The 54,935-nt window shown below is 68.4% G+C and carries 57 protein-coding genes and 9 pseudogenes (1 of these 66 running past the window's edge); 37 read left to right on the top strand and 29 right to left on the bottom strand.

The window, feature by feature from the left end:
• Positions 1-224, bottom strand: the 5' portion of a protein-coding gene (locus ACWGKQ_RS01945) for an ester cyclase (RefSeq protein WP_453289892.1). It extends 172 nt beyond the left edge of the window; 224 of the gene's 396 nt are visible here — the first part of the coding sequence; it begins with the start codon at positions 222-224; its stop codon lies beyond the left edge, outside the window.
• Between the two features lie 157 nt (positions 225-381).
• Between ACWGKQ_RS01945 and ACWGKQ_RS01940 the strand changes: the two genes are divergently transcribed.
• Positions 382-1,401 (top strand): AraC family transcriptional regulator, encoded by a 1,020-nt coding sequence (locus ACWGKQ_RS01940; protein WP_453289891.1) that lies wholly within the window; start codon positions 382-384, stop codon positions 1,399-1,401.
• 844 nt (positions 1,402-2,245) lie between these two features.
• On the opposite strand, the gene ACWGKQ_RS01935 is transcribed toward ACWGKQ_RS01940, so the two are convergent.
• The 3 genes from ACWGKQ_RS01935 to ACWGKQ_RS01925 form a co-directional block, all read right to left on the bottom strand.
• A complete protein-coding gene (locus ACWGKQ_RS01935; protein WP_453289890.1) occupies positions 2,246-2,968 on the bottom strand; it encodes a response regulator transcription factor in 723 nt (240 codons plus the stop codon).
• Positions 2,965-4,068 (bottom strand): sensor histidine kinase, encoded by a 1,104-nt coding sequence (locus ACWGKQ_RS01930; RefSeq protein WP_019075707.1) that lies wholly within the window; start codon positions 4,066-4,068, stop codon positions 2,965-2,967. Before ACWGKQ_RS01930 ends, ACWGKQ_RS01935 begins: the two co-directional genes overlap by 4 nt.
• A 237-nt stretch (positions 4,069-4,305) precedes the next feature.
• A complete protein-coding gene (locus ACWGKQ_RS01925) occupies positions 4,306-4,821 on the bottom strand; it encodes a hypothetical protein (RefSeq protein WP_453289889.1) in 516 nt (171 codons plus the stop codon).
• 358 nt (positions 4,822-5,179) lie between these two features.
• Here ACWGKQ_RS01925 and ACWGKQ_RS01920 point away from each other — a divergent pair, with 358 nt between their 5' ends.
• A complete protein-coding gene (locus ACWGKQ_RS01920) occupies positions 5,180-5,638 on the top strand; it encodes an NADPH-dependent FMN reductase (RefSeq protein ID WP_453289888.1) in 459 nt (152 codons plus the stop codon).
• 65 nt (positions 5,639-5,703) lie between these two features.
• Here the strand turns inward: ACWGKQ_RS01920 and ACWGKQ_RS01915 are convergent, their stop codons facing one another.
• Complete coding sequence (locus ACWGKQ_RS01915; RefSeq protein WP_453289887.1) at positions 5,704-6,321, bottom strand: TetR/AcrR family transcriptional regulator; 618 nt, start codon at positions 6,319-6,321, stop codon at positions 5,704-5,706.
• 73 nt (positions 6,322-6,394) lie between these two features.
• Here ACWGKQ_RS01915 and ACWGKQ_RS01910 point away from each other — a divergent pair, with 73 nt between their 5' ends.
• A complete protein-coding gene (locus tag ACWGKQ_RS01910; protein WP_453289886.1) occupies positions 6,395-7,351 on the top strand; it encodes an NADP-dependent oxidoreductase in 957 nt (318 codons plus the stop codon).
• A gap of 222 nt (positions 7,352-7,573) precedes the next feature.
• Here the strand turns inward: ACWGKQ_RS01910 and ACWGKQ_RS01905 are convergent, their stop codons facing one another.
• Positions 7,574-8,482 (bottom strand): LysR family transcriptional regulator, encoded by a 909-nt coding sequence (locus ACWGKQ_RS01905; protein WP_453289885.1) that lies wholly within the window; start codon positions 8,480-8,482, stop codon positions 7,574-7,576.
• A 98-nt stretch (positions 8,483-8,580) separates the two neighbouring features.
• On the opposite strand from ACWGKQ_RS01905, the gene ACWGKQ_RS01900 reads away from it, so the two are divergent.
• The 14 genes and pseudogenes from ACWGKQ_RS01900 to ACWGKQ_RS01835 all read left to right on the top strand — a co-directional run bounded on the left by ACWGKQ_RS01900 (position 8,581) and on the right by ACWGKQ_RS01835 (position 17,120).
• On the top strand, positions 8,581-9,084 hold the full coding sequence (locus ACWGKQ_RS01900; RefSeq protein WP_043260452.1) for a GNAT family N-acetyltransferase: 504 nt from the start codon (positions 8,581-8,583) through the stop codon (positions 9,082-9,084).
• A 14-nt stretch (positions 9,085-9,098) separates the two neighbouring features.
• Positions 9,099-9,536 (top strand): annotated as a pseudogene (locus ACWGKQ_RS01895) (transposase); the annotation flags it as partial.
• A pseudogene (locus tag ACWGKQ_RS01890) lies at positions 9,505-10,233 on the top strand (class I SAM-dependent methyltransferase). The pseudogenes ACWGKQ_RS01895 and ACWGKQ_RS01890, both read left to right, overlap by 32 nt.
• Positions 10,234-10,390: 157 nt before the next feature.
• Positions 10,391-10,882, top strand: coding sequence for a MaoC family dehydratase (locus ACWGKQ_RS01885; RefSeq protein ID WP_019075699.1), 492 nt, complete (start codon positions 10,391-10,393; stop codon positions 10,880-10,882).
• 426 nt (positions 10,883-11,308) lie between these two features.
• Positions 11,309-11,539, top strand: coding sequence for a hypothetical protein (locus ACWGKQ_RS01880; protein WP_067022411.1), 231 nt, complete (start codon positions 11,309-11,311; stop codon positions 11,537-11,539).
• Positions 11,517-12,029, top strand: a complete 513-nt coding sequence (locus ACWGKQ_RS01875; RefSeq protein WP_453289884.1) for a DUF6879 family protein — start codon at positions 11,517-11,519, stop codon at positions 12,027-12,029. The genes ACWGKQ_RS01880 and ACWGKQ_RS01875 overlap by 23 nt, the downstream gene beginning before the upstream one ends.
• 27 nt (positions 12,030-12,056) lie before the next feature.
• The gene (locus ACWGKQ_RS01870) at positions 12,057-12,902 is read left to right on the top strand and encodes a helix-turn-helix domain-containing protein (RefSeq protein WP_453289883.1); all 846 of its coding nucleotides are present in this window, start codon (positions 12,057-12,059) and stop codon (positions 12,900-12,902) included.
• 210 nt (positions 12,903-13,112) lie between these two features.
• On the top strand, positions 13,113-13,388 hold the full coding sequence (locus tag ACWGKQ_RS01865) for a hypothetical protein (RefSeq protein WP_453289882.1): 276 nt from the start codon (positions 13,113-13,115) through the stop codon (positions 13,386-13,388).
• Complete coding sequence (locus ACWGKQ_RS01860; protein ID WP_453289881.1) at positions 13,385-13,924, top strand: NUDIX domain-containing protein; 540 nt, start codon at positions 13,385-13,387, stop codon at positions 13,922-13,924. The genes ACWGKQ_RS01865 and ACWGKQ_RS01860 overlap by 4 nt, the downstream gene beginning before the upstream one ends.
• Positions 13,925-14,106: 182 nt before the next feature.
• Entirely contained in the window at positions 14,107-14,250 is a 144-nt protein-coding gene (locus tag ACWGKQ_RS01855) for a hypothetical protein (protein ID WP_329260538.1), read from the top strand.
• Positions 14,251-14,310: 60 nt separating this feature from the next.
• Entirely contained in the window at positions 14,311-15,111 is an 801-nt protein-coding gene (gene dapF / locus ACWGKQ_RS01850; RefSeq protein WP_453289880.1) for a diaminopimelate epimerase, read from the top strand.
• Entirely contained in the window at positions 15,108-16,199 is a 1,092-nt protein-coding gene (locus ACWGKQ_RS01845; protein ID WP_453289879.1) for a D-alanine--D-alanine ligase family protein, read from the top strand. Before dapF ends, ACWGKQ_RS01845 begins: the two co-directional genes overlap by 4 nt.
• A gap of 37 nt (positions 16,200-16,236) precedes the next feature.
• Positions 16,237-16,758 (top strand): C39 family peptidase, encoded by a 522-nt coding sequence (locus ACWGKQ_RS01840; protein WP_453289878.1) that lies wholly within the window; start codon positions 16,237-16,239, stop codon positions 16,756-16,758.
• The gene (locus ACWGKQ_RS01835; RefSeq protein WP_453289877.1) at positions 16,758-17,120 is read left to right on the top strand and encodes a glutamate ligase domain-containing protein; all 363 of its coding nucleotides are present in this window, start codon (positions 16,758-16,760) and stop codon (positions 17,118-17,120) included. The genes ACWGKQ_RS01840 and ACWGKQ_RS01835 overlap by 1 nt, the downstream gene beginning before the upstream one ends.
• 102 nt (positions 17,121-17,222) lie before the next feature.
• Here the strand turns inward: ACWGKQ_RS01835 and ACWGKQ_RS01830 are convergent, their stop codons facing one another.
• From ACWGKQ_RS01830 to ACWGKQ_RS01815, 4 genes are all read right to left on the bottom strand, one after another.
• A complete protein-coding gene (locus tag ACWGKQ_RS01830; RefSeq protein WP_453289876.1) occupies positions 17,223-18,485 on the bottom strand; it encodes a competence protein CoiA family protein in 1,263 nt (420 codons plus the stop codon).
• A gap of 142 nt (positions 18,486-18,627) precedes the next feature.
• Positions 18,628-20,493: an ATP-dependent nuclease gene (locus ACWGKQ_RS01825; RefSeq protein WP_453289875.1), complete on the bottom strand. Its 1,866-nt coding sequence runs from the start codon at positions 20,491-20,493 to the stop codon at positions 18,628-18,630.
• A gap of 397 nt (positions 20,494-20,890) precedes the next feature.
• Positions 20,891-22,054 carry an XRE family transcriptional regulator gene (locus ACWGKQ_RS01820; protein ID WP_453289874.1) on the bottom strand — a complete coding sequence of 388 codons (1,164 nt, stop codon included), beginning with the start codon at positions 22,052-22,054 and terminating at the stop codon, positions 20,891-20,893.
• Positions 22,055-22,061: 7 nt separating this feature from the next.
• Positions 22,062-22,868: a hypothetical protein gene (locus tag ACWGKQ_RS01815; RefSeq protein WP_453289873.1), complete on the bottom strand. Its 807-nt coding sequence runs from the start codon at positions 22,866-22,868 to the stop codon at positions 22,062-22,064.
• A gap of 149 nt (positions 22,869-23,017) precedes the next feature.
• Between ACWGKQ_RS01815 and ACWGKQ_RS01810 the strand changes: the two are divergent.
• Together ACWGKQ_RS01810 and ACWGKQ_RS01805 are read left to right on the top strand one after the other, a co-directional pair.
• A pseudogene (locus ACWGKQ_RS01810) lies at positions 23,018-23,428 on the top strand (aquaporin family protein); the annotation flags it as partial.
• 58 nt (positions 23,429-23,486) lie between these two features.
• Positions 23,487-24,794: a hypothetical protein gene (locus tag ACWGKQ_RS01805; RefSeq protein WP_453289872.1), complete on the top strand. Its 1,308-nt coding sequence runs from the start codon at positions 23,487-23,489 to the stop codon at positions 24,792-24,794.
• A 300-nt stretch (positions 24,795-25,094) separates the two neighbouring features.
• Here the strand turns inward: ACWGKQ_RS01805 and ACWGKQ_RS01800 are convergent.
• Positions 25,095-25,241, bottom strand: a pseudogene (locus ACWGKQ_RS01800) (ArsR/SmtB family transcription factor); the annotation flags it as partial.
• A gap of 5 nt (positions 25,242-25,246) precedes the next feature.
• On the opposite strand from ACWGKQ_RS01800, the pseudogene ACWGKQ_RS01795 reads away from it, so the two are divergent.
• The 4 genes and pseudogenes from ACWGKQ_RS01795 to ACWGKQ_RS01780 all read left to right on the top strand — a co-directional run.
• A pseudogene (locus ACWGKQ_RS01795) lies at positions 25,247-25,510 on the top strand (flavoprotein); the annotation flags it as partial.
• Positions 25,509-25,846: pseudogene (locus tag ACWGKQ_RS01790) on the top strand (hypothetical protein); the annotation flags it as partial. The pseudogenes ACWGKQ_RS01795 and ACWGKQ_RS01790, both read left to right, overlap by 2 nt.
• A 338-nt stretch (positions 25,847-26,184) precedes the next feature.
• Positions 26,185-26,433 carry a hypothetical protein gene (locus ACWGKQ_RS01785; RefSeq protein ID WP_453289871.1) on the top strand — a complete coding sequence of 83 codons (249 nt, stop codon included), beginning with the start codon at positions 26,185-26,187 and terminating at the stop codon, positions 26,431-26,433.
• Between the two features lie 331 nt (positions 26,434-26,764).
• The gene (locus ACWGKQ_RS01780; RefSeq protein ID WP_453289870.1) at positions 26,765-27,676 is read left to right on the top strand and encodes an RNA polymerase sigma factor; all 912 of its coding nucleotides are present in this window, start codon (positions 26,765-26,767) and stop codon (positions 27,674-27,676) included.
• A 732-nt stretch (positions 27,677-28,408) separates the two neighbouring features.
• On the opposite strand, the gene ACWGKQ_RS01775 is transcribed toward ACWGKQ_RS01780, so the two are convergent.
• The 5 genes from ACWGKQ_RS01775 to ACWGKQ_RS01755 form a co-directional block, all read right to left on the bottom strand.
• Positions 28,409-28,819, bottom strand: a complete 411-nt coding sequence (locus ACWGKQ_RS01775; protein ID WP_453289869.1) for a PIN domain-containing protein — start codon at positions 28,817-28,819, stop codon at positions 28,409-28,411.
• Positions 28,816-29,037, bottom strand: coding sequence for a type II toxin-antitoxin system VapB family antitoxin (locus ACWGKQ_RS01770; RefSeq protein WP_453289868.1), 222 nt, complete (start codon positions 29,035-29,037; stop codon positions 28,816-28,818). Before ACWGKQ_RS01770 ends, ACWGKQ_RS01775 begins: the two co-directional genes overlap by 4 nt.
• Before the next feature lie 108 nt (positions 29,038-29,145).
• Entirely contained in the window at positions 29,146-29,409 is a 264-nt protein-coding gene (locus tag ACWGKQ_RS01765; RefSeq protein WP_453289867.1) for a hypothetical protein, read from the bottom strand.
• A 74-nt stretch (positions 29,410-29,483) separates the two neighbouring features.
• The gene (locus ACWGKQ_RS01760) at positions 29,484-30,530 is read right to left on the bottom strand and encodes a carbohydrate kinase family protein (protein WP_453289866.1); all 1,047 of its coding nucleotides are present in this window, start codon (positions 30,528-30,530) and stop codon (positions 29,484-29,486) included.
• Positions 30,523-31,581, bottom strand: coding sequence for a LacI family DNA-binding transcriptional regulator (locus tag ACWGKQ_RS01755; RefSeq protein WP_453289865.1), 1,059 nt, complete (start codon positions 31,579-31,581; stop codon positions 30,523-30,525). Before ACWGKQ_RS01755 ends, ACWGKQ_RS01760 begins: the two co-directional genes overlap by 8 nt.
• 150 nt (positions 31,582-31,731) lie before the next feature.
• Here ACWGKQ_RS01755 and ACWGKQ_RS01750 point away from each other — a divergent pair, with 150 nt between their 5' ends.
• From ACWGKQ_RS01750 to ACWGKQ_RS01730, 5 genes are all read left to right on the top strand, one after another.
• On the top strand, positions 31,732-32,859 hold the full coding sequence (locus ACWGKQ_RS01750; RefSeq protein WP_453289864.1) for a substrate-binding domain-containing protein: 1,128 nt from the start codon (positions 31,732-31,734) through the stop codon (positions 32,857-32,859).
• Between the two features lie 107 nt (positions 32,860-32,966).
• Positions 32,967-34,001, top strand: coding sequence for an ABC transporter permease (locus ACWGKQ_RS01745; RefSeq protein ID WP_453289863.1), 1,035 nt, complete (start codon positions 32,967-32,969; stop codon positions 33,999-34,001).
• Positions 33,998-34,780 (top strand): ATP-binding cassette domain-containing protein, encoded by a 783-nt coding sequence (locus ACWGKQ_RS01740; protein ID WP_453289862.1) that lies wholly within the window; start codon positions 33,998-34,000, stop codon positions 34,778-34,780. Before ACWGKQ_RS01745 ends, ACWGKQ_RS01740 begins: the two co-directional genes overlap by 4 nt.
• Before the next feature lie 15 nt (positions 34,781-34,795).
• On the top strand, positions 34,796-35,836 hold the full coding sequence (locus ACWGKQ_RS01735; protein WP_453289861.1) for an aldose epimerase family protein: 1,041 nt from the start codon (positions 34,796-34,798) through the stop codon (positions 35,834-35,836).
• Positions 35,837-35,977: 141 nt separating this feature from the next.
• The gene (locus tag ACWGKQ_RS01730) at positions 35,978-36,190 is read left to right on the top strand and encodes a hypothetical protein (RefSeq protein WP_453289860.1); all 213 of its coding nucleotides are present in this window, start codon (positions 35,978-35,980) and stop codon (positions 36,188-36,190) included.
• A 529-nt stretch (positions 36,191-36,719) separates the two neighbouring features.
• Here ACWGKQ_RS01730 and ACWGKQ_RS01725 read toward each other — a convergent pair.
• The 4 genes from ACWGKQ_RS01725 to ACWGKQ_RS01710 all read right to left on the bottom strand — a co-directional run bounded on the left by ACWGKQ_RS01725 (position 36,720) and on the right by ACWGKQ_RS01710 (position 40,646).
• Positions 36,720-37,454, bottom strand: coding sequence for a class I SAM-dependent methyltransferase (locus ACWGKQ_RS01725; RefSeq protein WP_453289859.1), 735 nt, complete (start codon positions 37,452-37,454; stop codon positions 36,720-36,722).
• Positions 37,451-37,960, bottom strand: a complete 510-nt coding sequence (locus ACWGKQ_RS01720) for a hypothetical protein (protein ID WP_453290006.1) — start codon at positions 37,958-37,960, stop codon at positions 37,451-37,453. Before ACWGKQ_RS01720 ends, ACWGKQ_RS01725 begins: the two co-directional genes overlap by 4 nt.
• 2 nt (positions 37,961-37,962) lie before the next feature.
• Entirely contained in the window at positions 37,963-39,291 is a 1,329-nt protein-coding gene (locus ACWGKQ_RS01715; protein WP_453289858.1) for a molybdopterin-dependent oxidoreductase, read from the bottom strand.
• 617 nt (positions 39,292-39,908) lie between these two features.
• On the bottom strand, positions 39,909-40,646 hold the full coding sequence (locus tag ACWGKQ_RS01710) for a flavodoxin family protein (protein ID WP_453289857.1): 738 nt from the start codon (positions 40,644-40,646) through the stop codon (positions 39,909-39,911).
• Positions 40,647-40,815: 169 nt separating this feature from the next.
• Between ACWGKQ_RS01710 and ACWGKQ_RS01705 the strand changes: the two genes are divergently transcribed.
• Positions 40,816-41,274, top strand: coding sequence for an SRPBCC family protein (locus ACWGKQ_RS01705; RefSeq protein ID WP_453289856.1), 459 nt, complete (start codon positions 40,816-40,818; stop codon positions 41,272-41,274).
• On the top strand, positions 41,274-41,603 hold the full coding sequence (locus ACWGKQ_RS01700) for a TfoX/Sxy family protein (protein ID WP_453289855.1): 330 nt from the start codon (positions 41,274-41,276) through the stop codon (positions 41,601-41,603). Before ACWGKQ_RS01705 ends, ACWGKQ_RS01700 begins: the two co-directional genes overlap by 1 nt.
• A gap of 23 nt (positions 41,604-41,626) precedes the next feature.
• Here ACWGKQ_RS01700 and ACWGKQ_RS01695 read toward each other — a convergent pair.
• From ACWGKQ_RS01695 to ACWGKQ_RS01675, 5 genes and pseudogenes are all read right to left on the bottom strand, one after another.
• Positions 41,627-41,965, bottom strand: a pseudogene (locus ACWGKQ_RS01695) (SAM-dependent methyltransferase); the annotation flags it as partial.
• A 335-nt stretch (positions 41,966-42,300) separates the two neighbouring features.
• The gene (locus tag ACWGKQ_RS01690) at positions 42,301-43,578 is read right to left on the bottom strand and encodes a cation:proton antiporter (protein ID WP_453289854.1); all 1,278 of its coding nucleotides are present in this window, start codon (positions 43,576-43,578) and stop codon (positions 42,301-42,303) included.
• A 13-nt stretch (positions 43,579-43,591) separates the two neighbouring features.
• Positions 43,592-45,001 (bottom strand): cytochrome P450, encoded by a 1,410-nt coding sequence (locus tag ACWGKQ_RS01685; protein ID WP_453289853.1) that lies wholly within the window; start codon positions 44,999-45,001, stop codon positions 43,592-43,594.
• On the bottom strand, positions 44,998-46,131 hold the full coding sequence (locus ACWGKQ_RS01680; protein WP_453289852.1) for an alpha-hydroxy acid oxidase: 1,134 nt from the start codon (positions 46,129-46,131) through the stop codon (positions 44,998-45,000). The genes ACWGKQ_RS01685 and ACWGKQ_RS01680 overlap by 4 nt, the downstream gene beginning before the upstream one ends.
• A gap of 5 nt (positions 46,132-46,136) precedes the next feature.
• Positions 46,137-47,729, bottom strand: a complete 1,593-nt coding sequence (locus ACWGKQ_RS01675) for an NAD(P)-binding domain-containing protein (RefSeq protein ID WP_453289851.1) — start codon at positions 47,727-47,729, stop codon at positions 46,137-46,139.
• A 1,001-nt stretch (positions 47,730-48,730) separates the two neighbouring features.
• Here ACWGKQ_RS01675 and ACWGKQ_RS01670 point away from each other — a divergent pair.
• On the top strand, positions 48,731-48,934 hold the full coding sequence (locus ACWGKQ_RS01670; RefSeq protein WP_453289850.1) for a hypothetical protein: 204 nt from the start codon (positions 48,731-48,733) through the stop codon (positions 48,932-48,934).
• On the opposite strand, the gene ACWGKQ_RS01665 is transcribed toward ACWGKQ_RS01670, so the two are convergent.
• From ACWGKQ_RS01665 to ACWGKQ_RS01655, 3 genes and pseudogenes are all read right to left on the bottom strand, one after another.
• Entirely contained in the window at positions 48,918-49,130 is a 213-nt protein-coding gene (locus ACWGKQ_RS01665) for a helix-turn-helix domain-containing protein (RefSeq protein ID WP_453290005.1), read from the bottom strand. The two genes, ACWGKQ_RS01670 and ACWGKQ_RS01665, sit on opposite strands and share 17 nt — an antisense overlap.
• Positions 49,131-49,211: 81 nt before the next feature.
• A pseudogene (locus tag ACWGKQ_RS01660) lies at positions 49,212-49,503 on the bottom strand (FtsK/SpoIIIE domain-containing protein); the annotation flags it as partial.
• A pseudogene (locus ACWGKQ_RS01655) lies at positions 49,503-49,727 on the bottom strand (hypothetical protein); the annotation flags it as partial. The pseudogenes ACWGKQ_RS01660 and ACWGKQ_RS01655, both read right to left, overlap by 1 nt.
• Before the next feature lie 74 nt (positions 49,728-49,801).
• On the opposite strand from ACWGKQ_RS01655, the gene ACWGKQ_RS01650 reads away from it, so the two are divergent.
• Complete coding sequence (locus ACWGKQ_RS01650; protein WP_453290004.1) at positions 49,802-50,182, top strand: hypothetical protein; 381 nt, start codon at positions 49,802-49,804, stop codon at positions 50,180-50,182.
• 21 nt (positions 50,183-50,203) lie between these two features.
• On the opposite strand, the gene ACWGKQ_RS01645 is transcribed toward ACWGKQ_RS01650, so the two are convergent.
• Complete coding sequence (locus ACWGKQ_RS01645) at positions 50,204-50,884, bottom strand: HAD family hydrolase (RefSeq protein ID WP_453289849.1); 681 nt, start codon at positions 50,882-50,884, stop codon at positions 50,204-50,206.
• 376 nt (positions 50,885-51,260) lie between these two features.
• Here ACWGKQ_RS01645 and ACWGKQ_RS01640 point away from each other — a divergent pair, with 376 nt between their 5' ends.
• From ACWGKQ_RS01640 to ACWGKQ_RS01620, 5 genes are all read left to right on the top strand, one after another.
• Entirely contained in the window at positions 51,261-51,566 is a 306-nt protein-coding gene (locus ACWGKQ_RS01640; RefSeq protein ID WP_453289848.1) for a hypothetical protein, read from the top strand.
• Positions 51,567-52,144: 578 nt separating this feature from the next.
• Positions 52,145-52,348, top strand: a complete 204-nt coding sequence (locus ACWGKQ_RS01635) for a cold-shock protein (RefSeq protein WP_004986771.1) — start codon at positions 52,145-52,147, stop codon at positions 52,346-52,348.
• Positions 52,349-52,528: 180 nt separating this feature from the next.
• A complete protein-coding gene (locus ACWGKQ_RS01630) occupies positions 52,529-54,019 on the top strand; it encodes a DEAD/DEAH box helicase (RefSeq protein ID WP_453290003.1) in 1,491 nt (496 codons plus the stop codon).
• A 113-nt stretch (positions 54,020-54,132) separates the two neighbouring features.
• On the top strand, positions 54,133-54,453 hold the full coding sequence (locus tag ACWGKQ_RS01625; protein ID WP_453289847.1) for a CBS domain-containing protein: 321 nt from the start codon (positions 54,133-54,135) through the stop codon (positions 54,451-54,453).
• Positions 54,454-54,511: 58 nt separating this feature from the next.
• Complete coding sequence (locus ACWGKQ_RS01620) at positions 54,512-54,826, top strand: SCO5918 family protein (protein WP_453289846.1); 315 nt, start codon at positions 54,512-54,514, stop codon at positions 54,824-54,826.
• Positions 54,827-54,935 lie beyond the last annotated feature (109 nt).

The following is a 54,935-nucleotide window of genomic DNA, read 5'->3' as shown; positions in this document are numbered from 1 at the left end:
GCGATAGTGTCTCCGTCGACCTTGAGGTCCTCAAGCTCCCAGTGGAAGTCGGGCACCGCCTCGATCTCGGCGGTCAGCGCGGCGTGGGCCTGGGCGCGAGTCGCCGGATCGCCGTAGTAGGTGATTTCATCGCTGATGAACTCGTCCACGCGGTGCAGTTCGTGGGCGTTGAGCATGTCGATGTAGCGCTGGTAGAACGTGCGCAGGTCGTTGGCAGACATCATGACCCTTCTTTCGGCTCCCGGGGACGGAAGCCATATGCCTTTTATTCGTTCTACGCGGGTACGCTCGAACGAAATCCTCTGATAACGGGCCAGACGACGTGAAATCCGTTTGCCCGCTGGATCAAGAATGCGAGAGCGGATCGCTACAATCCATAATGTGGAGTCCACACTTCTTTACGCATCGTCCACGACCGGTGCTCCGCTCGGGTCCGGCGACCCGATCGCCAGCGCCATCGGCCTGCTGCGGCCCCGCACCGTGGTCGACCCGGCCCTGCGCGCCGCGCAACCGTGGGCGTTGCGGTTCGATGCCTTCCCTCACGTCAAAATCGGCGGCGTCGTCCGCGGGGAATGCTGGCTGGCGATGGACGAGGGCGAGCCCGTGCACCTGCGCGAGGGTGACTTCTACCTCCTGTGCAACCCGCCGTCTTACCGGATGGCCAGCACCCTCACCGAGCAACCGCAGCCGGCGGAAACGTTGTGGAAGACCGCCACGAACGGGGTGGCGCGCATCGGCTCCGAGGCCGAGGAAGACACCTACCTGTGCGGCGGGTACTTCTACTTCGACGAGCCCAACGCCTCGATACTGATCGATATCCTGCCGCGGCTCGTCCACGTCCGGGCCACCGACCCGCGCAGCGTGCTGCTCACGCACGTGACCGAGCTGCTCAACAGCGAGGTGGAGAGCAACGCCGTCGGCCGCTCTCTGGTCATGGACCATCTCGCGCAGATCCTGTTCGTTCAGGTGCTGCGCGCCCACGCCGAGCAAACCGGCCGGCCCACCGGCTGGCTGGGAGCCCTCAACGACAACGGCATCGGCGCCGCACTGCGCGCCATGCACGCCGATCTGGGACACAAATGGACCCTGCAAGAACTCGCCGATATCGGCCGTATGTCCCGTTCGGCATTCGCCGCCTCCTTCAAGAAGCAGACCGGAACTGCACCACTGGAATACCTGATCCAGTGGCGAATGAGCCTGGCCCGCGACGCCCTGCGCCGCAATACCCGGTCAATCTCCGAACTCGCCTTCGCCACCGGCTACGAATCCGAGAGCGCGTTCAGCACCGCGTTCCGCCGCGTGACCGGCACCTCACCCAAACAATTCCGTGACACCGTGCACCACGCCGCCGGCAGTGAGCGGGACCAGGACCTGCTCGCTCGCTCTGGCTCCGTTCGATAGCAGAGAGTCAGCCGGTTCCCTCGCCGGACCAGGACGAGGCGGCACGGGCGCGGGCCCGGGCGCCGCGCCGTGCAGACAGACCTGCCCACAAGCGGCGATGGAACGTGGGCGAGGGACCGCCCGTGGGGCCGACGGTCGGTCGGCATCGCGAAGTCTGTCAACGAGCGGGGCCATCGACTCTCGCGCTGTGCAGGGATCCGCAGCGCGGAGCAACCAAGTCGCGATCTGCAGGACCGCGCCCGTGGCCAGGAGGTGGGTCGGCGGCGCGGTGTAGGGCTTGGAGGTCTTCTTCTTCCCGGCGGTGTTGAGCAGGGGCTGGGCCTGCGCGGTGCGGGAAGCATGCTCGGCGTCGAGCACGGCGGCCAGGAACGATGTGTCTGCGTACGGGCGGGCTTCGGGCGAGGTCCGGAAGATCATGGCGACCATCGCGCGCAGATCGGCGAAGTAGTGGGCGGCGGGAACCGGCGCCCCCGCGCTCTCGGGGCCTCCCGCAGCGAGCAAGCCCGCAAGGTGTCGTTGCAGCTGGAAGAGCGCGGTCATAGTGGCCGAATCGAGTTTTCCGGCGGGACGCTCTCCCAGGTCAGGCTGGCTCCGCAGGCATGTACGGGATGCTTGGCGACCGACAACATCACGTGAGACGGCGGGGCTTCGGCGTCTCACTCGACTTTGTATCTCCGCAGGTCAGTCTGTCACCTGACGGCAAGATCGAATGAAACGGGACACCGGCTGCTCCGTGCGCCTGCTCTCCCTGACCGATCGTCTCTTTGATGACGAAGGGCCCTTGCCGCTTCACCGAACTGCGACGGCGGCGGGCCATTGCCCGCCGCCGTCCGTCGCGGCGTCTTCAGTCCCAGGGCTCGGCCAAGTTGTTGCGATAGGCGTAGCCGACGGCCTGGGCACGGTCGGCTGCGCCGATCTTGGTGAAGATGCGGTTGATATGCGTCTTCACCGTGGCCGGGCTGACGACGAGCCGGGCACAGATCTCCGCGTTGGACAGGCCCCGAGCGATGAGGGTGAGTACCTGGGTCTCGCGCGGGGTCAGGCCGTCGGAAGGTGCGGGAGTTTGCGGCGTGAGGACCTGTTTTCGCTGCGCGGCGGGCGGTGCGACCTCGCTTGTCTGCACGGCCGCGACCAGGCGGGCCTGTACCTCGGGATCGAGCCAGATGCGGCCGTCGTGGACGCTGGTGATGGCGTCCTCGATCGCGTCGTCGTCGGCGTCCTTGGTGAGATAGCCCCGCGCTCCCGCCTGCAGTGCTGGGAAGACGGAGTCGTCGTCGGCGTAGGTGGTCAGCACGAGTACCTTGCAACCGGGTACCTGCTCACGCAGTGCCGCAGTGGCCGCGACACCGTTGAGGACCGGCATGTTCAGGTCCATCAGTACTACGTCCGGGGCCAGTTGTCCGGCGAGCAGCACCGCTTCCGCACCGTCACGGGCTGCGCCGACCACCTCGATGCCGTCCAGCATGTCGATCAGCAGGACCAGGCCCTTGCGTACGATCTGCTGATCGTCCGCGACCAGTACTTTGATCTTCTCGCCGTCAGATGCCGTCTTGCCAGGCTCCGTCACGCGGGTATCTCCATCCGTACTTCCCATCCATGCGCTGTCGGCCCCGCGTGCAGGGTGCCGCCGACCCCGGTCACGCGTTCGCGCATGCCGGTCAGCCCCAGGCCGGAGCCTTCGGCCAGTGCCGCCCGGACCGGTCCCGGCCCGGTGCGGCGGTCTTCGACGGTCAGGATTGTGGCCCTGGGCTCATAGACGAGCGACACCGTGGCCTGCGCGTCACGTGCATAGCGGACCGTATTGGTCAACGCCTCCTGCACACCGCGGTACAGGGCTTCACCAGCGTCGGGCTGCAGCTCCCGGTGCGGCCCGATCACGGACAGCGTCACGTCGAGCTCCAGGTCCACCCGATAGCGTTCGACCAGTTCGGGCAGCCGATCGAGAGAGGGCACGCGCTCGCCGCGCAGCGCCCGCACAGCCCGGCGCGCATCGGCCACACCCTCCTTGACCAGCTCACCGGCCCGGTCCAGCAGCCCCCGCAGATCCCCGCTCGCCCGGTCGCGCCGGGCCATCCGCCGGGCGGCCTGCATCTGCACGGCCAGTCCGGACAGGGTATGGGCGAGCACGTCGTGCAGATCCTGGGCGATACGGGTGCGTTCGGCCAGCGCCGCCGCCTCGGTCTCCGCCTCCCGGGCATCCTCAAGCTGGGCCAGCAGCACTGTGACGGCCACCTCGTTGATGATCGACTGCCGTACCACGATGCCCACGACGGCCAGGATGACGCCGAACAGGACCTGATGCAGGAAATTGTCGGTACCGCCGTCCAACCCGACCGCCGCCGCGCCGGTCAGACAGCCCATGACGACGACCGCGAGCACAGTGGCCGCCCATCGCTCCAGGATGAGGAAGGCCGTCAGGACCACGACGGACGGTGGCAGGGTGGACATCGAGCCGGGCTGCAGGATGCCCAGAGCAAACCCGAAGCCGTCCACCAGCACGCAGAACACCAGGCAGCGGGCAGGACGACCGGTGAGGGGCCACAGGTTCGACGCGACCGCGGCCATGGGCAGCAGACAGCCGACGAGCACCAGGGTGACTGCCAGGTGCCTGCCTCTGACGCCGGGGGCGGGGGAAGCGTGCAGGGACTGGACGGCGATGGCGGCCATGACTCCCCACAACACCGGCTGCATACGCCGGCCCCTGCCTTCGCGTCGCTCCCGGGCACCGGCAAGAGCCACGGCCAGCCGTGGACTGACCGGGCCCGCCGGCTGAAGTATGTCCGTCACTTCTGAAGAATAGGTGCGCGCTGCGCCACTGATCGCAAAGCCCGGCCCGGGCCCGCGAACGCGGAACCGGGCCAGGGCGGAGTGTGTTGCGAGCGGCGGTCTGCCGGTTGCCACGCTTCAGGCCACGGCGGGGGTGACAACGGGGGAGGTAAGCCGGTAGGCCCGGACGCGCACCACCACCAGGCGGCACACCACCTGAGTGACGGCCATCAGCAGCAGCGCGGCGGTCCAGGCGGCGGCGCCGGTGATCAGGTTGTCGCGGCTGAACTGCGCAATCGTGTGAGCGCCGCTGTGCTCGGCCCAGTACACGAAGGCCGAGCGCGCGCCCATGCCCAGCACCCACAGAAGGGCAGCCAGCCACCCGGCTTTGGAGTACGCGGCGCCGTCCTCGGTCAGGCTGACGCGGGTGGCCAGTCCACTGGCCAGCCCGAGCACTATGCCCATCGTGACGCCGAAGAGGTCCAGCTGAACGTCGTGACCCCCGGTCGGGAAGGAATGAAGATAGTGCGCAGCCGCGGCGCTGACGGACACCAGCGGCAGCAGGAGCGTACGGGGCGTCAGACGGCCGCCGCGCATCTGCGGAATCACCAGAAGGATCAGGGCGGCGGAGATGAGGTAGTCAGTCGTCGTCATGGCGAAGAGCTTGCCGCCCGCAGCGCCGCACGGCCTCGGCCCGCGGGTTGACTCCTGGTTTGATACCTGGCGTCAACCCACGGGTTGACGCACGAGGCCGCCCAGGTCACGTCAGCCCGTGGCCGAGCAGGCAGAGCTCGCGGGCCGGGTCGTCCCTCCCATGGCACCGGCACCGGGAGCCGTCCCCGCGGCCGTACGTCCCGCGATCACCCGTGCGGAGGCGCGCAGTTCGGCCTCTGGATCATGAATGAGTGGTGCGCATTGCGACGTTGTGGATCATGGGGCTGGTCTGCGCGAGCTTCGGGTTACTCGGGCTGGTCGGCCGCCGGTGTCCACGGTGGAGATCGGGGCGACGCCGATGATCAGCCTCAGAACGTCGACGGCCCGTGGACCTCGCCGAGGTAGCACTGCCGTTTCTGGACGAGCCGCGCAACCCGCCCTTGGTCAGTGCGAGCACGAACACACGCGCCGCTGGAGCCGGACGGCCAGCGGCTACGACGGGTCTCTCCTCGTCTTCCCGCAGTACAGCTGGGGCGACCCCGCGGTTCTGAAGAACGCCCTCGGCTTCCTCTACGCGGAGTGGCGCGACAAGCCCGCCTCCGTCGCCAGTTGCGGCAACCGTGTCGCCGCCCAGCTGCGCCGTGTGCTCCAAGGGCTGCACATGCACACCATCGACCAGAACCTCAAGCTGGTCGTCACCGACGAGGACAAGGACGAGCAACTTACGGACGTCGCCGCCACCTTGCAGCCGTTCACCGAGCAGGTACGACTGGTGGACGCCCAGCTGACCGAGCTCCTCACCGACGACCAGCAGTAATCGGCGGTCAGCAGCCGCCTGGCGCCAGTCGGGCAGAGCCCGGATGCGTCGGCCTCGATCCGCGCTCAGACCGGCCGGTCCGTGGCCCGGAGGCCGTCCATCAGGAGGTTCAGCAAGCGGTCGGCCTGCGCTTCGCACTCGGGTCGGGGGGCCACGGTGAAGATGCCGATGAGGGCGGCGGCGATGTCTTCGGCGGTGACGTCGGAGCGGAGGTCGCCCACCGCGCGGCCGGCGTCGAGCATCCTGGTGATGGCCGTCAGGAGCTCGGTCCGAGTCTGCACATGGGCGATCTCACGCGACTCAATCATCGCGAGCAGCGTGTCGAGCATGCCGTTCTTGGTCGCGATCCAGTCCCCGAACAAGTTCATCCAGCGCCGCATTGCCGCAGCCGGGGCCAGCCGACCGAGCAGTTCGTGGGCGCCGGTCGTCAGCCTCACGACCTGGTCCCGGTAGACCGCGTCGACCAGTGATTCGCGGGTCGGGAAGTGCCGGTAGAGCGTGGCGATGCCGACCCCGGCCTCGCGGGCGATCGCGCGCATCGACGGCTCGGTATCCGCCGAGGCGAACACGCGGGTCGCCACCGCGAGCAGCTGGTCGCGATTGCGGGCCGCGTCCGCCCGCGGCGCGCGTACTTCCGCGCCAGACGAAACGGAACGCGATCCGTTTGTGTTACGGTCATCCATATAAACGGAGCATAGTCCGTTTCGGCGCGTCCACGCGTCCACCGCGTACGCAGGTCCAAGGAGACAGAGGAACATGCAGGAACAGAGCAATCAGACGCCAACGGGTTGCAGCAGGGCGGTCCAGCTCGATGCATTCGGCGGCCCCGACGTCCTGGACGTCCGCGAGGTTCCCGCACCGCAGGCCGGCCCGGGACAGGTCCGCGTGCGGGTCACCGCGGCCGGTCTGAATCCGATGGACTGGTTCATGACCGCCGACGCGGACACCGCCGCCCGGTTCGGCCTGACCCTCCCGTCCGGCTTCGGGACCGACTACGCGGGAGTGGTCGACCAGGTCGGCGACGGGGTGAGCGGCTTCACGTCCGGCGACCGGGTCTTCGGGGGCGCCCTGTCCCGCGCGGTCGCCGACTTCGTGGTGGTCGACTCATCCGGGGACACCGCGGCGAACGAGGTCCACCACACGCCCGACGGCGTCGACGATCGCATCGCCGCCACCCTCACGATCGCGGGCCGCACGGCATCCGCCGCCCTCGCCGCGATCAACCCCGGTCCGGACGACACCGTGCTGATCGGCGGCGCCGGAGGCGGGGTCGGGGTGTTCGCCGTCCAGCTCGCCCGGATCGCCGGAGCGCGCGTGATCGGGACGGGATCGCCGTCCTCGGCCGACTACCTGCGCGAACTCGGAGCCGAACCGGTCGCCTACGGCGACGGCCTGGCCGACCGGGTCCGTGCCCTCGCTCCCGACGGCGTCACCGCCGCCATGGACCTGCACGGAGACGAGACCGTGCACGTCGCACGGGAACTCGGCGTCCCGGACAAGCGGATCTGCACCATCGCAGCACAGATCGACGGCGTCACGGCGGCCAACGGCGCGAACGCGGCTCCCGGCACCCTGGAAGAGATCGCGCGCCTGGTTGTGACGGGTCGACTCCGCGTGCCCGTCGAGGCGAGTTTCGCGATCGAGGAGATCCGCCGCGCGGTCGAGCTCCAGGCCGGCCGACGCGTGAAGGGCAAGGTCGTCATCGACCTTTGAGCGGGCGGTTCGTGAGCCTTGAGTTGATCTGGTGATGTGTTCGGGTGAGTGAACACAAACCGTATCCGAGTGACTTAGAGGCTGCGCGGATAGGGGCGGTTTCGGGGGCGTCGGCTTGGGCTGTTGTTGCAGCGGTGGGTGCTCCAGGCACGGCGGATGAGGCTGCGCACGGTGCGCCTTCGAGTGGCTGCTTGGAGGTGCTCGCTCCAAGTCAGCGCACGCTCATCGTCCGGTCGTGGCAATGGCCTGTCTGGACTCAGATGCTGCGATGAAGGCTTGCAGGAGAGGACGGTCGTCTCCTCGGCGGGTGGCCATCAAGATCCGGCTCACGGTAGGAGGCCCGTCGAGTTCGAGCCTGCGGGCGCCTGCTGGGAGCAGCGTCGTGACGCTGTAGGGGGCGATGCTGACGCCGAGGCCGGCCGCGACGAACATGATGATGGTGTGCCAGTTCGAGCACTCCTGCGCGACCTGGACGTCGATGCCGGCGTTCCTCAACGGCTGCGTGTTCAAGTCGAACGCGTGAGTTCCTGCTGAACGCGGGAACAGGATCAGCGGGTCAGCGGCCAGCGCCCTTGCTTCCACGCGGTCACCCCTTGCGGCGGGGTGCTCTGTGGGGATGACGGCGACGAATCGTTCCGATGCCAGTAGAGAAAGTTCGATGGCGTCGCGCTCCTCGGCGTCCCGCACGATCCCGACGTCGGCCGTACCCCGCTCCAGGGCCGCCAGGACATCGGTGGTGAAACCGTCGTGAAGTTTGACCTGGACGTCCGGGCGGCGGCAGGAGAATGCACGGAGGTGTTCGCTGACGATCGCCGTGGCGGAGGTGATGAAGGCGACATCCAGACGGCCAGCCTCACCTCGGCCGACGCGCCCGGCCTCGTCGAGGTCGGCCGCCAGACGGCCCAGAAGGTTCTGGGCCCTTGGCTGGAACGCCGCTCCCGCCTCTGTGAGTCGAACACTTCGAGAGGTCCGCCGGAACAGCTCAACGCCGACGATCTTCTCAAGCTGCCTGATCTGCTGGGACAGGGCGGGCTGAGCGATGTGCAGCCGCTGGGCGGCGCGGCCGAAGTGTAGTTCCTCAGCCACAGCCAGAAAGTACCGCAGATGACGGAGCTCGATTCGCTGATCCATAGTTTGAGCTTATTGATAGAGGCCAAGGTGTGTATTGGACACATGGGTGAGTGAAGTCGGAGGCTACGGAAAGCCACACCGGAAAGGGAACCCTTCGCATGCCGCACACCTCTGCCCCGACCATGATCTCCTCGATCGGCTCACAGAGTGACGCAGACGCGTTCTACGCGCTGAACGAGGAGTGGATCTCGCGTCTGTTCACGCTGCAGGAAGAGGACCTGGCCGTGCTCGGAGATCCGTTCGGCCGCATCGTGGGCCCGGGCGGCGACGTACTCATGGCGCGCGAGCCGGGCAGCGGCACTGTAGTTGGGTGCGTCGCACTTCTGGCCTATCCGGACGCCGTGTTCGAGTTGGCGAAGATGGCCGTGGCTCCCGCCGCACAAGGACGCGGCATCGGCCGCCAACTCATAGCCGCAGCGATCGACCGCGCCCGGGCACTCGATGGGACCCGGTTGTTCCTCGGCACGAACAGCATGCTGGCCCCCGCCGTTCACCTCTACGAGGACGCTGGGTTCGGCAGGATCACCCGCGACCGTCTCCCCGTGGCCGACTACTACGCCCGCGCCGACATCCTCATGGAACTGCATGACGGCGCTCTGTGATCACTGGGAAACCTGTGCCTGCGCTTCCCTCATGGCTGACCTAACCGCTTTGGGACCAATTCGCGACCCTGCTGCCGGTGCGGCCGGTCTACGATCCGGCCCACCCGCTGGGCTGCCACCGCCGCCGGGTCAGCGACCGGATCGTCTTCGACAAACTGCTGCAGGTGCTGCGTTTCGCCTGCTCCTACCAAGCCATCGCCGATTCCACCTGCTCAGCCACCACGATCCGAGGCCGTCGCGACGAGTGGATCCGGCTCGGCGCCTTCGCCCAGCTCAGGGAGATCGTCCTGAACGCCTACGACCGAATCGTCGGTCTCGTGCTGGAGCAGATCGCCATCGACGGGTCGATCACAAAGGCCCCCGGAGGCGGGGAAGCCGCCGGACGTTCGCCCGTCGACCGAGGCAAACGGGGCGTACGACCTGTCGGCCGCTGCTCAGTACGAGGCAAGCCGCCCTTCGTATCCGCCCGCGCTTTTCGACTTTGCCGAGGAGTCCCTGAGCCGTCCCCTGGCAGGTGCCCGCGTCGCCGACGTCGGCGCGGGCACCGGAATCGCGACCTCCCTGTTGCGGGAGCGGGGTGCCGATGTGGTCGCCGTCGAGCCTGGTGACGCGATGGCCGCCGAGTTTCGCCGGGTGCTCCCGGATGTGCCGATCCTCCGAGGAGACGGCAATGCCCTGCCACTCGCCGATGCCTCGCACGACCTCGTCACCTACGCGCAGTCCTGGCAGTGGACCGACACCGGCCGCTCCGTCCCGAAGGCCCTGCGGGTCCTGCGCACGGGCGGGGTGCTCGCGATCTGATGGAACACCACCGCCTTCGATGTGCCATGGATCCGCGCCCAGCATGAACGCATCACACACCACTGCGGGGTTCCCGCTCGCTCCGCGGCGCGCCCCGACGACGGCGAGGCCATCCGGCTCGCGGAGTTGACCGGACTGCTGGTTGTGCGCCGACAGATCCGCTGGCATCGGACCGTCACCCTTGCCACCCGCCTCGCCATCAGCAACGGCTCGGCGTTCCTGGTTCTCGGCCAGACTGCGAACCGGGCCATCCTCACCGAGGAGCGCAGGCGACCGCGGGGGGATTTCCCTGACGAACTGGTGGCCGAGACCTATGTCGTTGATGTGTTGGTGGCCCCTCGACCGTGACCATGCGACGGGCCAGCAGACAGCTCAGGGCAGCACGGCTGCCTTGGCCGATCCTGGATCATTCCGTGCGTTCGGGCCAGCAGCCGTCCGTTACCGTACGCCCCATCGTCCACCACGCCTCGCCGAGTTCGGCGGGGAACCGAGTGAGAGGGCGTCCATGCCGACGACCGTCCCTGCCCCCACCGACAACTTCACCCACCCCATCGAGGACCGCTACTTCGAGGACTACGTGCCGGGCGCCGTGCACGTCTTCGGCAGCAGCACCCTCACCGAACAGGACATCCTCGACTTTGCCCGGCGCTTCGACACCCAGAGCTTCCACACCGATCCCGTGGCGGCGCAGGCCGGACCGTTCCAGGGGCTGATCGCCAGCGGCTGGCACACCACCGCCGTCATGATGCGCCTGTACGCCGACCACTACCTCAGCAAGGTCGCCTCGCTCGCATCCCCCGGTGTCGACGAACTCCGCTGGCAGCGGCCAGTGCGACCAGGTGACACCCTCTCCGTGCGGGCCACAATCACCCACACCCGCATCTCCCGTTCCAAGCCCGATCGGGGCATCGTGCACACCCAGGTCGAGGTCCTCAACCAGCACGGCGAAACAGTGCTCACCATGACCGTCATGAACATGCTGGGGCGCAGGCCGTAGCGGCTCTCGGCAGGGGCGCGCACAGGGCGACGGTGCCGGTCATCGCCACGGCCCGCAGCCGACGGGCTGCCCGGTTGTCACCCACCGAGGCAAAGCGCAACTGGTGATTCACCAAAGCGATCCGCACGCGTCCATCGACGTGCGATTTCAGCCGCTACCCAACCTAGGACGACATCTCTCCCCACGGGCTTAAGGAAGAGAGCACAGCACTCGAATCCGGCCCACCCCTGAGTGGCTGCGGACGCGAGAGTCGCGTACATGGCCACCTGAGGCTGCTGCCGCCGGTCCACTCCCCGTCGCTCTGATGCCGACCGCGTAAGGTCAACTCCCGTATGCCTGGCAAGTTTCGGCAAGTTCCTGGCTCCACGGCGCACCCACGGGCAAGCTCTGGCACAGAGATCGTTACCGGCATCCGAGGAGGACATCATGGCCCTGCGCAAGCTCGGTAAGGACCCGGAGAGTCCCAGTGGCGGCTCCCCCACCATCTACCTCGACGAGGAGAAGGACAGCTACCTCGTGCAGGGGCTGAAGGTGGAGGACATCGAGCGCCTCGGGCAGATGGACATCCCCGGCCATGAGTCGGTGGTGGAGATCCCCCGGCGCATGGTGCAGTTCTTCCTGGAGGTGAAGAAGGTTGACGAGGACCCCGACGTTTGAGGAGCTGTTCCGCGACTGCCAGCGGACGGCTGTCCATCTGGAGATGCGCGACGCCTACATGAAGTCGGACCCGGCCTTCATCGACTGGAAGGCCGGCATCGCACTCGACCCGGCCGAGCGCTGGGGTGACTGGCACGCCATCGTCACGGAGGCGACCTCGCGAGGCGTCGAGGTCCGCCGGGCCCGCGTCATCTCGACTCCCGTCAGCGAGTACATCCGCTTCGAGTACGACGTGACGGACGGACTCAACATCGCCGCCGGCGAAGACGTCCGCTGGCTCTCCCGGCGAAGCGCCACGGACCTCGCGCTCCCGGGCAACGACTTCTGGCTCTTCGACTCCAGCCTCGTTCTCGTCAACCACTTCGACGGCGAAGGCGAGAACATGGAGGTGGAACTCACCGACGACCCGGCGCTCGCCAAGCTCTGCGAGTCGGCCTTCGAGGCCGTATGGGCGCGGGCAACACCGCACGCAGAGTTCCAGCCGGTCTGACAGCCCGAACAGTACCTTCGCAGCGACATGACATCGCCATCTTCGAGCGTTCAGGAAGCCCGCAGGGCTCTGGGGAAACGCCTGAGCGAAATCCGGCTCGAAGCCGGGCTCACCAAACGCGCGTTGGCCAGCAGCCTCGGCTGGCACGAGTCGAAGTGTTCGCGCTTCGAGAGCGGCACACGCCCGCCCTCGGAGCGCGACCTGCGTGCGTGGGCCGCTGCGTGCGGCGCGGAGAGCGCGGCCGAGGATCTCGTCTCGACGGCCCGTGGCATCGAGGGCATGTACGTCGAGTGGCGCCGGATGGAGCGCACCGGCCTGAAGCAGGCGCAGGAGTCCGTCCTCCCTCTGTGGGAACGCACCCAGCGCTTTCGCTTCTATTCACCGTGGCTCATTCCCGGCCCGGTGCAGACGGCCTCGTACATCACCGCGCTCCTCACCTCAATTCGTGACCGCCGCGGCCTCATTGATGACGTTGCGGCAGCCGTCAAAGTGCGTGTGGAGAAGCAGCAGATCGTGTACGGCAACCACACGTTCGCGATCCTCCTGGAAGAGGGAGTGCTCCGAAAGCGCATAGGCGGGACGGAGGTGATGGCCGGCCAACTCGGCTATCTGCTCAGCGTTATGGCGCTGCCGTCGGTGAGCATCGGCATCATTCCTGAGGACGCCGACCGCTCCAGCCTCTGGCCCGTCGAGGGCTTCTTCCTGTACGACGACCACACGGTCCACGTCGAACTCGTCTCGGCCCATCTCGCCGTCACGCAGAAGCACGAACTTGCCATGTATGCCCAGACGTTCACGGAACTGGCCGAACTTGCCGTCTACGGCTCGGCGGCGCGCGAAATCATCACGGCGGCCATCGAATCCCTGGGGTGAATGCCGGGCAAGTTCCGGCACACTCGTAGAGCCCCTCCCGTCGCCCTTCTTAGCGTTACTGGCACGGCCAGAAACGCGCATTGAAGGGGCGAGACGGTGATCACTGTGGCAAGTAGCGGCAAGGCATCGAGAGCAACCGACAGCGCGGGAACGGAAGTTCTCCCCGTCGACGTCGAGACGATTTCGGAAAGCACCGAGGCAGCCCTCTCCATGCAGATGGCCACCTCCACCCGCAAGGACATGGACACTGCCCTGCCGGAGATCGTCGGACACCTCAACCTTCTGCTCGGTGAGGATCTGGGGGCGGACGAGGACGAGGACGTACGGGAGTTGTTCCGTACGGGGTACCGGCTGCTCGACCTGCAGAACCGTCCGACCGCGGAGACACCGTCGTTCGGCGCCTTCATCTACCTCCGGGATGCCGCCGACGCCACGCGAAGGCTCCTGTGGATCTACACACAACGTCATGGGCTCGGTGCCCCGTGAGTGTCCGGGAGGACCAGATCGTCCGGGAGCTGTCCCACTACATCCACGAGCACCCCGCCGAGACGATGTCGCTCATGCCCGTGTACGACGCTGCACGTGATCACGCGCAGCGCGGAGCCTGCCTCCACGACATGCGCTGTCCCCTGGTGATGACCGGAGCGGTCGTCGTGGACGAGCACCACCGTGTGCTGTCTCTACGGCACGGGGGTGGCTTCGCTCTCGCCGAAGCTCAACCTGAGCCCCAGGACGATTCGCTCAGCGGCGCGGCCTTGCGGCTCCTGGCCGAAGAGGTCGGCATCCGCGACGTGTGGACGGAGCCCGGTGGCGAGGGCCCCTTCCTCCTCGACGTGTCCAAGGCCAGGCCCGAATACGGCCCCCGCATCAGGGTCGGCTTCAGGTATCTCTTCCGGGCTCACTCGGGAGCTGTCCTCCCCACGATGATCGAGACCGGCACAGCTGCCTGGGTGCCCGTGGCCGATATCGGCATTACGTCGGTCCGCGACCGCCTGCGCGGTCATCTGGTCGGCGCCTCATGAGCCCCCGCAACCAGCAACTCGCCTACATGGCAAGTCTCTTGGCGCTCGGCGGTTCGATCCTCCTGGCCATCTGGAGAGGCTGAATGTACGAGCGCCGCACCACCGAACCAACCCCTGTGCCTCCTCCCCTCGGCACCATCCCCGGGTCCAGGCAGCCAAGCGATGTCCACGTAGGCGATTTCGTGTTCCTCGACGGGTTGTACCTGCGGGTCCGCGACATGAGGTCCGCCGGCACCGCGGGGCGCCGGGTTCTGATCTTCGACGGGCACTCCCCGTGGGTCATGAAGGAGTCGGCGACCACGTATCGGCCGGTCGAACTCCTCTGACCCGAAGCCCCATTCAGCCATCACGAGAACTGTCACCTCACGCCAGCGAGGAGCTTTGCCATGCGCTTCCGCAAGATCCACGGAGCGGGGAACGACTTCGTCCTGTTGTCCGACCCCGCGCCGGACGGTGAGAAGGACTGGCCGAAGGAGGCCGAGCGCCTCTGTGCCAGGCGAACCGGCGTAGGCGCGGACGGCCTTGTCATCAGCAGCCTGATCAGCATCAGTCCGGTCGTCCTCGCAGTCACCTGCTTCAACGCCGACGGCTCGATCGCGACGATGTGCGGCAACGCTCTGCGGTGTACCGCCTGGGCCGCGCACCACGACCACGGCTTCCGCGAGATGCGTCTGCGCATGGCGGGGGTGATGCACGAGGCGATCGTGAGCGACGACTCCGTGTGGGTCACCGCCGATGTCGGTGCGGTCCATCCCCGACGCGTGCAGACCGTCATCAACGGCAGGCTCACCTGGTTCGACAGCGCCCACACCGGCACCGAACACGTCGTCGCCCTCGTAGACGACGTCGACGGTATCGACGCGGTACTCGTCGGACGCCTCGTCCGCCACCACCCGGACCTGGCCCCGCTGGGGACGAACGTCAACTTCGTACAGGCCGCCGGCCGCCAGGCGCTAAAGATCCGCACCTACGAGCGCGGCGTCGAGGCGGAAACCCTCTCATGCGGAAGCGGAGCCGTCGCGGCCGTGGTCATCGCCACCCTGCGCGGACTCGTGTCGCCGCACGCCGTCACCGTCCACAACCGTGCCGGGGAGCCGCTCACGGTCCGGCCACATCCCGACCGGCCGAAGCGGACTCACTGGGTCGGCGGTCCGGTCACCCACACCTTCGAAGGGGTCCTCGCATGACTCAGTTCCTCACCTCCAGCTCGGACCTCGCGGTGCGCGAGGCCACCCAGAACCTTCGCGACTGGCAGCGCGACCGCGAGGGGCTCGGTGTCGCCCTCGTCTACGGGCCGGTGTCAGCCGAGGACCGGCTCTACCACTCGAAGTGCCCTGTGGACCAGCGCTCCGTGACCGCCCTGTCCGAGGCCCTCGACGACATCGGCGCCCGCTGGAAAGTGCTGAACCCGTGCGAGCCGGACTTCATCACGGAGTTGGCCGGCTACGACGTCGCCCTCTCGAACCTGCACGGGCCGTACGGGGAGGACGGGAGGCTCCAGGGCCTGCTCGACTACCTGCGCGTGCCGTACTGCGGCAGCGGAGTCGCGGCGTCCGCGGTGGCCGCCGACAAGATCCTGTGCAAGCGGGTGATGCTGAGCCTCGGCGTCCCCACGCCGGGGTGGTGGGTGTGGTCCGGCGGATCAACGCAGTGGAACGGACGCGCCGCGATGGTCAAACCACCGTTCGGCGGCTCCAGCGTGGGCATGAGCCTGGTGCGCGAACAGGCTGATCTTCCCCGGGCGTTGGCCGACGCTGCCGGCGAAGAAGGCGATGCCGTACTGGTCGAGGACTACCTGACCGGCGTACCGCTGACCGTCGGGCTCCTCGAACTCCCTGAAGGCGCGGTCGTGGTGTTCCCACCACTGGCCACCGAGGCGACCGAGGCGGAGTTCTACGACGCCGACACCAAGCTCGACGTGGATTCCAAGGGCACCGTAGCCGTACGGGCCGCCGAGTTGTTGCCCGCGGTGCTGGCCAAGGTCACCGAGCACGCCACGACGCTGTGGGACGGGCTCGGGCTACACGGTTCGGCGCGCGTCGACTTCATCCTCACCGAGGACGACCAGCCGTACGTGCTGGAGGTCAACAGCACGCCGGGCATGTCCCGCGACAGCAACTTCGTGGTGGGCGCCGCGATGGTCGGACTCACGCACACGGACGTCGTAGTGGCCATGCTGCACGAGGCGTTGACCCGACCGCCCTACGATGTCCCCCTGCCCACTCCCGCGTTCTCCAGCACCACGCTGACCCGGGAGGCTGCCGTCTCACCGTAGGAGCCCGCCCGCTGTGTCGCGCGTCCACGATGTCCCCATGTGCCGACAGCTCATCGACCCCACGGAATGGGATCTGCACGGAGGCTGGGCACTCGGGGACAGAGTGGAATGGTCCAACCGCGCGTGCGGCCTGGCGTCGCTGAGGATGATCCTGCTCGCCTACGGGCGCGAGGCACCCACGGTCACGGAACTGCTGAAACTCGCGGTCAAGCAAGAGGTCCTGACCCCGCGTGGAGCACTACATGCAGGGATCGCGAGTCTGGCCACCGACCTCGGCGTCCCATCGGCCGCAGAGCCCGTACCGGTCGAAGACCTGCTCGGCCACCTCGATGACGCACCCGTCATCGTGTCCGTCACCGAGCAGCTCCCCAACGACGGCCGTTCCGGAGGCCACCTCGTCATCCTCCGCGGTTACGAGAACGGCTCCGACCCGACGATCTTCATCCGGGACCCGTCGGCCTGGGGCCAGACGCACGATCAAGTCCCCCTGAGTCGCCTGTCCCTTTCCTACGCCGGCCGCGCGATCACCTTCGCGCCCCTGAACAACGGAGAGTCCTGATGACCGAGGCAGACGGCGACACAACCGAGGCCGCAGGCGGCCGAAGGATCGCCGTACTCGGAGAAATGCTGGAGCTCGGCGACGAAGCCGTCGAAGCTCACCGTGCGGTCGGGCGCATGGCCGCCGAGAACGGCGTCGATCTCATCGTGGCGGTCGGCGACACACTCGCGAAGCAACTCGCCCTCGCGGCGGGCGCGGCGGGTGTCCCGGACATCGCGATGGTCGGTGACAACGGCACCGCCGCGGCCTACCTGGCCTCCATCCTCCGCCCCGGCGACGTCGTTCTCGTAAAGGCGTCCCGCGGCGGCCAGCTATGGCAGATCGCCCAAGCACTCACCGGGCAGCCGGTCACCGGCCTGTGAGCCGCCTCGGACCCGCTGGCTCGCCACGGCAAGGTCGGGACGAGAACGCCCAATTCAAGGTCTCCAAGGTCCACCACACAGGACAGCACGAAGGCTCCTCAGCTAACGGCCGTTGAGTTCGGCGCGGCACACCGCGCAGTACATGGCCGCGTAGCGTCCGTGCCGACGCATCAGCTGACCGCATCCTGCGCACAGTCCCAGCTCCCAGGGCGGGCATCCCAGCGCGGCCGAGGCGGCAACCCGCTCGACGGACGTGATCAGCGTCGGCTTCACAGACCGCTGTAGCGGCATCCGTGGCAGGGTGTAGCCGCCGGTGGGCTGACCCAGATCGCGGATGGGCCGGGCGTCGCTGACGAACCATCTCTCTTCACCGGCGCGGCAGGTTCGGTCGATCTCCTGCTCGGTGAAGGTGATCTGATCGTCCTCCTCCTGCTCCGGCGCGACGGGAAGCGGCGCCTTCTCCCCGGCCAGCTCCCGCCATAACTCGCAGTCGTCTGCTGGCACCCACATGTGCCGACCGGCCCGGCCGCTGCCCCGATTGGGCACGTACACGGGGACGCTCTCCCCTGTCGCGCTGGAGAGAACGAGATCCTCGATTTGGACCGGCTTCTTCTCCGGATGGCACAGGGCAGGCAGGAACCACTCGGCATGAATCCCGTCGCAGTGGCCGGCTCCATCGGTCAGGGAGCAGTGACGATCACTGCTGGGCACGCACTTCCAGACCTGGAGGTAGTGGTATCCACCGCGGATCACCATCTCCTTGCCGTCGGTAATGTCCTTCCACGGCATGTCGTCCACACGGGCCCACGGCGCCCGGTCGATCAGCGAGGCCGTACGATCCTTCGCCACCCACAGAGGCGTGATCTCGTGCTGCACAGCGTTGACGGACCGGCGATGGACACTGCTGGGACTGATGTGGTGGTACTGAATCTCCCAGCCGATACGGATACCCCCGGGACCGGTGACGAGGGCATCAGAGACGGTCCGCCGATTCGCCGTGGAGACTTCGGCTTCTGCATCGAGACCGAAGCGCGAGGCCGTATCGACGACCCGTTCCTTCGTAGCCTTGTGCTGTGCGCTCTCTGCGGGGGTCGCCTTGTGCGTGATCGGCAGGTGTGACGCCACGAGCGGCCGGCGACCCCCAACACGGCCTCGGCGGATGAACATCCACGGAGACTTTCCGCCGGACTCTGACAGGCACTCGCGCCCGTCATGGTGCGCAAGACATTCGAGCAGCTGCGAGTCGCGGTCGGCGACGCTTGCGGTTATCTCTCGAAGCAGATCCGGGCGATCCGCGTGACCGAGGTCGGGCAGGGACAGATTGATCTCTATGCCGTATCCGGTGTGCCACACCCCATTTGCCATCTCAACACCATAAGGAGCACCACTGACAGTCGGGTAGATCGCCTGGGGCGCGAACAAGGGTGCAGGCGACCTCGCTGAGCAGCAAGGCCACTTGGAAAGAGTGCGAGGCCGTGAACGGAGACTGCCGTCTGCCGTAAGGCGGCTAACCGACCAGCGCCATCACGTTCTCCAGCAAGGAGTACAGGAGTTTCGGCTCTCCCCCGGCGGTACGAGCGGCCTCGGCGTACGTCGGAGCGTGCTTGCAGTCGGCCAGGTAACCATCCCCCTGCTTCGCCAACTCCTTGCGACGCTCAGTCCACGCCGGCCAGTGCTCAGCGAGATACGCCTCCAAGTCATCCTCGAACACCGTATGAGTCGCCTCGCATGCGGTGGCCGGCCGAGAGTTCGCCGAAGCGCCCAAGTAGCCAAGAATGTTCATGTTCTTCTCGCCTGCCGCACGAACAGCCTCAGCCTTCCCAGCCAATGACTTTGCCCCTGCGTCGCCATCGAAGACGACGTAGCACTTGACACCGAACCCACTCAGGATGGCGTGGGCGAGGATGAGGTTGTCTTTGCCTTCTACGTTGATCACGCTGATGCCGCTCGCACCAAAACTCATGCCCTGCTGCTCGGCGAAACCGAGGATGACCGCCTCGTCCGCCTCTCCTTCGACGAGCACAGCAGCCGCGACGAAAAGGCCCTCTGCCAGATCCTTCACGTATCGCGTAGTCGCATGACGACGGATGGACTTATCCGACACGCGGTCGATGAGAGACTGAATCAGATCCCGTTCGGAGAGCTGTCGCACCGTGACATCGGGGTGTTCCCCACTGCTCACCCTGACGAGCCGACGGATCTGTTCGTAGTTGCGCGGATCGATGAACACAGGGCTGTGCGTCGCGTACATCACCTGAGTTCGGTCCTCTGCCGAGGCGACGAGACCACGCAGGACCTTGGCGAAGACCCTTGTCTGCGCGGGGTGCTGAAAAAGCTCCGGCTCTTCAATCGCCAGACACAGCGACCGGGTTCCGTCCTCAGGCCGACGAGTTTCCGCAAGGTACTTCAACGCGGCAATGATCAGCGCTCGCTGGAAGCCGTGCCCCTGGCGACGCACCGAAGTCATGGCCGCGCCATCCCTGATGCTGACCGCAAAGGTTGTCTTGGCTGGCTTCGGGGTCTGCGCCACAGGCTTCACGATGATGTGCCGCCCCGTGCTGAATTTGGCGACCTCGTCGGACAGCGAACCCGACAACCTCTTCAGCATCGGCCCGTAAATCTCCTCGTGCACCTTCTCGCGAGCCGTCTGCGCGTCGTCGTCGATCGAGGTGAACCGAGCGTCAGCCTCAGAACGGTCCACCGCGTGCTCAAGGATCCGGCCTACCGCCGTAGCCTTGCCATCGTCCGCCTCCTCGTATGCGCGCAGGTCGGCGGAGATGAACACGAAGTCGATCAGCTTGGCCAGCAGCCCTTGGCCGGCGAACCCGAAGAACTGCGTGCCCTCGACGTCCGTTTCGGCGAGCCGTTCGCGATTCTTCGACTCCCAGACGCGCATGGCGGCCTCGGCATCGTCCCAGCCCTTTGCAGCAGGCAGATCCAGCCCAGGGTCGCTCTCCCGCAGCACCTTGTACGCGTTGTGCTTCTCGCGTTTCCCTTCATGCTGCCGGATTTCGTCGAACGGCGGGTACGCCAGCGCCTTCCCGGTGATCCGATCGTCCCCGTCCTCCCACGTACGCCAGATACGCACCGTTTCAATCCCGTCGGGCGCGTAGTAGCCCAACGCAGCGCGGTCGGAAGCCGTCAGCCCGTCGAACTCCACCTCCACACGGATCCGCTTGCCAACAGCCGCCGAGTGCACGTCCTCTGCCCCGAGCCCTCCGCCCTTGTCTCCGTTGAAGAACCAGTCAAGGGCGCGCAGCACGGTGGACTTGCCAACGCCCGTGGGGCCGATAAGGGAAGTGATGGCATCGAACGAGACGTCCAGCGTGCGCAGGCAGCAGAAGTTCTCGATACTTACGCGCTTGATCTTCACAGGCGTCCTGGGATGCAAAGGTATGGGGCTGCTAAGCCCACAGGGACAACTGTGACGCTAGCGCCAGACGTGACGTGTAGTCAGTTTCTTTTCATAATTGGATACATGAGACATCCGCTACAGGTCTCGTATCGGGACGGGAGTTCGTACAGATGTGCGGTCAGCGGTCGCGTCTGGATACGCCCCGCCAACCGCGAGACCGAAACCGGCACGCATCGGGGTGTGCCGTCGGCGGTACCAACCGCAGTAGCGCGACATCAAAGTAAGGCTTAGTACCGAGGCGCCCGCGCCATCGCCCCCGCGTGGTCCAGCCGGGCTGCCAGTCACATCATCGGGCTCCAGTACGCGGGCTGCGTACGTGTGATGCGTAAGAGGGTCCCCCGATCGAGGATCACCATCAGTTGGGGAACAGCGTCAGCACTTCAGGGGTGGCCGACTTCTCGCTCTCCTCGGACGCATCAAGCGCAAGGCGCGGCCTCGTCATGGTCGCCGTCGCGTAGACCTCGTTCGCAAGCTCGAAAGGCAGACCCGAGCGGGAGACGAGATCATCAAATGAGACCCCTGTCTCCTCACAGAGGCGGACCGCCTTTTCCAACAGCAGGGGGGCTTCACGAGGTCCGAGGTCACAAGGCTCCGGATCGCCGTGTTGAGAGAGCATCATCATGGCGCGCTTGTACGTCGTGTCCCGGAAGGCACCGAGAGCATGGGCACGGTAGACGAGAGCCTTGAGGGAAGTCCCCCACCGTCGCTTCAGCCCGTAGAGCGCCTCCCAGTCGAGCCTCTGCGGCAACTCCGCAAGGATCTCGGCGCTGGGCATCAAGAACTCGGCGGCGAAGTCATGCGCCTGGTTTTCAACAATGCGGCTGCCGGGCTCGGCGTCAAGGTGCATGACCAAGTGCCCAGCCTCGTGAGCGGCGTCGAATCGCGACCGAGCCTTGTCGTTCTTGGAAGGGTTCCGGAAGATCAACGGCCTACTCCCGTACCAATGCGAGAAGGCGTCCACCCGTTTGGACATAGCCGGTAGCTCCAGGACCACAGCACCATGGGCTTCGAGCAGTCGGGTCACATGGGGGATCGGGCCGCTAGGCACTCCCATGGCATCACGGGCATCGCGGGCCACAGCCGCGATGTCCGCCCTACTCGGCTCGGCTGGCAGGGACAGGCGCGGGAGTGCCGCAGAGGGAAGCTCCACGTAGTGCTCGACGGTCGTAACCAGCCGCCAGACGATCTTGCCGAACGCAACCGCCTGATCCCGCTGCAGCTGCGTTGTCGCCCTGAGACTTCGGAAGTGGGCGGCACTGGGCACCGTTGGATGCGGGTGCCCTGTAGTAAAGAACGTGGCGGGCACCCCCAAGACCATGGCCAGCTGCGCAACGACCGTGGCCGAAGGCCGACTCTGGCCCAGCTCGTACTGACTGACCGCTGCCGGCGTGAGATCCACCTTCCCTGCAAGCTCGTTCTTGCGCAGCCCTCGAAGCTGTCGGGCCGTAGTCAGAGCTTCGGGTTCGAAGGAGCGGGAGGCGAGCTCAGCGCCTCTCGATCCTCGCGGCGGTGTCGGCATAGATTTCTCAGTCTGTGTTCTCGCGCTCGTCGCGCGTCTCTTCGGTGCGCCGACGAAGCGGCAGGTCGTTCTCTTCGAGATCGGTATGGTCAGGTGCCTTCGGTGCCTTCCCTACAGCGGGCCGATCCTCGCGGGAATCCGTTTCAGACGGCAGCAGACCATCTCGATCCGAAACTCCCTCTGGGGGTAGCCCACCCAGGCCGACGAGCGCGTCCTCGGTCGACCGCGGAGCCGGGAGGCTCACCTGGAGATCATTGTGGATCTCAACGGTGCCATCAAGCCAGGGCGAACCGCCTTCTCGGTTGTCTCGCGGAAGCCCCACTTCGATGACGCAGTTTCCCGTCTCCGGGTCACCCGTGTGCATGATCCGAACATGCCCCTGCCGAACGGCCTCAGCAAAGCTCTCGGCCCAGTCCGGGTCCTGGTCGAAGGCCAACTGATCCTCCGGCGCGCTGTTCAGGACGGCGCCTCTCAGTCGAGCGGCGCTACCGTCCCAACTGAGCTGTTCGAGCTTGTCCCGCACCTTGTCAGGGGCCGTCAGCGGGAACTTGTAGATCCTCACGACCCATGGTCCGGAAGTGACTTCGATGGCCCCGCCGGCGACCCTTCGGACTGGAATCCCTGCTTGGTTGAGCTTCTGGAAGGAGAGGTTGGCGATGTTCCGCCAGACCAGCTGAGCGAAGGTGCCGTTGTCGTCCCCATGCGACGGGTCATGACGGTCGGCATTGGTCGCGTACACATCGCGCGCGACATCCCGGATGATCTCCAGCGCCCGCCGGAGATCACTCACTGCCTGCTGCAGAGTGATTTCCACGGATCGGACGATACCAGGAAGCCTCTAATCACGCGTGGAAATCAAGTAGATGCGCTCCCTGTCGATTCATACCTCAAGAGGCTGAGGACACCCGCGCGCCAGGCTGCCGCTCGCCACACCTACGACAGTCGGCACACCAGGCGGACGTAGTCCGCGCGCAGATCGTCGGAGCGATCGCGGGCGCGATCTTGGCTGACGCGATGTTCGCCGAGCCGCTGGTGAAGTGGTCCACACACGACCGTTCGGACGGGCACCTGTTGCTGGGCGAGGTGGTCGCGACGGCGGGCCTGATCCTGCTGATCTTCGGCCTGGCACGCGTCGGCCGCCTGCAGTACGCCCCCGTGACCGTCGCCTCCTGCATCGGCGCCACGTACTGGTTCACCTCGTCGACGTCCTTCGCCAACCCGGCGGTGACCATCGGCCGCACCTTCACCGACACCTTCGCGGGCATCGCGCCGGGCTCGGTCCTGGGGTTCATCGGCATGCAACTCGTCGGCGCCGTGGTCGGGCTGGCGCTGGTGGCGCTCATCTCCATGTCGGGCCGGAAAGCCGCCGAGTGACACGTACTACGAGAAAAGGGCAGGCGTCGGCTGCCGCGCGTTGCGTCTAATAGAGGGCGTGACTGATCAGGCTTCTCCCGCGTTGTGGCGGTTCATCCAGGACGACGACCCCGACGCGTTCACGCTCATCGTGGAAACCGCGAACGGGCAGTACGTGCGGCGCATACGTCCAGCACTGCCCCTGCCCTCCGGCGTGGAACACGGCCCAGGCGCCGAGGTGGCGGCGCACACCGCTGCCGCCACCTGGGGACTGTCCGACTTCGTCTTCCAGTCGGCCTACGCGAGCAAGGGCTCTGGGCGACGCGAGCTCGGCGACCGGCTGCTGCTCGCCGGCGGACGAGGAGCGGTGATCCAGGTCAAGGCGCGCACGATCCGGCCCAAGGACGCGGACAGCGAGGTGGCCTGGATCCAGAAGGTGGCGACCAAGGCCGTGCGCCAGGCCAAGGGCACCGTACGCCAGTTGCGGTTGCTGCCCGCCAACATGGCCAACGGCCGTGATCGCACGCTGTCCGTCGACGGCAACACCTACGAGTGGATCGGGGTGTTCCTGCTGGACCACGAGCACGTACCCGAGGGCACGATCTGCCCGCTGGAGCCGATCGGCATCCCCATGATCGCCCTGACCCGGCGGGACTGGGACTTCCTCTTCGACCAGCTGCGCTCCACCACCGCCGTCCTGGACTACCTCTTCCGCGCCGCCGGCGAACCTCCCGTAGCCCTGGGCGAAGAGCCCGTGCGGTACTACGAGTTCGCCGCGGCCGACGCCGCTGCACCTCCCGGCCCCCTCAACCCTGCGGTCGCCGCACTCGGCGGAACTTCCTACTCCACCCCGCTGCTCCCGCAGGCCCCGGTGGGGTCGGACCACGCGCACCGGGTCATGCGCATCATCATGGAGGATGTCGCCGCCAGCGCCATCCGAACGCAGATCAGCGAGCCCAACAGGCAGCTCCTCCTCTCCGACCTGGACAAGCTGCCGGTCGGATCGCGCGCCGAGTGGGGACAACTGCTGTTGGACATGCTGGCCGACGTGCGCGAGGTGCCAGACGGCGAGACCAAGTGGCGCTGGCGCCGCTCCATCGACCCGTCCGGCACCCGCCAGCTCATCTTCGGATGCACCGCGCGCTTCGGCCCCGAGGTGGAAGCCGCCTTCCAGTCGTACGTACTGCTGCGCCATCACCAGCTCCACCAGCAGACCGGCCTGGCCGAGCAAAGCTCCACCCTCGGTGTGCTGCTCACGCCGCGCCCCGATGGCAACAAGCCCTGGGACACCACCCTGGTGCGCACCGAGGGCGACAACAACCTGAGTTCCGAAGAGGTGGAGCGGTACACGCAGCTCTGGAACCCCCAGCCTGCCGAAGCCGCCTGAGCACGGTCTCCGGCGTTCAGTTGATGGTGGGACTGCGGCGCTCGATGGGCACGGCGTCCCGTCACCGGCCGTGATGCCGACGCAGGCGTTCGCGGTGCCGATGCCGCGGAAGCGCCACGCTGGTGCAGCGCGACGGTGGCGGTGTCCTCGGGGAAGATCCAGGAGCGAATGGTCCGGACGCCGGTAGCCTCGGTGGAGTCGATCAACGCCTTGCGGAGCGCGGAGACCAGTCCGCGCTCCGCGAACGTCGAGGGGGGCGACGTACCGCGACGGTGCGCCCCTCTCGGCTGCCGGTCGCCTTCAGGCCGAAGTCGGCGCAATGGTCAGCAGTTTACCCATCGCGGCCAGGACGGACGGCTCGACGCGGTAGTAGATCCAGGTGCCGCGCCGCTCGGAGGTGAGCAACCCGGCCTCCTTGAGCTTCTTCAGATGGTGGGAGACGGTCGGCCCCAGTGAACGCGCTCACCACCGACCAGCTGCCCGTAGTGGTCATCGGCGCCGGCCCCATCGGCCTCGCCGCCGCCCACCTCGTCGAGCGCGGCATCGAACCCCTGTTCCTGGAAACCGGCCCGGCCGCCGGGAGCGCCGTACGCGAGTGGTCGCACGTCCGTCTGTTCTCCACCTAGGTCGAGGTCACCCACCCGGTCACCGAGAAGCTCCTCGCCCCGACCGGCTGGGTGCGCCCCGACGCCTCCACCTACCGTATTCGCGCTGATCTCCGGCCCCTTCCCCCTAGTCGTCGGCATCGCCTTCTTGGCCGGCATGGTGCGCGGCAACCTCACCCTGCTCCAGGCCACCGCGGTCACCGACCGATGGGTACGACCCGCTACGGGCGCCTGTCAGGGCTGTTGGCTGCTCCGGCGACCATCGCGTCTGCCCTGGCGCCGTTCGCGGGAGCCGCCCTGACCGGACCGCTCGGCCGCTATCCCGGACTGTTCCCGCGCTGGCGTTGGCCTATGGGGCGGCGGCTCCCTTTGCGGTCGGCAGGGCCCGAGGCGTTGGCCCCAATTGGAGCCGTGCGCTCGAAGTACAAGGCTCTCAGGGCAAGTTGAAGAAATGGGCTGGGCGGCGCACTGTGCCACACTCCCGGTCTCCCGTGCGGCCGAACAATAGAACTGGCCCTTGACGTCCAGTAACTGCCCTAGATTCCAAGCAATCTCAGGTCGTGTCTTGCGGCACGTCCTGTCCGCGCCCTGGGCGGCCCGGCTTCGCGCTGGGGTGCCAGGAAGAACAGACGTCTGCAGGGGCAGTGGCCGGCACCACGCCCTGTCGGGCCCTGTTGACCCCGCCGGGGTCACCCCATTCGAAGAGCCAGCAGTACCCACCGTGGGAGCCGTAGCTCCCGAACTGAATTCTTGTGCCGGCGGGATGCCGGTTCGACCATCCAGAAATGGTCGAACTGCTCCCGCAGGGAGAGGTTCGACCACTCAGCAGAGAGGCCAGAACCTTGGGCGACAGTTTGACGATCGCCGTCCTGACGATCTCCAGCGTGATCACCTTGATCCTCTTTGTCGTCAAGGGAATCCTCGACCAGCTCCCCGGAGTCTTCAGATCCTGGCGCCGAGTCATCGAAGCGATGCACGGCAACGCAGGGCGTCGCGAAGGGGAGACAGATCCTCAGAGCGGTCAGGGCGACTGACACGGCTGTGGATCAGCTCGCCACAGTGACCGCTCGAAAATTCTCCGGCCGTGTCATGAGAATCTCCTCCTCGCACCTCTTCAGAGATGTACCGCCACCGCCCCGACGAACCAAGGGGATTGGAGGCAACCGAATCGGAGGAGGTGTCCCGTGGAAGTTGCGGGCGCAGTGTTGTCCATCGCCGTCATCCTGGCTCCCAGTCTGAAGGGGTGGGTTGACAGCGTCTCCTACCGCAACCGGGCGCAGGCCAGGGCGGCTCTGATCCAGGCGCGGCGGGGCCCAGAGAACGACGGTGGCAGCGGAGAGAAGGAGAGGAAGCGGGGGGAGGGCCTTGTCTGACTATCCCAATGACGTGGCGGCTGAAACTCTGGGCGCCCTGTATCGGAATCACCGCGGCGAGATGGAAGGGCTCGCTCGTCGGCTGCTGGACGCGGAGCGGATTCCGGAGTCCGTACTGTCTGCCGAGGATGTGGTGCAGGCCGCATTCACCAAAGCGCTGCGCACTGCTGAGCAGATCCGCGAACCCCGCGCGTATCTCTTCACGATCATCCGTAACGATGTGCGGGCAGCAAGCCAGCAGAACCGGCGACGAGCAGTCCTAGCCACCACGCCTGCCCAGCAGACACGACCGACAGACGTGCACGTGGCGGACTTCAGCGACTTGGTCGCCAATCGGATGGCCGTGCACAAAGCCTTGTACGACCTGCCTCCACAACAACGCACCGCGGTGTGGGCGACCAAAGCCCTGGAGTACACGCAGGCCGAGACGGCCGAGGCGATGCAGAAGAAGCCGGGGACCGTCGCCAGGCATGTCGTACGCGCAGTAGCCGCTCTCCGTGCCCACCTGGTGGCACTGGCGGTGGTGGGCATCATGGCTCTGTCTGTCGCGGGAAGCCGCCTCCTCCGGACAACGCAGCCCGCAGGAAGCCCACCCGATGTCCTACTACCTCATCTACCGTCGGCCTCAACCTGGCTCTACGTGGCCACAGGCTGCCTTCTCGTATTCGCCCTCGGCACCTTGGCGTTCCGAGCCTGGACACGTCGCAGGATTGCAATCCAAGAGGGTGGCGCCTTCGCACCACGCCCCCTCATGGAACGGTTCCGTGAATCGTTCACGTTGCCATTCACAAGGCCCGTTCGGCGACGCCCCCCGCCAAGAACGCATCTGTCCGAGGAAGAGCTTGAGGACGAGGAAGTCCCCGACGGCTACACCCGGACCCGCCTGCCCAGGCATGGCTTCTAGACACTGACCTGTTCTCCGGGTTCCCACGATCCGGTCGGCGCCTCAGGCTCAGGCTCGGAGGAAAACGGACCGCCCGCAAGGACGACGAGGACATCGACACCGTGAACCTGCCAGGCGGTGTCGATGTCTCGCTGCAGGACACCTGCGACGGCAAGATGTGCACCCGCAACTGCATGGACCATCGGTCGACAATGCGCCAGAGACTGAGCAGAGTGGAGGAGCGCCAAGGTCGGGGGTCGTTCCATCCGTAGCACGCCGTGCCCAGCGCGTGCCCATAAGGACGGAGAACCACGGTCAACAGCGGTGCAATCGAACCTGAAGGGCCACCCGACGACAGGGCATCTTCGCTGGTCAGAGCCATGTGTCTCTCCAAGCGCCGTCGCTTCCCAAGCTGAGAGCGCGAGTTCGATTCTCGTCCCCCGCTCCATCTGAAGCCCGAGGTCAGCGGCCTGGGGCTGGTGTACTGGCGGGGATCTTTCCGCAGGATCCGGCCTCTTGGCGCATCGAAGACGGGGCACGTGGAGGGCACGAGTTCTCGGCGGCCATGGCAGGCTCACCGTCCCTGACACCGGACGGTTCCCCTGACCTGTGGTTTCGCTGTATCAACCGCATCGGTCACGCCTGTGGGCTCTCAGCCCGTCTGTCCCCTCGGAGAGACGGATGGCGTTTGCGGGCGCCGCAGCACTATGGGTTGCCCAACTCCTGCCCAGCAGACAGGACTTCGACATCCCCTCAGGCGATGTCGTGGATGTTGTGCTCGGTCAGGTCGGATGCGTGCCGGGCGACGGCACGGTAGTCGGCATCGTCGTGGAGGACAGCCAAGCCATGGTGAGCCGCGGTAGCAGCGATGACGAGGTCGACCGCTGAGGCGCTGCGATGCTCCCCGGCCCGGGCCATGCGGTGCTGCACCGCACCGATCCAGCGCCCCGCGTTCTTCGGCACCGACGCATCTGGGTAGAGGTCAGTGAACATCTCCATGATCTCGTCGTACTCGCGCCCGTTCCGCGCGCTGTGAAGAAACTCGGCGCGTTGCACGTAGCAGGATGCGATGGCACCGGCATCGATCGCGTCGTGCCAGGCCGATTGCAGCTTGGGATCGCGGAGCAGCCGGACCAGGCCGGAGGTGTCGAGCAGGTAGATCACCGGTTGTGCTTCTCCGCCCGCTGCAGGCGCTCGGCGTCCTCGACGGCACCCCACTCACGCGCGCGCTCGAAGTGACGGCTGATCCGAGCCGCACGCTCCTGCTGCTCGGCGTAGAAGTGCAGCGCGAGATTGACCGCCTCTTTCTTGGTCCTGACCTTGGCCAGGGCCATGGCGCGTTCCAGGGCATCGTCATCGATGTCGATCTGGGTCACAGACATACCGCACCTCCCACGCAATGCAATGTTGGTAATGTACATAGAAGAATACGTCACCAACATTTGAACGTCCACGTCCGAGGTGGCGGATCCCGGCGACGGCACTCCAGATCAGTCTGTGGTGCCCGTGCCCAGCGTGCCCTCAGGATCTGCCGGTAGGCGGGCTGGGCGATGGCGGCGTCGGTCGCGGCGTCTCGATCCGGCTTCGGTGTAGCCCAGGGGCAGTGCGGTGGAGCGGGTGATCTCCAGTCGGGACAGTTCGTCCTCGACGGCGGCCAGTTGCTCGCTGAGCCTGGCGATCTGGGTTCGCCGGTCGTCGGCGGCGACCGCACCAGCCTCCCGCTCGGCGACCATCTGGAACGGAGAGGTCGTCACAGCGTGCTCTGTCAGGCGTCGCGCCAGGTCTAGGCGGCGGTGTCGGTCAGGCGACGGGAGATGATGCCGAAACCTCACATAACACCCTCTGGGCCGGCCGGGTCGGTGCCGTCGGGGAAGGAAAGGTCCGTCTCCGCAAGGGGTGCGTGGGCGGGAAGGTGCGGCCGCGGGCGGGCGGTGGGCGGATCGGCGCCCAGGCGCTCGCAGGTGAGCGCCGAGACCAGGACCGCGTCGTCGACGGCGGCCGCCAGCACGGCCGCGGTGGCGGTCGCGACGGTCTCCGGTGTGTGCAGTCCGCGGCGGAGCAGGGCACCGAGCAGCCCGGAGGTGAAGGCGTCGCCCGCGCCGACGGTGTCGACCACCGCGGCCTTCCGGCCGGGACGGCTCACGCTTTCCGCACTCGTGTGGAAGGCGTGCGCGCCGTCGGGGCCGTCGGTGATGACGACGAGGAGCGCGCCCAGTTCCAGCCAGCGGGCGGCGACCCGCTCGACCGGGGTGTCCGGGTAGAGCCACTCGACGTCCTCGCGGCTCGCCTTGACGATGTGGGCGACGCCGACGCTGCGTTCGACGGCCCGCCTGCCGCGCTCCGGGTCGCCCAGCAGGACGGGACGGACGTTGGGGTCGTAGCTGATCAGTGCCGTACCACTGGCGCGCAGCCGTTGAACGGTGGCATGGATGTGGTCACCGGCCGGTGGTGTCCAGGAGGCGACCGAGCCGAAGTGCAGTACGGCGGTCTCCGGGGGGACGTGGGCGGCCTCCACCTGCGTCCACTGCCAGTCCGCGGTGCCCTCCAGGTAGAAGTCGTAACTCGCCTGCCCCTCCGCGTCCATGGAGACGACGGCCAGCGTGGTGGGTTCGGTCGCCGCCGGGGCGTACGTCAGGTCGATGCCCTCGGCGGTGGCGTGGGCACGCAGGATCCGGCCGAAGGCGTTGTCGGCCAGCCGTGCCATGAGGGCGCAGCGGTGTCCCAGCCGGGCCAGGCCGACGGCGACGTTGAACGGGCTGCCGCCGGGCCGGGCGCGGTAGTCGCCGGGCGCGTCGAGCTGGACCAGATCGATGAGGGCTTCGCCGATCACGGTCACGGCCGGGAGCCGTCCCGTTGCCTGGTTCGGTTCAGTCATGGCGGGGGCCTCCGGCCGGGACCTCGCCGGAGCCCCGCTGGATCAGCCGGGTCGGCACGGTGACGGTGCGGGTGGGGGCCGGGTCGCCGTCCAGTCTGCGGAAGAGCATCTCGGCGGCCGTCCTGCCCATCTGCTCGACGTCCTGGGCGATGACGGAGATCCCGGGGCTGAGGATGTCGGCGAGGGGGAAGTCGTCGAAGCCGAGATGGGCGACGGTGTCCTGCAGGCCGAGGGTTCGCAGCGCGCGAACGGCCCCTATGGTGACGAAGTTCTGGCTGGTGAACAGCGCCGTGGGTGGGTTCGGCAGGGACAGGAGCTGCTCGGTGGCGGCGATGGCCGCCTGCTCACTGGACCCTGTGTGCCGGACTATCCCGTCGTCGTACTCGATGTGCGCGACTTCCAGGGCGTGCCGGTAACCGTCGAACCGCTGGGCGGCGGTGGGGATGGACGCCCGGTCGCCGAGGTAGGCGATGCGGCGGTGGCCGGCCTTCAGCAGGTGGTTGACGGCGGTGACGGCGCCCTGCCGGTTGTCGGAGACGACGGCGTCCGCGGCGAGCAGGCCGGCCTCGCGGTCGACGAAGACCATGCAGGTGCCGGTGTGCTGCTCGCTGATCAGGTAGCTCTGGTCGCGTCCCGCCGGGACGATCACGAGCCCGTCGACCCGCCGGTCGATGAGCGCCCTGGCCAACTCCCGTTCGCGGGCCGGATCCTCGTCGAGGCTGCCGACGAGGACCAGCACGCCTCGTTCCCGCGCCACGTTCTCGACGGTGCGGGTCAACGCGGCGGAGAAGGGGTTGGCCGCGTCCTCGACGAGCATGCCGATGGTGGCCGTACGACCGTCCCCGCGGCGCAGGCTGCTGGCGGTCAGGTTGGGTCGGTAGCCCAGTTTGTCGGCGGCCTCGCGGACCCTGGCCACGATCGCCGGATCGACGGTGGGGACGCCGTTGACCACGCGCGAGACCGTCTTGATGGCCACGCCGGCCAGCGCCGCCACCTCACGCATGGTGGGGCGGCTGCGGGTCGATCGGGGCGGCGACTCGCCCTGAGTCATCGTTGTCTCCAACCGGGTACGCGTTACCTACTCGTTGCGGGCGCATGTCTATCAGCCCCTTGACGCCCTCGTCCATACGGGCCCAGTATCCCGTCCAGTCAACGTTGTCTCAGCGTCGGCCAAGGGACGGGCTCCGAAAGGGATCACGCTATGACCATCTCAATCAGCCAGGTGTCGGGCCGCCGCCGTCGGCGTACCCGGGTGGCGGCGATCGGCGTCACCGTGTGCCTCGGCGCCACGCTGGCAGCCTGCGGCTCCTCCGACAAAAGCTCCTCTTCCTCCGCCTCGGGCGGCAGCGGCAAGGTGGGGGTCTCGCTGATCCTGAAGACGCTCACCAACCCGTACTTCGTGAGCATGGAGAAGGACGCCAAGACGCAGGCCGCCAAGGACAACGTGGGCCTCACGGTGGCGGCGGGCAACACCGACGGCGACACCCAGACCCAGATCACCGCCATCGACAACGCCATCGCGCGCGGCGACAAGGGCATCCTGATCACCACCAACGGCGACGCGGTGAACACCGCGCTGGGTCGCGCCAAGGCGGCCGGGCTGTTCGTGATCGCCCTGGACACCGCGCCCAACCCGGCGAGCGTCGCGGACATCACCTACGCCACCGACAACGAGCAGGCGGGCAAGCTGGACGGCCAGTACGCCGCCGCCGCCCTGAACGGCAAGCCCGCGGTCATCGCCATGCTCGACCTGTTCAACAACCAGGTCGTCTCCGTCGACATCAACCGCGACCACGGCTTCCTGGAGGGCATGGGCATAGACCCGGGCAGCAAGACCGAGAACGGCAAGGAAGCCAAGTCCGGCAAGTACACCGGCGGCAAGGGCGGCACGTACACCGTCGCCTGCCACCAGCCCACCCAGGGCGCCATCGACGGCGGCCGCACCGCGATGGAGAACTGTCTGTCGGCGAACCCGGACATCAACGTCGTCTACGCGATCAACGAGCCCGCGGGCGAGGGCGCGTACAACGCGCTGAAGGCGGCCGGCAAGGAGAAGAGCGTCGCGATCTACGCGATCGACGGCAGCTGCGCCGGCCTGAAGAACGTGACCAGCGGTGAGTTCGCCGCCGACGCGGTGCAGTACCCGGGCAAGATGGCGGCCCTCGGCGTCAGCTCGATCGCCAAGCTGGCCCGCGGCGGCAGCAAGCCCAGCGTGACCAACGGCAAGTCGTTCTACGACACCGGCACCGCGCTGGCGGCCGCGAAGTCCCTGGACGGCCTGACCGTGCAGTCCCCGTCGCAGGCCGCCTCCGCCTGCTGGGGCAGCTGACACCCCCTGAGCTCGGTGCGACGCCGGACCCGGCACGGCGCCGGCGTCGCACCCGCTCCGCCCGAGCCCATGAGCCCGTACCAGGGAAGAAACCGGAAGGACCCCCTGTGACCACTCACGTGGACAGTCAAGCCACACCGGCACCGGCGGAGGAGTTCCTCAACCGGCCCGCCACTCCCGCCCAGCGCATCCACTCGGTACTGCACCGTCAGCCGGCCCTCAGCCCGGCCATCGTCCTGGTGCTCGCTGCCGTCGTGTTCTCCCTGGTGAACGAGCGCTTCTACGCGTTGCAGAACCTCTCGCTGGTCGTCCAGCAGGTGGCCGTCATCGGTTCGCTCGCCGTCGGGCAGACGGTCATCATCCTCACCGCCGGCATCGACCTGTCGATCGGCGCGGTCATGGTGCTCTCCTCGCTGCTGATGTCGAAGCTCGTCGCGGACAACCACTGGCCCGGGGTGTTCGCCCTGCTGGCCGGGGCGGTCGTCGCGATAGCCGCCCAGGCCGTCAACGGGTTCCTGGTGACCAAGGTCAAGCTGCCGCCCTTCATCGTCACCCTCGGCACCCTCAGCGTCTTCACGGCGATCACCCTGATCTACGCCAAGGGCCAGACCATCGCCCTGCAACCGGGCAACATCCTCATGTGGAGCGGCGAGACCGTCTCCCTCGGGCAGTTGAACCTGACCAACGGCGTCCTGCTCATGATCGCCCTGTACGCGGTGGTCGGCTACGCCCTGCGCTACACCGCCTGGGGACGCCACCTGTACGCGGTCGGCGACGACATCGAAGCCGCCCGCCTCGCCGGCATCTCCGTCAACCGCGTGCTGCTCAGCGCCTACATGCTGGCCGGGTTCACCATCGCGGTGGGCGCCTGGGTCCTCATCGGAAGGGTCGGCGGCGGCGACCCCAACAGCGGCCTCAACGCCAACCTGCAGTCCATCACCGCCGTCGTCATCGGCGGCACCAGCCTGTTCGGCGGCCGCGGCGTGGTCTTCGGCTCACTGATCGGCGCGCTGATCGTCCAGGTCTTCGTCAACGGCCTCGCGCTGGCCGGCATCGACCCCAACTACCAAGTCCTCGCAGTCGGCGTCCTGGTGATCGCGGCTGTCTCCGTCGACCAGTGGATCCGGAGTGTGAAGTCGTGACGACCGCCACCGCCCCCGTTCTCGAAGCCAAGGGCCTGGTCAAGGTCTTCGGCCGGGTCGTCGGCCTGAACGACGTCGACCTCACCCTCAACCCCGGCGAGGTCCTCGCCGTCATCGGTGACAACGGCGCCGGCAAGTCCACCCTGATCAAGTGCCTTTCCGGGGCCCTCGTCCCGGACCGGGGCAGCATCCTCGTCGACGGCAAAGAGGTGAACTTCAAGCGCCCGCAGGACGCCCGCGACGCCGGCATCGAGACGGTCTACCAGACCCTCGCCGTGGCCCCTGCCCTGGACATCGCCAGCAACCTCTTCCTCGCCCGCGAGATCCGCCGCAAGGGCATCCTCGGGTCGGTGTTCCGGATGCTCGACACCGGCGAGATGAAGAGGCAGGCCGCCGACCACATGAAGCGGCTCGGCATCGGCACGCTGCAGAACATCAGCCAGGCGGTGGAGACGCTCTCCGGAGGCCAGCGGCAGTCCGTGGCGGTCGCCCGGACGGCGGCGTTCGGCGGCCGCGTGGTGATCCTCGACGAACCCACCGCCGCCCTCGGCGTCCGCGAGACCGGACAGGTCCTCAAGCTCATCCGCGACCTGCGCGACCAGGGCCTGGGCATCATCCTGATCAGCCACAACATGCCCAACGTCTTCGAGGTCGCCGACCGCATCCACATCCAGCGGCTCGGCGGCCGTGCGGGCGTCATCACCCCGCAGTCGCACTCCATGGAGGACGCGGTGGCCATCATGACGGGCGCGAAGAAGCTCGCCCCCGAAGCGAGCTGAAGGGAACGCCAGGGTATGACCGCCGAGTACCGGATCGCCGAGGACCGTCTCGGCGGCGAACCCACCCTTGTCGTCTCCGCGCCGGACGGTTCCGCACGCGCCGTCCTCGCCCTGCGCGGTGCGACGCTGCTGAGCTGGCAGGTGAGGGACGGAGCCCGGCTGCGGGAACTGACGGACGGCTACCGCGACGAGAAGGAACTGCTGTCCCAGGACGGCGTACGGGCCGGTCTGCTGGCCCCGTTCCCCAACCGCATCGCCGACGGCCGCTACCGCTACGACGGACACGACCACGACCTGTTGCCCGGCCGCCGCACGGACCGCCTGATCTACCACGGTTTCGCCCGGGAGGCGCCGTTCGAACTCGTCCGCACCACCACGACGGCCGACTCCGCCCGCCTGCTGCTGCGCAGCACGAGCATCAGACCGGGCCGCTACCCCGGTTACCCGTTCGCCCTCGACCTGGAGGTGGAGTACACCGTCAGCGGCCGGGAGCTGGGCGTCGTGATCCGCGCGACGAACGTGGGCGACGCCACCGCTCCCTACGCGGCGGGCTGGCACCCTTACTTCACCCTGTCGCGCCCCGTCGACGACCTGGTCCTGCACATCCCCGCCCACACCCTGATCCGCACCGACGCGTCCCTCGTCCCCCTGCACGGCGAGGACGGCCGGATCCCCCTGGACCGTTCCCCCGACATGGACTTCCGGACGCCGAGACGACTGGGCGACGCGGTCATCGACGCCTGCTTCGCAAACCTTTCCCCCGGCCCCGACGGTCGGACCGAGACCGTACTGAGCGACCCGGCGACCGGTGGGGAACTGCGGGTGTGGCAGTACGGCGGCTACCTGCACGTCTTCACCGGAGACACCCTGGCACGAGACCGCCGCGCCGCCATCGCCCTGGAACCCGTCGAGGCCACGACCGACGCCTTCAACCGCCCGGAACACGCCGGCGCCCTGGCCCTGGAACCCGGCCGACACCGCCTGTTCCGCTTCGGCGTCAGGTACGCGTCTCCGGGAAGCGCGCATCCGCGAAACGGCCGGCCCACGGCTTCGTGATCGAGACGGTATTGCACGCACAAGGCCCTGGTACTCAACGGAAACGGGCCCCACGCGGAACCGGAGTCGAGGGCGCTCCCGGCGGGACTGCGGGTGTCGGCCCACGCGGGCAGGGCGGTGACCACGCCGGTCGCTGCCAGGATGGCGAACACGGCGGTGAGCAGCCACGCGGCCCGGGGCGTGACCATCGTGATGCTGACGGCCGCGTACAGGACGAGCCCGGCCGGCACACCGGCCGGCAGCCCGGGCACGGCGGGCAGGAGCTGGGCTACGCACAGCGCGGTGACGACCTGGCCGGGGGTGGCGCCGAGGGTGCGGGCGACGGTCCAGCAGGATTTCTCGCAGCTGTCGTAGCAGCATGCGCACCACACCCGGCCCCACGACGGCGCCAGGCACCCATGTGCAGTCGCGACGGCTCCGCTCAGTCGACCTGCGCGTTGAGAACCCGACTGCGGAGAAGACACATTGGGCACGACGGCCGGCCACCCTGCGGCGTCGTGCCCACAGCGTGCCCTTCAGGGCGGACAACCACGGTCAACAGCGGCGCCACCGGGCCCCAACGCCAGTAGCAGCACAAGGAATCTGCGCAGGTCAGAAGGTGAGAGGCCGCCAAGGCGCCGTCGCTTCCCAAGCTGAGAGCGCGAGTTCGATTCTCGTCACCCGCTCCAGCAGAAACCCCCAGGTCGTGGACCCGGGGGTTCTTTGTTGTCCAGGCCAGTGGGCGGGGGCCGGGCAGGCCGCCGGCATCGGGGACGTCGAGGCGCACGCCGAAGCCGACCGACCCCACGATTCAGGGGGCCGCCAGAACCGGGCGGGCGGCATGCAGCACGCGGTGCCGGCTGACCGACCCCGGGCAGCGCAGGGGAGCGGGGCAGCGTCCGGCTCAGACGACCGCTGCCCCGCCGTCCTCCGTCGCTGTGGGGTCCGCGTCAGGACGGTCGCAGGATGACCCCTGGTGGGTGAGGGTGGCGAAGCAGCGGTGGCCGCTCGTCCACTGGTCGGTGACGGTGAGGGCGAGCCCGGCGGCGATCCTGTGGAGCGCTGGTCGTCCCAGTCGGGCCCAGGGAAAGTACGGCCCGGCCTGGCCTTGGACGTTCTCGAACCGGGCGGTGCACTGCTCTTGCACGTCCTGGGGGTCGACCTCGACGACGAGGCATCCGGTGGGGGCGATGAGGCCGCCGCAGCGGCGCAGCAGGCCACGCGGGTCGCCTCCGATGCCGATGTTGCCGTCGATGAGCAGCACCGTCTGCCAGCCCTTCTCGGCCGGTAGCCGGTCGAAGACGGATGCCCGAAGTGCGAGCCCGCCCAGGGCGGTGGTCAGTGCGACCGCGCGAGGTGTGATGTCGACCCCGAGGGCGAAGACTCCCTGGCTCAGGAGTGCTCTGCACATACGGCCCGGGCCGCAGCCGATGTCGATGACGGGGCCGGTGCAGCGTGCCAGGACGGTGTTGTCGGCCGCCGTGGGCTGCTCGTGCCAGCGGTGGACGGGCATCCGGATGCGGCGCCCGCCGTCCAGCCGTAGGTAGACCGGTCCGCGGCCGGGTCGCAGGGCGAGCGCGTAGGGGTCCTCGTCGGCGTCCTCGTCGGCGTCGTACAGCTCGTCCTCGTCCGTTGTCACGGTGCTGCGCCATCCCCGGCAGGGGGCCGGCTCCCGTCGCTGCTGCCGGGCCGGCGCACGCGGCGCAGTCTCACCGCGAAGGCGACCGCGGAGGCCGCGAAGAGCACGCCGGTGATCGCCAGCCATCGGCCGAGGTAGACGCTGTCGGACAGGCCCGTGTCACCGGGGTAGGGGACTGCCAGACGGAGGATGAGAGGAAACCAGACCAGCAGGAGCAGACCTGACAGGAAGGCGGGGACGCGCAGGTGGTTGATCCATGGCACCGTCGGTCTGGTGGAGGCATCGGCGCGGTGTCGTAGTACAGAGAGGGCCGACAGGTCGGACAGCGAGTACAGGGGCAGCAGGATCAGGTCGTGGAGGACGGCCGCCCCGACGAACCAGATCGCCACCTCCCACGGCTGGACGGCGAACAGGCGCACCATGGCGTAGCCGGTGAGGGCGAACGAGGCGATCAGGACGAGCAGGTGCAGGGGTTCGGAGCCGTACCAGCGGACGAATCGTGCCATGGTCACGCCCTGAAGGTGAGCCGGTGGACCCACTTGGTGTTGTTCACGCCGGGGTTGGCCGGGACGATGATGCGGGCCGGGTAGCCGTGGTCGAGTGTGAGGGCCGCGCCGTTGACGCGGAGGGCGAGCAGCGCTCGGGGGTCGTGGATCTGGTTGCCGCGCAGCACCACCCTGGTGAAGGGGCCGGGCGGTTGGATCGACTGCACCAGGACGCTTCCCGCACCGGGCAGGCCGGCCAGAGCGGCGAGGTCGGCCAGCCGAAGGCCGCTCCAGTGCTGGTCCTCGGTGGACCATCCCTCCACGCAGGCGATCGGCAGTGCGGCGGCGTGCTGGGGCATCGCCAGGAGCTGCTCGCGGGTGAAGATCTGTGGTGGTCCGTGTCCGTGGAGCTCCAGTCGCCAGGTGCGGCCGACGAGCGCGGGGGTGATGCCGACCTTCGCCGCCGTCTTGTTGACCTGGAAGGCGTTCGGGCCGCTGCCGGGGTCGCGGTTGTGCGGTGCGAGCAGTGCGGTGGCGCGCAGCCGGCCGCCGATGCTCTGTCCGGCGGTCACGACGAGGAGGAGCAGCGATCCCGCGCCCACCATGCCGAGCGCGCCGCGGCGGGTCATCGTCGGCGCGGCGGGGGCGGCCGCCACCAGGCCGTCGGGATCGGGGGGTTCGGGCACGGTGTGGGCGAGGTCGGTGCGGAGTTCGGTACTCAGGCTGCGCGAGCGCAGGGCCCGGGTCATCCGGCCGAGTCTGAGGCACACGTGGACGACGAAGGCGGCGATGAACACCCAGGCGCCGTAGAAATGGAGGCGGTAGAACGAGCCCGGGAAGACGTAGTAGAGCTGGATGTTCAGGATTCCGGTGACGAATTCGAAGATGACGCCGCCGACCAGCATCAGCAGGGACAAGCGCTCCAGGCCATGGGCGACGGAGCGTACCGGCAGCCATTCGAACAGCTTCGGGATCACCGACCACAACTTGACCAGCAGCACCGGTACGAGGACCACGCCCAGTGTCACGTGCACGCCCTGGAGCAGCCGGTAGAGCCAGTAGGGATGCGTGGGCCAGCTGAAGAGGTAGAAGCCCAGGATGCCCTTGTCGGGGGTCTCGTCGTTGAGGGGGCTCAGCCCGGGGTTGTAGGCGGCGTAGGAGAGCAGTCCGGTGATGAACAGCAGCGGAATGCCGACCAGGAGGACCAGGCCGAATACCGAGGTCAGCCAGGGCCCGCGGATCGGACTGCGCCAGAATCCGGGGCGGAACGGACCCGGGGGCGGGGGCAGCTGCCCGACACGCTCTGCCGTTCCGCGAATCCGACCACGGCCCGCAGCCGCAGCGGCAGCCACAGTGCCACGTGCGCGCTTCAGCCGCTTCAGCGCTGACGTCTCTTCCGGTCTCGGGTGTCGCGACCCACCGGTCGGGGCCGGACCCGACGGCCGTCCGCCACCTGCCATCGGCCGTCTCCTCCAGTCTTCGAGCCGCGCTCCCGGAACGACGACTCTCCATGTCACGATCCGTGCCGGACAAACAGGACACCTACAAGCTGGCACAGGTCAGGTGGGCTGTCCGGGCCTGAGGCGCAAGCGGGTGTCCGTCACCAGCCGAACGGCGGCACCACTGCCTCGTTGATCTCCAGACCTCCGTGCCTCGCGGTCGCGCCGCCCTTGTCAGGGGTGGTGCGTTCTTCCACGGCCGTGCGGTCGACGAGCGCGCCGCGGGCGGGGATGCCCTCGGCACGCTCGACGACAGAGGGGCTCGCATCCTTCTGTCGCCGGCCGTGCGCCCACCGGCGTCAGCGGGAATTACTGCCCGGGTGGCCGGTGGGCCTTCGTCACCTCTGCCGAACCCGCCGGCATCCTCGCGGCTCTCGACGCGCTGGGCTGACGATGCGGCGTGCCACGCTCGGTGGCGGAGACGGACGCTGCTTCCGGGCTGTGCCCGGCTGCTCCGGCCACTGGTGTCCCTACCGGTGTTCGGGGTTCTCGTAGTCGTGGCGGCAGCCGGCGTCCCAGGCCGTGCGCTGGTTGCCGTAGGCGGGGATGCCCCCGAGGTCCTTCAGCGCGCGGGCCAGGTGGAGCAGGTTCCAGGTCATGAAGGTGGTGTTGCGGTTGGTGAAGTCGTTCTCCGGGCCCCCGGAGCCGGGGTCGAGGTAGGAGGGGCCGGGGCCCGCCTCGCCGATCCAGCCGGCGTCCGCCTGGGGAGGGATCGTGTACCCCAGATGCTGGAGGCTGTAGAGGACGTTCATGGCGCAGTGCTTGACGCCGTCCTCGTTGCCGGTGATCAGGCAGCCGCCGACCCGGCCGTAATAGGCGTACTGGCCCGCTTCGTTGAGCAGGCTGGAACAGGCGTAGAGGCGCTCGATCACCTGCTTCGTCACGGAGCTGTTGTCGCCGAGCCAGATGGGGCCGGCGAGCACGAGGATGTCGGCCGCCATGACCTGCCGGTACAGGTCGGGCCAGGCGTCCGTCTCCCAGCCGTGCTCCCGCATGTCGGGCCAGACCCCGGTGGCGATGTCGTGGTCCACCGCCCGCACCACGTCGACCTGTACCCCCTGCGCGTCCATGATGGCGGTGCTGCGGTCGATCAGCCCCTGGGTGTTGCTGGTCTCCGGCGAACGCTTGAGGGTGCAGTTGATCACCAGGGCACGCAGGTCGTCGTACCGGGCCGGCGGCGCGTCAGTGGGGGGCGGCGAAGCGGTCACACGATCCTCCTGAAAGGCCCTGCCGTCACGTGGTGCGTGGCAAGTCGTCATGTCCGAGGTCCAGCGTGCGAGTCACCCACGTCAGGTGCCACAGCAGTGCCTCCGAATGGCCTCGACCGCATCCGTCCGCTGTGGTGCGGTCTCCGGTACCGGCTGGGACCCTGGCCCTGTGGCAATCGACGTGACGGTGCGCCGGGTGATCCCGCTGCCGCCCGACCGGGTCGCCGCGTACGCCATGGACTGGCGTCACGACGCGGAGTGGACCCAGGGCATCCGCAGAGCGGAGCTGACCAGGGGGGCGGACGGCGGTGGGTTCGGCGTGGGTGCCGAGGTCACCCGTACGGCCCGGTTCCTCGGCCGGCGCATCGACTACGTCCTGCGGGTGGCCGGGTACGACCCGCCGCGGCTGCTGGACATGGTCGCCTCGGCCGCCCCCATGCCTATGCACGTCACCTACTCCTTCGAGTCCCATCCGCGGGGAACCCTGGCCGGTATCCGGGTTCGCGGCGGCCCCGGCGGCCTGCTCCGGCTGGCCGAACCCCTGACGTCCCGCCAGGTCCGCTCCTCTCTCGGCAAGGACCTGCGCGATCTCGAACGCCGGCTCACCGATCGCGAAGGCGGCACGTGATGGCGTACGACGAAGGACTGGCGGAGCGGATCCGGCAGCATCTGGGCCCCGAGCCGGACATCGCCGAGAAGCACATGTTCGGCGGTATCGCCTTCCTGCACGGCGGCAACATGGCCGTCGGGGTGACCGGCGACGACCTCATGGTCCGAGTGGGTCCAGAGGCCATGGACGCCGCACTGGCCCGTCCGGGCGCGCGGATCTTCGATATGACGGGCCGGCCGATGCGCGGCTGGGTGGTGGTCGCGGGCTCCGCCGTCGCGGAGGACGAGGCGCTCGGCGAGTGGATCGACGAGGGGTACGCGTTTGCGGCGAGCCTGCCACCCAAGTGAGCTGGCCGGAACCCGCTGGCGCATCACGGACTCGCGGCGACCAGCAGATCGACCACGTAGGTCTCTTGCACCAACTCGTCGGGGAAAGCCTCGCGCAGTCTCCCGCGCTCCCCCTTGAGAAAGGCACGACGTTCAGCCTGGTCGAGGACAAGGAACGCCGAACGGCTGCCGATGTTGGCGAGGTGCGTGTCGAGGGTGACCACCCGATGCCAGCGGATTTGACGGCGGGCGACTCGCAGCCCTGTCAGGCCCGCGAGCCGGATGGCCTCGTCGTCATCGGGACGCACCGCGGCACGCGCGGGGACGCCGCAATGGCGCGCGATGCGTTCGTGCTGGGCGCGGATCCACGTGACAAGGAATGAGCACGCGAACCGGCAGTCATCTCCTGATTCTCGTCTCATGACCGAGGCGACACGACACTGCCCCTTCGGTCATGAAGAGCATGTACCGGCCCTTCGCCCTCCCGAAGCTGAGGGAGATGGCGCGCTGTCCGACGTCGGTGACGTGAGTGGTGGAACCGACGACCGAGGCGTACTCCAGCACTCGCCAAGGGGGTGTCGGTCATGGTGTGGTCCCGGCGCGGCCGGGTGAAGATGCGGCGCCTGCGCCGCAGTCCGCTGAGGCGGCGCAGTGATGTGACCGACGCCCGGATTCTGCTCCCACGTCAGTTCTCCGGAGCAACCCCGCCCACCCCGGGTCAGTTCAGTGTCGGCACCGGCTCCTCGCCCTCATGCGTCTCCGCGGCCGTCCGGGGCCTGGCGTCCCGGCGGTCCAGCAGGCTCAGCAGCGGAACGGTCATGACCGTCGTGACCAGGGCGACGAGCACCAGCGCGGCGAACAGTTCCTCGCTGACGATGCCGGCCGACAGCCCGATGTTGAGCGCGATCAGTTGCATGAGCCCGCGGGCGTTCATCAAGGTGCCGACCCGGGCGGCCACCGAGGCGGGTTCGCCGCGCAGCCGGGCGGCGGCCCAGCAACCGCCGCCCTTGCCGACCACCGCCAGGACGACCGCGGCCGCCCCGAACGCCATCACGGACGGGTCGGCGAACACGTCGAAGCGGGTGTTCAGGCCGGAGTAGGTGAAGAACATCGGTACGAACACCACCTGGGTCACGGACTGGGTGGTCCGCACCAGCCGTTCGGACGCCTCGCCGCGGGGCATGGCCATCCCGATGCAGAACGCCCCGAACACCGCGTACAAGCCGATGATGTCGGTGAACCAGGCGGCGCAGAACAGCACGGCGACAGTGAACAGGAGCCTGGTGTCGGCGCCCAGACCCGGCCGGGTCACGATCCAGCCCAGCAGGCGGCGTCCCAGCAGGAACAGTACGGCCACGAACAGCACGGAGCCGCCGACGGCCTTCACGACGGGCTCCACCTTGCCGGAGGCCACGCTCAGCACCCCGGCGAGCATGATCCAGGCGACGGCGTCGTCGGTGGCCCCGGACGCCAGGGCGAGCGAGCCGAACCGGGAACCGGCCAGCCCCCGTTCGGTGATGATCCGGGCCAGCATCGGGAAGGCGGTGATCGACAGGGCGACACCGACGAACGCGGCCGTCACCCAGACCGAGACCCCGTCGACGAAGATGCCGACGTGGCCGTGGGCGACGAGGGTCAACCCCGCGCCCAGCACCAGCGGGATCCCCACGCCGGCCGAGGAGACCACGGCGGCGGTGCCCGCCAGGCCGCGCCCGGCGTGTGCCCTGAACTCGTATCCGGCGGCGAACATCAGGGTCACCAGCCCGATCTGACCGGCCACGTACAGCACCGGTTTGAGTTCCGGTGGGAAGACGTGGGCGGAGACGCCCGGGGCGATCAGCCCGAACAGCGACGGGCCCAGCATCACCCCGGCGATCATCTCGCCGACCACGGGCGGCTGGCCGAAGCGGCCCGCCACCAGCGTGACCAGACGGCACGTCAGCAGAATGACGACGACGGCCAGGAAGAAGGCGGGAGCGAGCTCCACAGGAGTCATGGTCCCGTTCCTCTCAACGTCCGACGGTGACGGAGGCGGTGGGGCCTCCGGAGGAGGCGGCGAAGTAGTTCCGGCACAGGCCCTGGCGCCGGGCGTCCCACACCATGTAGCTGCCGAGGACGAGTTGGGTGAGGCTGCGCGGGACCGTCGCCCAGCGGTCCGCGACGCGCATGGCCGCGAGCCGGGTCCGTCTGCGGGCCGGGCTCCCGGCCGCCGCGGCGCTGCGCGGGACGAGCAGGCAGGGGCCGCGGCTGGGCAGCGAGCGGGTGTGTTCCACCGAGGACTCCAGGCGGAAGCCGCGCAGCACCTCTTCGGCGGCGACCCGCATGGTGAGGACGGCGAAACCACGCGCCGGGCACGGCCGGTTGGCGGTCACCCCGAACGGGATGAAGGCGGACGGCCGGGTGCCGGACTCCAGCCAGCGGTCCGGGTCGAACGAGTCACCTCCGGACCCCTGGTACTCGGGATAGTTGAACAACAGGACGGAGCCGGCCGGGATGGGGCCCTGGCCGTCCCGGGGGATCTCCCCGGAGGTGATCCGGTGGGCCACGCCGAAGAGCGGGAAGTGCCGCAGCGTCTCGTTGATGACCCGGTCCAGGAAGTCCGGGTCCTCCGCACCGGACAGCAGGCGGTCCTGGAGCGGCCGGTGCGTGGCGAGGGCGAGCAGCAGATGGGCCATCGCCTCCGACATCTGCACCACGGCGGTGTTGAAGAACGTGCCCTGCAGGTAGTACGCCTGCTCCCGCGCGGTGAGCGAGGACGGCAACGGTACGGGCGGGGGGTCGTGCGCCAGCCGGGCCCGCAGGTACTCCGTGAGCCGGGCCCGCCGGTCCATGTGCCTGAGGCTGGTGCACTTCAGGGCGCTCACCACGTCGTCCGCGTTCCCGGTGATCAGGTCCCGGACGGGGCGCGGGCACGGTTCCCGGAAGACCGCCTCGTAGTAGACCTCGGCCCAGACGGGCATCATCAGGTCCCGCAGCCTGACCCCGTGCACGCCGTGGGCCGGGCGGGCGCCGAGTTCACCGAGCACCCGGCGGGTGCAACGGCCGACCAGCTCCGTCCACTGCGCACGCGACAGCCCGGCCAGGATCTGCCGCGTGGTCCTGGCCACGTCGTCGTAGCGCGGCCCGGGCTCCAGGTGCTCCTGGTGCACCTCCGGGCCGGGCGACAGCCAGTACCAGAACAGGTCGGACAGCGCGGCGCCCCGGCTGCGGCCGTTCGCCGCGGGATGCCCGTACACCCTCTTGAACTCCTCGGCGGGCACCTCCCGGCCGGGCGCCCGGAGACCCTCCTCGCCGCCCACCCGGGCGAAGATGCGCGCGCGCAGCGCGATCACCGCCCTGGGCAGCCAGTACGGCAGACCGGCCACCAGGGCCACGACCGCGCCCGTGACGAGCCAGACGAGCCATCCGGTGGCACTCATGCGACCACCCCGCCGAACCGGTGGTCCGCCCCGGGCGTCACGGCGGAACCCGGCACCGGACCCCACAGAGGCACCCGGACCAGATCGGGCGTCAGGTCGGCGAGTCCGGACGCCCCGCACAGGGCCAGGGTGTCGTCGAGTTCGTCCCGCAGCAGTTCGAGGAGACGCCGTACGCCCTTCTCGCCGCCCTCGGCCAGGGCCCACATCACAGGCCGGCCGATGCCCACGGCGGACGCGCCGAGCGCCAGCGCCTTGACCACGTCGGTGCCGCGCCGGACGCCTCCGTCCAGCACGACCGGGATGCGGCCCGCGACGGCGGCGAGGATCTCGGGCAGCAGCTCCAACGTGGCGGGTACGGTGTCGAGTTGGCGTCCGCCGTGGTTGGACAGCAGCAGCCCGTCGACACCGTGCCGGACCGCGAGCCGGGCGTCCTCGGGGTGCAGCACGCCTTTGAGCAGGACGGGCAGCGAGGTGGTTTGGCGCAGCCAGTCGACGTGGTCCCAGTTCAGCTCGGGGGACATGGCGATCTGGCGTACGTGCCCGCGCTCGCCGTCGCGCAGGTCCACCAGGTTCTCGCAGCGCAGGCCGGGTGGCAGGTCGTGGAAGCCGTTGCGCCGGTTGCGTTCGCCCGCGCCCAGCACCGGGGAGTCCACGGTGACCACCAGCGCGGTGCACCCAGCGTCGGTGGCCCGCCGGACCAGTGCCTCGGTGATCTCCAGGTCGGGCTGGACGTAGAGCTGGAACCACAGCGGTACGTCGTCGCCGGCCGCGCGGGCCGCGGCGGCGATCTCGCCCACCGACACCGTGGACGCCATGGACACGATCATGATGGCGCCGGCGGCGGCCGCGGCCCGGGCGGTCGCCACCTCCCCGTCCGGATGGACCAGTTTGTGGAAGGCGGTCGGGGAGAGCAGGATCGGCAGCCGAGCCCGGCTGCCCAGCAGGCCGATGTCCAAGTCCCGTACGGCGCTGCCCCGCAGCACCCGGGGCAGCAGTTGCAGCCGCCTGAACGCCGCCTCGTTGGCCCGTACGGTGATCTCGTCCCGTGCTCCGCCGGCGATGAAGTCGGCGTACACGGGGTCCAGTTCGGCGCGCGCCGCGGTCTCGAAGTCGTGGACGGTGTACTGCACGCCGCTCACCGCCCGGCGGGGCTCGGCCGGCGGGCCCGGGCACCGGCGAAGAACTCGGCCAGCGGGGCGCGGTGGACGTCCGGGTGGTCCCAGTGGTTCTCCAGGTTCTCGGCCATGTGGTGGGTGCCGAGGAGCTCGCCGCCGCCGTGGTGCCGGATCACCGGGTGGAGGTACGCCGCGTCGAAGGCGTCGTCGACCGAGTTCTGGGCGGTGCGGCGCACGGTGATGTCGAAGGGGTCGACCTTGTCGTGGTCCGGGCCGTATTCCAGCGTCACGGTGAAGTAGTCGCCGTTCTGCGCGAGGTGGCTTTCATGGGCGTACGCGACCGGCACCTCCTCGTGGTAGCGGGCCGGTTCGCCGGGCGGCGCGGCGATCAGGTCCCCGATGACACCGAACTGCTGCCAGAGCGCCGAACTGCGGTTGACCCTGGCCACCACGGCGTCCGCCAGCGCGGACGGGGACGTCTCCAGCGGGCGGTACGGCCAGGGCCGGTCGTGGTGGCGCTCGTCGAGGATGCGGCCGAGGGCGCGTACGGCGTACCGGAAACCGTGGATGAAGCCGCCGGTGGACTTCTTGAAGTCGCGCTGCTGCATCAGCGTTCCGGCGAAGTAGAGGCCGGGCACGTTCACCGACTCGTATGCCGGGGAGAGGGCGGCGAAGCGGTCGTCGATGACCAGCGTGGGACGGCACTCGGGGTCGAACACCGAGGCGTCGAAGCGGAATCCCGTGCAGACGATCACTCGGTCGTAGCGCAGCTCCTTCACGACCTCGTCGGCCCGGGAGAAGCTGAAGCGGACCCGGTACATGCCGTCCGGGTCCTTCTCGATCGAGAGTACGTTGCCGTCCAACAGGGCGTTCTGCGACTTGAGTTGGTAGGTGTCGAGGAAGTTGTTGTTCACCGCGCGGAGGTGGCCGACGTAGTGGCTGTTCCAGGCCATGCGGACGGAGTGCGGGCCGGCGACATGGATGACGGCGGCGGTCTCGACAAGGTTGTCAGCGGTCTCCAGTGCGGAGTTGCCCTTGCCGATGATCAGGACGCGCCGATCGGTGAAGTCCTCGGGGTCCACGGAGACGACGGAGTAGTCCTCGGCGGTCTCGATCCCGGGAATGTCCGGGGTGTTGGGCCGGGTGAGCCCGGTGGCCATCACCAGGCGTCGGGCGTGATGCTCCTGCCCGTGCTGGTCGGTGACGGTGAAGCCGTCGTCGTCGCGTCGGATCCGGTCCGCCCGGGTGTCGTATGCGATGTCCAGCTTGAACGCCTCGGCGAAGTCGGCAAGATAACGCACCAGATCGTCGGCGTGCGGAAAGTAACGCTTGCTGTAGCGGGTGAACAGCATCCGGTCGTCCGGAGACAGCAGGGAGTTCCAGTCCATCCGGAGATTCAGCTCGGGATCGTCGGTGCCGTTGTGCACCTTGTTGATGGAGATCAGCTTGCGGTGGCGGGGGAACGTACGGAAGAAGGTGCCTGGTGCGCGGCCGCTCTCCAGGATCCGGTATCCGTGTCCGGCCGCCTGGAGTAACTGCCCTAGCTGGAGGCCCGCAGGGCCGCCACCGACCACGAGGTAGTCGAGAGGCTCGCCGCTGTGCGTGGAGTTCATGGGTCTCTCTTTCCGATTCGGGCGAGGTCCCGCCCGAAGGCTGGTGGGGGGTGAGAGCCGGGAGGGTCAGGTCGAGCGGTGGCTCATGGCGGCCGGGCGCGGTCGCACTTCCGTACGGGGCACGTCGCAGGCCGAAGTGCGATGGCAGTGGGCACCCGAGTGGGCTGCGGCCTGGAAGGTCCGGTCCGGCCCATGCCGTGGTGCGCGACGCGGTGAAAGGACCGGCTGAACGCGGCTGGGCTGCGGGAAATGCGAGGACGGTACCCGCGGGCGGCGTCAACCGCGGCGAAGGTGGCCGGAACGGCCGTGCTCAGTGGCCGGGTGGAGCGGTTCGGGAAGCAGGCGCAGCCGGAGACGGTGCAGCCTGGTAACGCCTTGGCAGGGGCATGGCAGACCCTTCCATTGGATTCCCTGTGAAATCTCAATGGGCACCGTAGTGACGATCGGGAGGAACGGGCAACTGGGGTATGAGTGATGACAGGAATTCGACAGGTGCCCGAGCGCTCGTCGGTCTCCGGGGCGGGAGGACGAAAGCCCCTGGCGGACGGAGCACGTGACCGAGACCGGATGGATCGGCGTGGACCTCCGCGTGCCGCTCGCTGCGGATCCCGCGGGCGGCGGATGCGGTGGCGGCACGCCACTCCGTCCTGGTCCGGAAGCTGAACCTGCGGAGCGCGGCCGGACCGCTGCCCTGGCCCGACCGGCGTACGCGCATCGGCGCCCGGATCGTTTTCGCACCGTGCACGGAGCGCGTTTCCTGGTCTCTCGTTCGTTCCCTCGTGCGGTACGCGCCTGACGCCGGCCTGCGGATGCTGCTGCACGGCCTCGCACTCCGGCCGCAGGGGATGTGGTGGCGGGCCTTCGGCCGGAGGACCGGGCCAGGCTGGTCGCGCTGTTCTCGCGGATGAGGTCGGGGCGTGGGTTCGCGCGCGATCTCAAGGAGCCGGCGGCCACCGGGGGCCCGGCGTTTCATGCGGGCCGGGTCCCCCCAGCCCGCTCTGGTGATCGCCACCCGCCAGGACGCCGCGGTGCGGTTCGCGCTCGCCCAGGCGCTCGCCGACGCCTTCTCGCACACTGAGGTGCTCGAAGCCGGGCCGCCGGCCTCCTCATCTGGTTCGGCCGGGACCCGGCCTGAAGGAAGCCGTCTGATCGCGCCGAAGCGGCGGCGCCTGCCCTTGTTGTCGGCCATCAGGCGGCCCTCCTGAAGCCAGTGCGGGGACGCCTCAGCGGATCCACCGTGCGGGACTGGATGAACTCGTCGACGGCGCTCTCCGGGATGCGTACGTGCCGACCGACCTTCATGTACCGGATGCCCCTTTCCTCGATCAGCCGCCGGGGGAAGCGGTTGGTCGTGCCGAGCAGCTCGGCGACCTGGTCGACGGACAGGTAGCGGTCGGTCATGCGGTGGGTTCTCCTTCCGTTCCGAGGGCTGGTTCGAGGGATGCGGCAAGCCGGGTCTCGGCGGCGCTGAGGCCGGTGCCGGCGAAGCCGCAGCCCGGTCGAGGTGGAGCGGAGGATGCCCCGGCGCGGGGGTACGGGCCGTATCTCGCGACGCGTGGTGGCCTTGAGGGCGAGGACCCGCAGCCGGGAGGGCGCCACGGTCAGGCCGCAGGCTTCCATGACGGAGCCGTACGAGCTGAGCAGGCGGACCGTGGATAACGGTCCTCCGACATGACCAGTAGACCCCGGGGTGCTTGGCCCGGGCGTAGGCGGCCCCGCCGCCGAGCGCGGCGACAGGACCACCCACTTCGAGGAGGGGCGTCAGGTCGGTCATCAGGCGGTGGCCCCCATGGCGGCTGGGAACGCGGCCGGGGTGACGGCGGCGGCGCGGTAGGCGATGCCGTGGCGCTGCTGGCCGTTGAACACGGACTCCCACGGCCGGGCGTTGAGCCCCGGAAGCGAGATGGGCGAGCCGAGGACGAGCCCTTCCGAGACACCGCCCTCCGGCACGGTGACCTTGATCAGGGACGACTCTCCGTCCTCGATGTAGACGACGTCCACGAGAGCGACAGCGGCCACACGGTCACCGCCGAACTGCTCACACGACCCCGCGCCGGCGGTCACCCGTGCTGATGGACAAGCCGCAGCGGGGCTACTGGTGCGAGTGCTGGACCGAGGACATCGCCAAGGAGGCATGGCCGGTCCTCCGCGCATCCTTCGACGCGTACTCAGCCCCACAAGCTGGCCGATGGGTAGCGATCGCGCTCCGCACCATCTCCCCTGTACTCGACCCCGACGCGTCCCAGGAAGCGTGGGAATGGCTGTACAACGGTCGCATCGCGACGAGGAGAGCCCTTTTGCGTGCCGAGTCCTGCACGGTGTCAGTCACCCAGGCTGGCACCCGTATTACCTGGACGATCCGACCAGTGATGTTCGTGCCGCTCGCCCACCGTCACGAAGCTGAACTCCCGTACTGCACATACGACGTCAAACCCCGTGCCCTTGGGTGGTGATGCACCGGGTTGACAGCCGGACTAGGGCACCTTGTTGAGGATGCGTCGTACTGCTGGCTGCAATCCGTCCTGGCCAGGGCTGACGAGGATGCCGGGGATTCCGGCGGCTCGGGCCCCGGCGATGTCGGCCACCGGGTTGTCGCCGACCATCCAAATCCGTTCGGGGTGGCCGGCCAGATCCAACGCGGCCTCGAAGATTCGGCGATGCGGCTTTTCCCAGCCGACCAGCGCGGAGTTGACGACGCTTGCGAAGTGCTCGTGCAGACCGAGGTCACGAAGGAGCGTGCCGAGTTCCGGGACGTGGTTACTGACGACGATGTGCCGCCAACCGGCCTCGGCCAACTCCTCCAGCGCAGCAGTACTGTTCTTGAAGACCGTCCAGTAGCCCGGGGCCGTGTAGTGCTTGCGGACCAGCTGTGCGGCCGGGAATGCCAGGTCCTCAACCACGCCCGCCCGTATGTACGCGTTGACGAAGAGTGGTTGCAACGCGTGCCACCACGCGTCAGGGCTGCTCAGATCAGGATGCCCGGTATCCGGCCGATGCCACGGGAAGCCGTCCCGCAGCCCAGGCGCCACCTCTGCGGCGGTCACTCCGTGCCCCGGAGCGACTTCGGTCAACGCGTCCATCAGACAGCCACGCCACTTGCCGTCCCGGAACGCCAACGTCCCATCGAAGTCCCACAGCACAACGTCTTTGGCCACAGCTGAGATCCTATGGGGCGCTTCCTCGACTGAACGCGCCAAATACCGTCAACACCTCACCGCACCCGGTGAGTTACAACTTTCTCTACTGGTTCCAGGCAGAGGCGGCACGTCGCCTGGTTGAAAAGCAGCGGCGCAGGCGCGGTTCCGGAGGCTCCTCCGTCTCGGGGGCCAGGGAGAATGCCGCCGCCGCGGCATGTCGTGCGTCCGGCACCTTGAACCGCGGCTCGACGACGAAGGTGCGAACGGCGGCGGATGCGTCGATCACGGGGATCCCGAATGCGTCGCGCGGTGCCTCTGCGACCGCGCGTTCGGAGCGGTCGGCCAGCACGCCGCACAGGGCGCCCGCGAGGTCCCCCCGGGGGATGTTTCCACCTTGGGCGTCCGTCAGGGGCAGGTCGAAGGCGACGGACCTGTCGAGGCGTTACCCGTCCCGCAGGACGACGCGGCCGGCGCCGGGCCGGTCCGGGAAGGTCACCACGCCGCGCACAAGCCGGACGTCAGGTCAGAACGTGAAAGCCGTGACACGGCTCAGCATCCCGTGCGCCACCTGCGCCTGCAGTTCGGACAGGCCCGTCTGGTCCCACTTCATCGGGTGCTCCGCCATATTCGGTTCAACGCCTCCGGGCATTTGTTGACACCCTGGCAGAAAGCGGTGATCACGCCGAACTTGTCATCGTGATCGGCGACCTTGTACTTGTGGTCGTCGGTCTCCCAGTGTCACGGCGCAATGACCTTGCCGAGCTGCAGGGCCCGACTCCTCTTCGGACAGCCACGTTGCAGCGCAAGCGCCGTGACCACGTATGCCCAGCACGGCGGAGACGCGCGCCTGGCGCCATCGTCCTCGGGGCCAGGGCCAGGGCGCATCGGTCGCCCCGCCGGGATCGCCATGTGGCCTTCGTCTCGCTTCGAGGGTCGCGGCGATTTCGTCGGCATCTCGTCCGCCGACGACGACATCGGCCGCGCACAAGCTGTCGAAGGAGGTCACAGCACTGTGACCGGAAACGCTCGGCGGCAATACCGCAGTCCGGAAGACAATATCTGTGGCCGCAAAGTGAGAAATCGGCGCGGCGCACGACAAATATTCCTGAGGCGACAGGCGGTGCGGAATTAGTTGTCGCGCACGGCCGATGTCGACGTGCTACTGTCGACGGCAGTTGCAGGTGTGGTTGCCAGAAGGTTTTCCGACGGTTGATCATCACGGCGACACGGAATCCGCACAAGGCGTATTCCTGACCCCGTCTCCGAAGGAGAAACGAAATGGCTACCGGTACTGTGAAGTGGTTCAACGCGGAAAAGGGATTCGGCTTCATCGAGCAGGACGGCGGCGGCGCCGACGTCTTCGCCCACTACTCGAACATCGCCGCCCAGGGCTTCCGTGAGCTGCTGGAAGGCCAGAAGGTGTCGTTCGACATCGCGCAGGGCCAGAAGGGCCCGACGGCCGAGAACATCGTTCCCGCCTGACGCACCGGCACTGACGCATACTTCGCCGCCGGGACCCGCACCTTGGGGTGCGGGTCCCGGCGCGCTTTATTTTCAGGGTGATTCGACCCTGTCTATTTCGGCTCGTTCTCGCGATTCTCTGCGCCGCTCATTCCGCTGCGGGAATTCCTTGATGCGTGCCAACGTCGAGGAAGGTTCCACATCAACCGCACACGCACAACTCGCGCACGCACAACTCGCACATACGACCGCTCCGGAGGAAGTGCTGCCGCAGGCCGCTCCGGCGTTCCGCGCCGTTCCAGCCGTTACGGAAACCGACGGGCCGCGCAGGGCGAGTTCGCGCTGCCGAAGACGGTCACGCCGGCGTTGCCCGCTGTCGAGTCGTTCGCCGATCTCGTCATGCCGGCGCCGTTGCTGACCGCGCTCGGCCAGGAAGGCGTGACCGTACCGTTTCCGATCCAGGCGGCGACTCTGCCGAACTCCCTGGCCGGCCGTGACGTACTCGGCCGCGGCCGCACCGGGTCGGGCAAGACCCTCGCCTTCGGCCTTGCCGTACTGGCCCTCACGGCGGGCCGGCGCGCCGAGCCGCGCCGGCCACTGGCCCTCGTCCTCGTCCCCACCCGTGAGCTGGCCCAGCAGGTCACCGCCGCGCTCACTCCCTACGCCCGCTCCGTGCGCCTGCGGCTCGCCACCGTCGTTGGCGGAATGCCCATCGGCAGGCAGGCCGGGGCGCTGCGCGCCGGTGCGGAGGTGGTCGTCGCGACGCCCGGTCGGCTCAAGGACCTCATCGACCGGGGCGACTGCCGGCTCGCCGACGTCGGCATCACAGTTCTCGACGAGGCCGACCAGATGACCGACATGGGTTTCATGCCCCAGGTCACCGCCCTGCTCGACCAGGTGCGCCCCGAGGGCCAGCGGTTGCTCTTCTCAGCCACTCTGGACCGTAACGTCGACCTGCTGGTCCGCCGCTACCTGACCGATCCGGTGGTCCACTCCGTCGACCCGTCGGCCGGTGCCGTCACCACGATGGAGCACCACGTACTCCACGTGCATGACGCCGACAAGCACCGCACGACCACCGAAATCGCGGCCCGGGACGGCCGGGTCATCATGTTCCTGGACACCAAGCACGCCGTGGACCGGCTGACCAAGCACCTGCTGAACAGCGGTGTCCGCGCCGCGGCCCTGCACGGTGGCAGGTCCCAGCCGCAGCGCACCCGGACCCTGGCACAGTTCAAGGACGGTCACGTCACGGTCCTGGTGGCCACCAACGTCGCGGCCCGCGGCATCCACGTCGACAGCCTCGACCTGGTCGTCAACGTGGATCCGCCCAGCGACCCCAAGGACTACCTGCACCGTGGCGGCCGTACGGCCCGCGCCGGTGAGTCCGGCAGCGTCGTCACCCTCGTGACCCCCGACCAGCGCCGCGGCGTGAGCTGGCTGATGGCTTCGGCCGGCATCACCCCGCACATCACTCCGGTCCGCTCGGGCGAGGCGGAACTGAGCCGCATCACCGGTGCCCAGGCGCCCTCCGGCGTCCCGGTGGTCATCACCGCTCCGGTCGTGGAACGCCCCCGCCGCGCGTCTTCGCCGTCCCGGGGCCGCCGGGGCCGCACCGGCCAGGGCCGACCTGTCGGCGCCGGGGCGCGCCGCAGGGCGCAGCTGCGGCCCGGCGACGAATCGGCTGCCTAAGGGCTGTCGCGGTGCCCGGACCACCGTGGTCTCGCTGGGACCGCAATGGTCACGAAACCGAGCAACTCTTACCGCAGGAGGCACCGTTGACGTCAATTCAGACGCAGTACCGCATGCAAGACCCCGCCCCCGTGACCCTGGTCGACGACATCGAGGCGTACGGGCCTCGGGTGTATGACGACATGACCGTCGAGGTGGCTCTGGCCGTCATGGCGGGCGCCGGTGTCGAGTACCTGACCGTGTGCGACATGGACGACCAGAGCACGGACTTGATCACTCGGGTCCGGCTCGCCGTTCTCCGCGACAGTCCCACGTACACGGACCGGATCCGACTGCGGGACGTCCTCGACGGATTGCCGCCCTCGCCCGGCGCCCGCCCCGGCGACGTCGGCGGGTACGTCCGAGTCCCGGGCGTCCTCGCCTTCTCCCGCTGATCCGCGCCCCCGGACAGCCCGGTTTCCTTCCCCCGCGACTTCTGCCCTGGGAGGCATCATGCGCTGCGTCATCGCCAGGTACCCGTTCGACCTCACCAGGACCGGGGTGCTGGCCTCCATGAAGAGCGTCAGGCCCGAGATCGTCACGGGTGAGTCCGTGACGATCGGCCGCCGCCGCTACCCCGTCAAGCAGGTGGGTCAGGTCATCACGCGACAGGACCGCCGCGACTTCACCGCCGGCGAAGTCACCCGGGCCATGGTGCGCCTCGGCTTCACCTGCCACGACCGCCCCGAGGCCGCGACCGTGGGCGTTCCCACTCCGCTCAGGACCGCGTCGGCACTGCTCGGCGGCATCGGACCCATGGACGTATGAGCAAAGGCGCCAAACCGACCTGAGGATCCCGGTGGGGGGGGGGGCCCCCAGGGGGGGGGGGGGCCCCCCCCCCCCGGGGTGGGGCCCCGCGCAAAAAACCCCCCCGCCC

It is taken from the genome of Streptomyces sp. NPDC054770 (genome assembly GCF_053611985.1).
Note: the sequence above shows the minus strand (reverse complement) of the source record. Positions and strands in the feature narration are given on the sequence as shown.

Coding starts and splice junctions, on each gene's coding strand:
- ACWGKQ_RS01930 (WP_019075707.1), bottom strand. CDS start 4,068: ATGGCCGCCATCGCCGTCCAGTCCCTGCACGCTTCCCCCGCCCCCGGC.
- ACWGKQ_RS01925 (WP_453289889.1), bottom strand. CDS start 4,821: ATGACGACGACTGACTACCTCATCTCCGCCGCCCTGATCCTTCTGGTG.
- ACWGKQ_RS01920 (WP_453289888.1), top strand. CDS start 5,180: ATGATCAGCCTCAGAACGTCGACGGCCCGTGGACCTCGCCGAGGTAGC.
- ACWGKQ_RS01915 (WP_453289887.1), bottom strand. CDS start 6,321: ATGGATGACCGTAACACAAACGGATCGCGTTCCGTTTCGTCTGGCGCG.
- ACWGKQ_RS01910 (WP_453289886.1), top strand. CDS start 6,395: ATGCAGGAACAGAGCAATCAGACGCCAACGGGTTGCAGCAGGGCGGTC.
- ACWGKQ_RS01905 (WP_453289885.1), bottom strand. CDS start 8,482: ATGGATCAGCGAATCGAGCTCCGTCATCTGCGGTACTTTCTGGCTGTG.
- ACWGKQ_RS01900 (WP_043260452.1), top strand. CDS start 8,581: ATGCCGCACACCTCTGCCCCGACCATGATCTCCTCGATCGGCTCACAG.
- ACWGKQ_RS01885 (WP_019075699.1), top strand. CDS start 10,391: ATGCCGACGACCGTCCCTGCCCCCACCGACAACTTCACCCACCCCATC.
- ACWGKQ_RS01880 (WP_067022411.1), top strand. CDS start 11,309: ATGGCCCTGCGCAAGCTCGGTAAGGACCCGGAGAGTCCCAGTGGCGGC.
- ACWGKQ_RS01870 (WP_453289883.1), top strand. CDS start 12,057: ATGACATCGCCATCTTCGAGCGTTCAGGAAGCCCGCAGGGCTCTGGGG.
- ACWGKQ_RS01865 (WP_453289882.1), top strand. CDS start 13,113: ATGCAGATGGCCACCTCCACCCGCAAGGACATGGACACTGCCCTGCCG.
- dapF (WP_453289880.1), top strand. CDS start 14,311: ATGCGCTTCCGCAAGATCCACGGAGCGGGGAACGACTTCGTCCTGTTG.
- ACWGKQ_RS01845 (WP_453289879.1), top strand. CDS start 15,108: ATGACTCAGTTCCTCACCTCCAGCTCGGACCTCGCGGTGCGCGAGGCC.
- ACWGKQ_RS01840 (WP_453289878.1), top strand. CDS start 16,237: ATGTGCCGACAGCTCATCGACCCCACGGAATGGGATCTGCACGGAGGC.
- ACWGKQ_RS01835 (WP_453289877.1), top strand. CDS start 16,758: ATGACCGAGGCAGACGGCGACACAACCGAGGCCGCAGGCGGCCGAAGG.
- ACWGKQ_RS01830 (WP_453289876.1), bottom strand. CDS start 18,485: ATGGCAAATGGGGTGTGGCACACCGGATACGGCATAGAGATCAATCTG.
- ACWGKQ_RS01820 (WP_453289874.1), bottom strand. CDS start 22,054: ATGCCGACACCGCCGCGAGGATCGAGAGGCGCTGAGCTCGCCTCCCGC.
- ACWGKQ_RS01785 (WP_453289871.1), top strand. CDS start 26,185: ATGGTCGAACTGCTCCCGCAGGGAGAGGTTCGACCACTCAGCAGAGAG.
- ACWGKQ_RS01770 (WP_453289868.1), bottom strand. CDS start 29,037: ATGTCTGTGACCCAGATCGACATCGATGACGATGCCCTGGAACGCGCC.
- ACWGKQ_RS01760 (WP_453289866.1), bottom strand. CDS start 30,530: ATGACTGAACCGAACCAGGCAACGGGACGGCTCCCGGCCGTGACCGTG.
- ACWGKQ_RS01755 (WP_453289865.1), bottom strand. CDS start 31,581: ATGACTCAGGGCGAGTCGCCGCCCCGATCGACCCGCAGCCGCCCCACC.
- ACWGKQ_RS01750 (WP_453289864.1), top strand. CDS start 31,732: ATGACCATCTCAATCAGCCAGGTGTCGGGCCGCCGCCGTCGGCGTACC.
- ACWGKQ_RS01735 (WP_453289861.1), top strand. CDS start 34,796: ATGACCGCCGAGTACCGGATCGCCGAGGACCGTCTCGGCGGCGAACCC.
- ACWGKQ_RS01730 (WP_453289860.1), top strand. CDS start 35,978: ATGGCGAACACGGCGGTGAGCAGCCACGCGGCCCGGGGCGTGACCATC.
- ACWGKQ_RS01720 (WP_453290006.1), bottom strand. CDS start 37,960: ATGGCACGATTCGTCCGCTGGTACGGCTCCGAACCCCTGCACCTGCTC.
- ACWGKQ_RS01700 (WP_453289855.1), top strand. CDS start 41,274: ATGGCGTACGACGAAGGACTGGCGGAGCGGATCCGGCAGCATCTGGGC.
- ACWGKQ_RS01690 (WP_453289854.1), bottom strand. CDS start 43,578: ATGACTCCTGTGGAGCTCGCTCCCGCCTTCTTCCTGGCCGTCGTCGTC.
- ACWGKQ_RS01685 (WP_453289853.1), bottom strand. CDS start 45,001: ATGAGTGCCACCGGATGGCTCGTCTGGCTCGTCACGGGCGCGGTCGTG.
- ACWGKQ_RS01675 (WP_453289851.1), bottom strand. CDS start 47,729: ATGAACTCCACGCACAGCGGCGAGCCTCTCGACTACCTCGTGGTCGGT.
- ACWGKQ_RS01665 (WP_453290005.1), bottom strand. CDS start 49,130: ATGACCGACCGCTACCTGTCCGTCGACCAGGTCGCCGAGCTGCTCGGC.
- ACWGKQ_RS01650 (WP_453290004.1), top strand. CDS start 49,802: ATGGACAAGCCGCAGCGGGGCTACTGGTGCGAGTGCTGGACCGAGGAC.
- ACWGKQ_RS01635 (WP_004986771.1), top strand. CDS start 52,145: ATGGCTACCGGTACTGTGAAGTGGTTCAACGCGGAAAAGGGATTCGGC.
- ACWGKQ_RS01625 (WP_453289847.1), top strand. CDS start 54,133: ATGCAAGACCCCGCCCCCGTGACCCTGGTCGACGACATCGAGGCGTAC.
- ACWGKQ_RS01620 (WP_453289846.1), top strand. CDS start 54,512: ATGCGCTGCGTCATCGCCAGGTACCCGTTCGACCTCACCAGGACCGGG.